This is a genomic window from Nostoc sp. JL34, assembly GCF_017114945.1.
In the GTDB taxonomy this organism is placed as follows: domain Bacteria; phylum Cyanobacteriota; class Cyanobacteriia; order Cyanobacteriales; family Nostocaceae; genus Nostoc.
Window position 1 is genome coordinate 1 of sequence record NZ_JABXKQ010000182.1, and the last position, 57,671, is coordinate 57,671.

Genomic DNA, 57,671 nt, shown 5'->3' on the forward strand with positions numbered 1-57,671 from the left:
AACGGAGTTCTGAGGTGGATTCATCCAGTTCAAAGGTGGATGAACGGAGTTCTGAGGTGGATTCATCCAGTTCAAAGGTGGATGAACGGAGTTCTGATATGGATTCATCCAGTTCAAAGGTGGATGAACGAAGTTCTAACTCTCTTCTGCCCCTCTGCTCCCCTGCTCCCCTGCTCCTCTGCTCCCCCTCATTTCCCTCATCCCCCTTGTTTGTGATCAAAAGCCTCCCCAACTCTTCCACCCAGTTGGTGTAAACGCGCATTACCACCGGCAAATAATCTTGAGTACCGATCGCTTTATTCTTTAAAGCTGGTATCAGTCCCGCATTCACCAGGGAACTTTTACCCACACCCGATTGCCCATGAATTACTATCAGCTTATAATCAGGGCGACCCATACGTTCAATTAAACGTTCTATATCCAACAGGCGACCAGATGCAGCAATTTCTGGGGCTATATTTCCTTGGGGAGAGTTTGAGCGCAATGTCTCTACAAATGCCTGTTTTGTAGCTTCTAACCTCCCCGCACCAATAAAAGCCCGCAAACCAAATTGCTGTTCAATAGAACGCTGTTGCTGTTTAATTTTGTATGCTTTGAGATATTCTTTCTGCTCAAAATAAAGCTGCTGCAAAAATCTGAGAATATCTAAGTAAAGCCTGACATCTTCTAGGGGATTACCCACATCCCTAGCAGTTTCTAAGCTGAGAGTTGCCTGTTGAATTTGACCTAAATGGTATTGAGAACGACCTAAAATAAACTGATATAAGCTCAAATCTTTTGATTTTAAAACCTTTTTGGGAATCTCAGCTAAAACCCCTGATATATTCGCTGATTCCAAATTGGGAATTGCGGCAAAAACTTCCAAGGCTTGCTGAACAAGCTGATTTGCTTTCACCCAGTCTTTTTGAGCCAAAGCCACCTCAGCTAAAAAACCGTAATCCTTGGCTAATTCCCTTGGCTGATTGTTAGTTTGATGTATTACTAAAGCCTGTTCAGAAAGACTCTGCAACGTTTCCCACTTTTGTAAGTCTCGCAAAATATCACCGAATTTAATTGCTGTATTAGCAATTAAATCTGGACTTTGAAACTGGTTAATAAAATTTATATATTCTTGAACATAATACCCAGCAGCTTGCCAATCTGGATGATTGATATCTTGATTTTTAAAAGCTTTGAGATAATAACCAACGCCAATCTCACCGAGGATTTTTACCTGCCGTTCTAAATTACTACTTTGCTGCCAGAGCTTATAAGCTTTTTGATAATGCTGTAGCGCCAAATCTTTCTGATTATTTATCTGTTTGATAAAACCTAACAAAGATTCTAAATCAGCTTGAATTTCTAAATTATAAACATCCGGATTGTTGAGTAAATATCTTTGCGCTGCTTCTAGCTCGTTATCCAGTTTGATATATACATATTTGCTAAATTTTAAGTTATTACTAAACCATTGATTAGCAGTTTCGATGATAAAATCTACTAATTCCTGTGTTGATATAGCAAAATTTCTCGTAGTCGCCCAACTTTCCAAATCTGGCGCAAACTGTATTAGTTGCTTGTAGATTTCATCGTCAATCCACAACACTAAGGGAAAAGCAAAATTCTTGCGAAACTCTTCCCGCACCTGATTAGCAGAAGTTAACATCACAGACAAATTCGGCACTGATTCCAAACCGACAACCATCACACAGGCTGGTATTTCTTCGCCCAATTCTTCCTGAATCGCAGTATAAAGAGTCCTGTTTGATTGCTGCACCGTCAAGACACGAATTTCGACTTGACAAATTTCCCGCAATCTGGAGATTAAGCGATCGCGCAAGCTAGCATAATTACACCGGGCCAAAATCAGCTTAAACTGTCCCACAGAGGACTCAATCGCCCAAGCTAATTGTTGCAGTCCCTTTTCATTTTCAGGTTGCTGTGAATCTGTCATACCAATTTGGAATTTTGGATTTTGGATTAAAAGAGCCAGGGTGAATAGCAAGTGTAGGGTGTGTTATCGCGAAGCGTAACGACCGAAAACCAGAGATTGTGTGTTACGGAAGAAGTAGTAGCGTGTCAAGACTAAAATATTGCAATAAATTTTCTTGTGGTTCTTGTGGGGCGGGCATCTTGCCCGCCAATTAGGACGGGCTAGAAGCCCATCCCACAAGAGTTTGCTAATGCACAAATTTAGTCTTGACACGCTACTACCGTTAAGAAACGTTCAACTCCCTGGCTTCTGCCAAAACGGGATTAACATCAAACCAAGACTCGCCACCATCCCGATATTCAAATACAAACCGACTGCGAATCAGTTTTTGATATCCGTGGTCATCACTCACCTTTTTCCTTTCCTTGACATGACGTAATAATTGCCACTCATCCTCAGAAATCGGTAACATGATTTCATTCCGCCGAGAACGAATAACTTGCTCTAAGGTTTTACGAGTTAGGGGAAGACTCATTTCTTCCGTAATCCAGGTATTCAGCAGCCTCAGCACGTCCCGCACATGACCACCGCTCATTTTACATAACCGCTCTAGGCTAGCAGCACTATCAAAAATCTCGGTAACCTTATTTAAACGCTCCTCTGGTGCAAAGTCAGGAAAAGCTCTCGCTAATACCATCTGCTGCATGAGTGCCATTCCCTCTACATGAACACTGCCATCAGTCCTTTGTACAGGTACCATTGGTAACACCTTGGGATCTTCTGGGAAACGCTGAGTCAGCATTCCGTAATCATTGGAAAACTTCAAAGATAAGGGCATGGTGTAGATGAGATGACAATTCAACTTCGTCAAAAACTCACCCTGATCGACAAATAAATATTCTTGCTGCGGACGACCCCAAGGTTTGGCACGATTATCTATGCGGTCAAGATTATCGACAATTACCACCAGACCATTTTTACCTTGCTGTTTGAGTTTAGCGATCGCAGGTTCCAATAATTCTTGATTAATCGCTTCTAACAACTTAGTTTTTTGCGGTGCTAAATACTGATTGAGTTTTTCTCGCAGGGTTGGGTCATTTTTCATCTTGGTGGTGATTTCACCAATGCCCACAGACAGAGAAAGCTTTTCTTTTTCAGAGATGACACCAAAATCGCCGATATTCGGAACCTTAACTTTTACCCCCGTAACTTCGGAGTTTAAGACCTTCCAAGCACCATGCAGCAACTCATTAAACTTATTAGGTGACTCCAGTGTAATTTTATCCAGACTTTGACTCACCCGCCGAGCGATCGCTAGCAGCACATCAGCAATATCAACATCAGTCATTTCCAAATCGTCACTGGACTCAAAATAGACGACGTGGAAGCCTAACTTTTCCAGTTCTGCCTGTAACCGTAATAATTCTGTCGATTTTCCACAACCAATATGCCCAGTAAATAAAGTGCAAGTGGGTTCATTCGGCTTAAAAAAAGTAATCTTCTGCTTCAACTTGTGAAGAATATCCCCACCTCGTACCGAGGAAAAATCTATGTAATACTTGCCATCAGAGCTATTGTTGACAAACAGAGTTCTGCTGGGATCGCTAGCCTGATAAAATTCCCGTAAATCTATGGGCATAATACTGGTAGTGCAATTATCTCGTATTGTCTTAGATATCCTTGTTCAACAGGATAAAGTTATTTACATCTTTGCATCTCAATATTTCGGAGAATTTTCGCTTTTGCTGCCTCAAAGATGAGCAAATGGGTTATTAACTCTGCAAAAACAACATTTCACCAACTCGGAGCAAATTCTCTGCGTGCCTATGTGCCCCTACCTTGCGGCGAGGAGAAGCGCATCTGTCTTGAAAAATATGAATTTATCTGCAAAAACCGACACTCTTTTTTGATACTATTTAAGATCGGACTCTTTAAATACTGATTGACGTATGAGCAAAGGTACCCTGTTTGACAAAGTTTGGGACTTACACACCGTTGGTACACTTCCCTCAGGGCTGACGCAACTATTTATCGGGCTTCACCTAATTCATGAAGTCACCAGTCCCCAAGCCTTTGCTATGTTACGCGAGAGGGATCTAAAAGTACTGTTTCCAGAGCGAACTGTCGCCACTGTCGATCATATTGTGCCCACAGAAAATCAGGCGCGTCCCTTTGCTGATAGCTTGGCAGAGGAAATGATCCAGGCGCTCGAAAATAACTGTCAAGAAAATAACATAACTTTTTACAACATCGGTTCTGGCAGTCAGGGTATAGTTCACGTCATCGCTCCCGAACTTGGGCTGACCCAACCAGGAATGACGATCGCTTGTGGAGATAGTCACACATCAAGTCATGGGGCATTTGGTGCGATCGCATTTGGTATCGGTACTAGCCAAGTCCGCGATGTTCTCGCTTCCCAAACTCTCGCTCTCTCCAAACTGAAAGTCCGCAAAATTGAAGTTAACGGCACTCTCAACCCAGGAGTTTACGCCAAAGATGTCATCCTGCATATCATCCGCACCCTTGGCGTGAAAGGTGGTGTAGGCTATGGCTACGAATTTGCAGGGACTACCTTTGAGCAAATGAACATGGAAGAGAGGATGACTGTCTGCAATATGGCGATCGAAGGTGGTGCTAGATGCGGCTACGTCAATCCCGATCAAGTCACCTACGATTACCTCAAAGGCAGAGATTTTGCACCCAAAGATGCAGATTGGGATAAAGCAGTGGCTTGGTGGAATTCCATCAAGAGCGATACTGATGCCCAATATGATGATGTGGTGGTATTCGACGCTGCGTCAATTCCTCCTACCGTCACTTGGGGGATTACTCCCGGTCAAGGTATCGGTGTCAACCAGTCAGTCCCTCAACCAGAAGAACTGCTGGAAGAAGACCGATTTATTGCCGAAGAAGCTTATCGCTATATGGATTTATATCCTGGCCAACCCATCAAGGGCACTAAAATCGATGTCTGCTTTATTGGTAGTTGCACCAACGGCAGAATTAGTGATTTACGGGAAGCGGCAAAAATCGCCAAAGGTCGCCACGTTGCAGAAGGAATCAAAGCCTTCGTTGTCCCTGGTTCTGAACGAGTGAAGGAAGAGGCGGAAGCTGAAGGACTGGATAAAATCTTTCAGGAAGCCGGATTTGAATGGCGGGAACCGGGATGTTCTATGTGTCTAGCCATGAACCCCGATAAGTTACAAGGAAGACAAATCAGTGCTTCCTCCTCCAACCGCAACTTTAAAGGCAGACAGGGTTCCTCTTCCGGTCGGACATTGTTAATGAGTCCGGCGATGGTGGCCACTGCTGCAATTAAAGGCGAAGTCTCTGATGTGCGCGAGTTGCTGTAATTTTGGGGATTGGGGACTGGGGATTGGGGACTGGGAATTGAAAGTTTACTTATTCCCGACTCCCTCATCTTCCCTAGTCCCTAGTCCCCAGTCCCCAATCCCTTTTTCAAAAGGCTGTCATTGCAAGAATAGATAAAGTTTATGGTGAGTGAAGTTAAAACAGTTTCAGGGCGCGGTATACCTTTAGTGGGTAATGATATAGATACCGATCGCATCATTCCCGCGCGATATTTAAAAGCCGTTACCTTTGATGGCTTAGGTGAAGGCGCGTTTATCGATGACCGGACAGCACTTAAAGGTGAACATGCCTTTGACCAACCCCAATACCAAGGGGCAAATATTTTAATAGTCAACCGCAACTTTGGCTGTGGTTCATCACGGGAACACGCTCCCCAAGCGATCGCAAAATGGGGGATTCAAGCTTTAATCGGTGAAAGTTTCGCCGAAATCTTTTTCGGTAACTGTGTGGCAATGGGCATACCTTGTCTGACAGCCGATGCTGTTACTGTTAAACAACTGCAAGATTTAGTCGCTGCCAATCCTCAAACCACCGTGACAGTAAATCTGGAAACCTTGCAAGTGCAAATTGATGATTACACTGCCCCAGTTGCGATCGGTGAAGGTACAAGAAGCACATTTATTTCTGGAACTTGGGACGCTTGCGGTCAGTTGGTGGCAAATGCTGACCAAGTTCGGGCAACATCTGCAAAATTACCCTACGTGGCTTGGGGCAATTTAGCCGCAAGTTAGCATTCTCTCTCTCGTTCCCTGGCTCTGCCGGGGAATGTTAATTTATAACTTTTTTGCATTATTTCAGTTAGAGCTAACAATAGCTCAATCTATTTCAGATTTGGCATAGTAGATATAGATATATATAAAGCCAAGTAATTCTAGACTATGCCATTAATAAACCCTCCTCTCACTAAAGAAGATTTTATTAACTCTCGCTGGCAAAACGTGGTTAATAGCAGCGATAGAAAAGAGTGTGGTGCTTATAACAGAGTCTTCTGGAACAAGGCACAAGAAGCAAAGGAAGCAGGAAATTTCAGAGAACAGTTTGTCTTTGAGATTCTAGTGGTTGTGACTGATGCTGCAATCCAACCGCGATCAAATGAGAAGTTTTTGGCTAAATTTGTTGAGCGCTTGACAGATGAACATCTAGATTTTTTGGCTGAGATTGTGGGTGAAGTCTCAGATCCAGAGCTTCAAGCACGAATTGCAGATATTCTCTGGACAAGCAAACGACGTGACTCTTATAAAATGGCGCAGTTAGCAGTCACAGATTACTTAAAATCTGCCGCAGAATTAGAATATCTTGAAAACTGGACTTTGTGTTTCGCTAAAATTGAACGGGCGCTCTGGCTAGCATGCAAAATTAATCATAAATTTGAAGATGTTGTTGCACATATAGAGAGAGTTCTTGAACGCTGCAATGGAGAAGATCCAAAGTTTTTATCAGCAAAGCTTATGGAGCTTTTACAGGAACACAAACGCGGTAATTTTAAGAAATACGCTGCTTTGGCTGAGAAAGCCGCAACCATATCAGAATCAGCGAATGATTGGCGTAGAGCAAGAAACTATTGGGAAATTAAAGCACAATGGCATCGTCTTGAAAAAGATGCAAAACAGGAACGTACAGCGCAAATGCAGGCTGCTGAAACCTATGTCAAAGAAGCTGAAGATAGCCTTAAGGGTACAGATGCAAGCTACCTAAAAGCGTCACATTTTATGGAGAAAGCTTTTGAAGCTTTCATGAATGTCCGAGGTACTAAGGAAGAAACTATCGCTGCAAAAGAAAGAGCCGAAGAGGTTCGCAAGCTTCGTAGCGAGTATCAGGAACAATCCTTAAATGAGTTAGTTTCTATGTCTCATGAAACAGATATTAGTGTTCAAGTAAATATAGCCAGATCGCACGTTAAAGGTAAAGAATTTTATAATGCACTCTTTTCTCTAGCATTTCTAGGAACACCACCTAAAGTGTCTCAGCTTCGACAAGAAGTCTTGGAAATAGCTGTTGAAAATCCCATATATCATTTATTCCCATCTTCAATGATTAATCAGATGGGTAAAGTTGTAGCTCGTCAACCCAAGTTAGGCTTATCCAATAATCCAGAGCAGGTAGAAGAATCAATTCGTTTTGAGATGTACAAAAATGCAATCTACTATCAACAACTTCAGGCTCTAGCTTATACTGAGCCAGCAAAGTATAAAATAAATTTGGAACATAATGTACAAATAGAAGACTTATTTCCAATTGTTTCAAATAACCCCTTTGTGCCACCAGGTAGAGAACAGCAGTTTGCCAAAGGTCTTTACGCTGGACTAACCGGAGACTTCTTCACATCCACGCATATTCTCATTCCTCAAATTGAGAATTCTATCCGTTATCTACTCCGAAAACACGGTGCTTTACCCTCAAAAATTGATATCGATAAGGGAATTGAAGATGAGCGTGATTTGAATACTACTCTTTTCGCCCGCAACTATCCACAAATAAACTCAATTTTTGATGAAGACACACTTTTTGATCTCCAAGGTTTGCTAATTGAACGTTCTGGTTCAAATTTAAGAAACCGCATGGCTCACGGTTTAATTAATGATGGTGAATTCAACAGCCCTATTATGTCTTACTTATGGTGGGTCACATTACGGCTTTGTTGTTTGCCAATCTTGAAACAGCAACAGCAGGTTGAAGAGTCCAATCCTTGGGTTAAGTTTGATGGTATTTTCAAAGATGACCCACTTTTTGATGATTTTGTAGAAGATATGGCTGTAAATCGAAGTGAATTAGATGCAGAAGTCGCTGCTTATGAGGCTTCCTTAGAGGAGAATCAATCAGCTTGAGCCAATATATCCTCGATACCGATCATGTTACTCTTTCTCAACATGGTAATTCTAAAATTCTACAACGCGCTCAAGCTGTCGGAAGTTCCAACATATTTATTACAACAGTCACGCTCGAAGAACAGTTGAAAGGCAGACTAGCTTCTATCAGCAAATGTGCTACTAAACCAGAACTGTTAGCAGTTGCTCATCGAAATTTGCGAATAACCCAGATTTACTTTTGTAGTATGAATTTGTTGGAGTTCGATGATGCAGCCTACAATTCTTACCAGCGTTTACGCCAGCAAAAAATCCAGGTAGGTACACAAGACTTAAGAATTGCTGCGATCGCTCTTGCTAAGAGGGCAATTGTCGTTACGCGTAATCAAAAAGATTTTAGCAAAGTTCCTAATTTATGTCTTGAAGATTGGACTATAGATGGGTATTCTTAAAAGCTGGAAATTCAGTTACCCACGAAATAGCTTTAATCAAAAGACAACGTTTATTTAAACAAGAAAAGTAATTAATATATTATAATTATTAGGGTTTTTAAACTAAATGGATTGATATGCGTTTACCTATCATTGTCAGTGCAACACTATTGCTATCTCTAGGTCTGAACCTCCCAGCGATTTCTCAAACTACCCCTGAGAAAACACAATGTCAAACGAATAATAACTTGAATTTAAGACAATTAAATTTTAATCGCCGTTTGTGGAATCAGGCAAATATTTCTAACTATCGCATTACAGTTAGCAACAGTTGCTTTTGTATACCAGATGCTAGAGGGCCAGTAGTGATTGAAGTCCGGAATGGTCAAACAACTTCAATCACTTCTGTAGCTACAGGTCAACCAGTTAATCCGCAATTATTTCAACAATACAAAACAATTCCCAAGCTTTTTAATGTAATTCAAGATGGTATAAACCGTAAGGCATCCAGCCTGGATGTCCGCTACGAGCCTAAACTCGGCTATCCAACCCAAATTAATATCGATTACAACAGTCAAATAGCTGATGAAGAAATCTTTTTGACAATTGAGAAGTTTCAGCAAATTAAATAGATATTAAGCAGATTATTTCCGCTCAATTTCTACGAAGAATAGGGGTAAAGTAGCAACTTCAAAAGAAGATTTAATATTTTACTTTACTCAAAAAAGGTGATGGCGATCGCCTTTAACAAAAATTAACAATTCGATTAAGTTATATTGATTTTCCGCGAATTATTCTCAATTATTCCACGATTTTGTTATCTTTGAGCGCTTGACTAAAAACAGTAACTTCTGATATTCTCAAATTACTCGATAAGATTAGCGCTTACTGTGAGTTTCTGCGCCAATTGCGTTCAAAGTAGCTTTACTGATACCACGCTAAAATTTAACTTTTTACAGATGGCTTGAAATCGTACACCCATTTGTGAAAATCATCATTAAGACTCATTTGGCGCTCTTGCGTCTGCCCACTAGATGCCACAAAGTTAGCGTCGTAGTACCGCATCTCACCCAAGGCACTACGAGCTTGGATGGGTTTTGTCCGCTCAATGCGACGCTGTTCGTAGCTAGTCAGAGCTTCTTGCAGATTAGCTGAATCAGAAAAACACTCTCCCAGTTCGTATGCATCTTCAAAAGTGGTATTGGCTCCTTGTCCCATAGCAGGTGCCATCGGATGAGCAGCATCGCCTAAGAGAGTGACTCTGCTTTGACTCCAGTGAGTTAACGGCGGGCGATCGCAAATCGGCCCTTCCCAAATTTGCTCGGCTGGTGTTGCTTCAACCACCGCCCGAAAAGATTCATCCCAATCAGCTAATTCATGGAGAATACGAGATTTCACCTCATCGGCGCTGTGGGAAAGGGAGTATTCAGGCGAGAACTTGCGACTAATCCAACTGGTATAACCGCCGCCCACATTGAGAATGTACATGAACTGTTGATTGCCTTTGACAAAGACTAATTCATAGTCATTAAATAGCTCGTGGTGATATTTAATGACAGCACGCCAACACATACTACCGATATAATTAGGTTGACCCTCGCCAAATAAAGTTTCTCTGATCACAGAGTTGACGCCATCAGCCCCAATCAGCAAATCAGCATATACCGATTTTTCGCCATCAAAGTGAATTTTCACACCGTTTTCATCTTGCTGAAAGCCGATGCAGCGATGATTGAGATGAATGATGTCAGAGGGCAATCGAGAGGCCAGAACTTGCTGCAAACGATACCACCAAACAGTCAACAAAGGTTGTCCGTATTGCTCTAAATATTTAGTTGTGTTAGTTCGGATTGTTTCTCCCTGAATATTCTTTAAAACCGTGTGGTGAACCTCGCACCCTGAACTTTTGAGGGCTTCGACAATTCCCGGCGCGATCGCATCTAAAGAATTCAAGCCATTAGGAGCTAGTCCTAGTCCAGTTCCAGCCGGACGAAATTCTTGAGCTTTTTCGTATACTTGAACGTCTATCCCTTGGCTTCTCAGTGCGATCGCAGTAGCCAAACCGCCTGGGCCTGCACCGACAATGGCAACTTTTTCTACTATGGGTTTGGATAATTTCTGAGTTAGATTTTTGTTCATATTTAGAAGTCAGAATATCCTCAAGAATACATACGCTTCTTTCATATCTAAAGCCAGTTGCTCTGCAACTTCATCTTTCAGCCAGTCCCACAGTCGTTATTCTGACTCCTGAATCCTTTTTTAGTCAATCTTCCTTAAGAATTAACTTTGAATTAGTTTTTTAATGGGTTGTCAACAAAGAGGACAAGGCCAAGTTAGCGCTTCATGCCCTCTGCTATTGCCGTTATCTTGCTGAATTTTAAATGTCAGGAAGTTAGAGAATGTTTGAAAAGTTTTTTTGGTAACATCTAAACCTCGAAAACCTAACCCCCCAGCCCCCATTCCCTACAAGGGAATGAGGGTTTCAAAGCCTCTTGACCTTTTGGGGAGAGGAATGGAAGCGGGATTTTGAGTATACTTTACAACTTTTCAAACAACCTCTTAAACTAGAACATCCTCAGACTTTTTATCGCTACTATAGTAACAGTGGAAATAAATCTGGTAGGTATTTAACAACCGACAAATATAAAATAAATGTAGAAATAATCAAGAATTTAGCTCTCAATCAAGAAAGCTGTAGGGACGAAGGAATGATGTAATTATTATCTGTATGAAACATGGAAGAAAATTCTTTAGCTCCAACAACTTCAAACTCATTTACCCAAGAATTGAAAATATTGGGTTCAGAGGAAGTAGAATTATCGTTGAATGTCAATAATATCTCCTACTCAGTCAAGCTAGAACCTCGTGTTACTTTACTAGATGCACTACGAGAAAAGCTGGGTCTGATGGGAACTAAAAAAGCTTGCGATCGCGGTGAATGTGGTGCATGTACTGTATTAGTTGATAATCGGCGAATCAACTCCTGTATGACTCTAGCAGTCATGCACATCGGGAGTGAAATTATCACAATTGAGGGATTAGCACAAGATGGCAAACTCCACCCCATGCAAACAGCCTTTATCACCCATGATGCTTTTCAATGTGGTTACTGTACATCGGGTCAAATTCTCTCAGCCGTGGGAATGATATTAGAAGAATCGCCGAAATCTGAGGCAGAAATTCGAGAAAAGATGAGTGGAAACCTTTGCCGTTGTGGAGCATACCCTAATATTATTGCCGCAATTCGCGATGTGCTAGAGGAAATGGAAGATGCAGCCATTTAGTTATGCTAAAGTTACCTCAGAAGAGACTGCGATCGCCACAGTTGAGCAAGACAAAACTGCTGCATTTATTGCTGGTGGTACAGATTTACTGGGATTGATGAAGGATGGAGTTCAAACAGCAAATATATTAATTGATATTAATAGTTTGCCCTTAGCAGATATTGAATCTCAAGCTAATGGAATCCGCATTGGTGCTATCTCTCGAATGAGTGATGTGGCTTTTCATCCCAAAATTCAGGAATGTTATCCAGTAATTAGCCAAGCTTTATTACAAAGTGCTTCACCGCAATTGCGAAATATGGCAACAGTGGGCGGTAATTTATTGCAACGAGTCCGCTGTGGTTACTTTCGCGATCCAGTTTTTCCTTGTAATAAACGCACTCCAGGTATTGGTTGTTCAGCAATTACAGGTTACAATCGAATGCACGCTATTTTCGGAGCTAGCGAACATTGTATTGCTGTGCATCCCTCCGATTTAGCTGTAGCTTTGACGGCATTAGATGCAGTAATTTGCATCCAAGGGGTAGAACAATCACGGCGAATTTCAATTCATGATTTTTATCTCTTACCAGGTGAGACACCAGCAAAAGAAACTCTATTACAGCCTGGAGAATTAATTGTTGCCATTGAAGTTCCAGATTTTGCATATAAGTCTCATTATTTAAAAGTAAGAGATCGTGCTTCTTACGAATTTGCTCTCGTTTCTGTAGCTGTTGCCTTAAAGATAGGAGAAGATATCATCAAATCAGCACGCATCGCTTTTGGAGGAGTCGCACCCAAACCTTGGCGTGCAAGGGAAGCTGAGGAATTTCTCAAAGGGAAAGCAATTAACGAAGATATCTTTACAGCCGCAGCAGAAGCAGCCGTCAAAGAAGCAAAACCGCAAACACACAATGAATTCAAAATTGAATTAGTCAAACGTGCTTTGGTACGCGCACTCTCAGTTGTGGCAGAAGGATTATGAATAAAATTATCGGTAAACCACTCGATCGCGTTGATGGTAGGCTGAAAGTAACAGGAGAAGCACCTTACACAGCCGATGTGCCCATAGAGAATTTAACTTATGGAGTGATTTTTCAAAGCGCGATCGCTAGCGGTAAAATTATCCAAATAGACACATCCGCAGCCGCAATCGCCCCTGGTGTGCTAGATATCCTTACTTACCAACAAACCCCATCTCTGGTAAAGATACCCTTCTTTGGCCCTCAACAACCTCAGTCAACCGAAAAAGACCATAACATCTATTACGATGGTCAACATCTGGGGGTTGTAATTGCCCAAACTTTAGAACAAGCTGAAACTGCTGCCTCTAGAGTAAAAATCATCTACGAAGAAGCCATTTCTACAGTCACAGTGGCAGATGCAGAGGTATTTGAACCTGAATCAATATTTTTTGGCATGATGCCAGCTAAAATCACCAGAGGAGAGATTGAATCGGGGAAAGCCCAAGCAGATGTGATGGTAGAGCAAGTTTATACCACACCAATGGAACATCATAATCCCCTTGAACCTTCTGCAACGATCGCAATCTGGGAAGGGGATAATTTGACGCTGTATGAAACCACTCAAGGCATTTCTGCAACCCAAAGAGGAATTGCATCGATTCTGAATATTCCTCAAGGAAATGTCCGCGTCATCTCCAAATATTTAGGTGGAGGATTTGGTTGTAAAGCATTGCTGCGATCGCATACTATCTTAGCTGCGATCGCATCTCGTCAAGTAAAACGCCCTGTGAAAGTTGTGCTAACGCGATCGCAAATGTACACAGCTTGCGGTCATAGATCCCAAACTCAACAGCAGCTAACGTTAGGTGCAACCAAAGAAGGTAAACTAACCCTCATCAATCACATTGGCACATCCTTAACATCGTTATTTGATGACTTTGTAGAACCAGTGGGTGCAGCCACAATAATGATGTACGCCTGTCCCAATTTAGAAATTAAATATCGTTTGGCACGGATCAATAGTGCCACACCAACCTTTATGCGTGGCCCAGGAGAAGCCACGGGAATGTTTGCCCTAGAATCAGCAATGGATGAACTGGCATACGCCTTAAATATTGACCCAATAGAACTAAGACTAAAAAATCATGCAGATATCGATCCCCACAAAGAATTACCTTGGTCGAGTAAATCCCTAAAAGAATGTTACCAAAAAGGGGCAGAAATTTTTGGTTGGTCACAACGCAACCCAGTTCCCCGTTCCATGCAGGATGGTTATTTCTTGATTGGTTGGGGAATGGCAAGTGCAACATTTCCTACCAACGTTCAAACTGCATCAGTCAAGGTAGAAATTTTTGCCACTGGAGAAGTGAAAGTACAAAGTGGTACTCAAGACATCGGTACTGGCACGTATACAGTGATGACGCAGGTAGCTGCTGAAGTATTAGGTTTACCAGTGCAGTTTGAATTAGGTGATAGCAATCTCCCCAAAGCCCCCATTACAGGGAACTCAATTACCGTTGCTAGTGTTTCTCCGGCGGTGCAGAAAGCAGCGATCGCCGCACGGGATAAAATAATTCAAATGGCGATCGGAGATTCAAATTCTCTACTTTATGAATCTCAAGCAGAAGATATTACCGTCGAGTCAGGGGAAATATTTTTAAAACAAGACCCATTAAAGCGAGACAGCTACACTGATATTCTCCGCCGTCATGGATTAGAAAGTTTAGAAGTTACAGAGGAATCTTCACTTAACCCAGAGAGTAAACAATATGCCAAACACTCATTTGGGGCGATATTTGTGGAAGTTGCAGTCGATGAATTGTTGGGAGAAATCAAAATAAGACGTTGCGTAGGCGTTTATGGTGCAGGGCGAATTCTCAACTTCAAGACAGCCCGGAGTCAAGTTATCGGCGGCATTACCTGGGGAATTGGTATGGCGCTGATGGAGAAAACTGTTATGGATGCTAATCAGGGCAGAATAGTTGGTGCTAACCTTTCCGATTATTTGATTCCTGTACATGCAGATATCCCAAATATGGAAGTGCAATTTGTTGAAGAACACGATCCTTATGTGAATGCACTAGGAACCAAAAGCCTGGGGGAACTTCCGATTGTTGGGGTAGCAGCTGCCATATCTAATGCAGTTTATCATGCCACAGGTAAGCGGATTCGCGATTTGCCAATTACACCAGACAAGTTGTTGTGAGTAAATCGGTTTGTAATTAAAAAGGCGGTTAGAAACCGTGTCTACACAAACAAAACCCACCTCCGTGGGTTTCAAACCCTCAATTTTTCTTAGTCCGCGGAGGCGGACTTTGCCTGTGTAGCCGCGAATTCCATTCGCCTTGGCTCTTTAATTACGAATTACGAATTACGAATTACGAATTACTTTACCGTGCATCGCCAATCAACACAAATGGCGACCAATAAAAAGGATGGGGATATTCTTCAATTAGCTTCAACTTAGCTTTTTGCAAAGCTTCTCCTTTGGTCATACCCTGCTTGAGATTCTGATAAAAATCAACCATCAATTTCTGAGTTGATTTATCATTAACTGCCCATAAAGTTGCCATCACAGCTTTAGCACCGGCACGCTCAAATATATAAGCAACTCCTGCAATACCTTCACCATTGAAATTAGTTTCAGCAGCAGTTTGACAAGCACTGAGCGTTAGCAGTTGTGTACCTTGTAATCCTAAAAGAGCAGCATCGCCAATATTGAGTTGTGTGTCAGCAAATAGTAATGTATTACTTTTTAAATTATATTTTTTGCAGCCTTCATTTTGAAAACAACCATGAGTTGCTAAGTGTATAAATGGGAAGCGCAATGCTAAGGTTTTAAACTTTTCGAGGGTGGCTTGATTGTGGATATAAATTTCACTGTCTGGCAGTATTTCTTTAATCTTTGTGACTTCTACCTCTGCATCTGGCAGATTTTGCGGATCATGAGGTACAGGGTTCCCAAATGCTAAGACAGCTTGTGGTTTGTGAGGTACAACATTTCGCATACCTGGAGATTTTAGGGAATTATTGGAAATACGAGTGAGATAGTTGACAGGATATTTCTGGATCAGGAATTGGTCTGTTTCGCTGTCGTAAAGAGTCTCAAAAGGTAATTGGCGCAGTTTACCAGTAGCAATAATACTCAGTTGTTTAGGTGATAAAGCCTGAATTTTGTCTTCAACAGGACGAATCAGAATATCATAGAGTTTGCCACCGGTTAAAGTGAAGTTACCATCACTGTCATCTTGTATTTCTTTCAGGTATTGAGTAATAAGTTTATTAAATTTAGTTGGATTAATAGTATTTTTAATAACGCTTAACTCGCCTTTTGTGAAGATAAAAAAGGCGATGCTATCAGGCATATCCTTTACATTAGTCAATAAGACAGGTTGAACTACAACCGTTCCTGTAGGTATGGAAGATATCAGTGTTTTAGTATCTGCTGATGTAGTTTCAAGTAGTTCTGCCAACTCAGGAAAACGGCGGGATACCTTTTCGGCTTCTGAGTAAACTTGTGCTTCTAATTGCCGAACTTTTTGGGCTAAAGCTTCAGAAAAATTTTCTTGTAGTTGTAGTCGCAGGGATTCCAATTGCTGATTGTTTTTATTCCAGTCATCAAGGCTATGCTGTGCTTCTGGGTTGGCAACTGTGGCATTAATGAGGCGAGTATAATCAGCCAGATCGGCTGTGGTGAATCGGTTAACCCATTCAAAGGCTTGCTCAGATTTTTTTTGGTTAATAAGAACATAAACTAAAGCAGTTGCCCCATTTTGATTTAAAAATTTTTGGCGATTTTCCCGTTGTAAACCTCGGCGCATTTCTAAGTTTAGTTGGAGAGATTGCTGCAAATTAGTAATAGCTTCAATCGGTCGATTTGTACTTTGGAAGAGTACACCAATATTATCCAAGATGACAGCTTCAGCAGAGCGATTGCCCACAGCACGCAAAAGTGGCAGAGCTTGATTGTAAAAATCGAGTGCTTTTTGTTTTTCTCCTAAAGCGTTGTAGATTGCACCAATATTATTGAGGGTAGTAGCTTCACCAGAGCGATCGCCCACAGCACGTCTTAGGGACAGAGCTTGGTTGAGGTAATCGAGCGCTTTGGGCTTTTGTCCTAAGTCATCGTAGACTCCACCGATGTTATTGAGTGTGGTAGCTTCACCAGAGTGATTGCCCACAGCACGTAAAAGGGGGAGAGCTTGGTTATAAAAATCGAGTGCTTTTTGCTTTTCTCTTAAATCGTCGTAGATTCCACCGATGTTATTGAGTGTGACAGCTTCACCAAAGCGATCGCCTACAGCACGCAAAACGGGTAGAGCTTGGTTGAAGTAATCGAGTGCTTTTTGCTTTTGTCCTAAATCGTCGTAGACTTGACCGATATTATTGAGTGTGATAGCTTCTCCAGAGCGCTCGCCTACAGAAAGATATAGGGGCAGAGCTTGGTTGTAAAAATCGAGTGCTTTTTGCTTTTCTCCTAAACCGTTGTAAACTAGACCTATGTTATTAAGTGTGGTAGCTTCTCCAGAGCGATTGCCTATAGAAAGATATAGAGGCAGAGCTTGGTTGAAGTAATCGAGTGCTTTTTGCTTTTGTCCCAAAGCGTCGTAGACTTGACCGATGTTATTAAGTGTGGCAGCTTCTCCAGAGCGATTGCCTACAGAAAGATATAGAGGCAGAGCTTGGTTGAAGTAATCGAGTGCTTTTTGCTTTTGTCCCAAAGCGTCGTAGACTTGACCGATGTTATTGAGTGCAGTAGCAACATCTGCGCGAGCCCCCATAGCACGATATAGTCGAAGAGCTTGGTTGAAATAACCAAGTGCTTTCTGCTTTTGTTCTAAAGCGTTGTAGACTCCACCGATGTTATTGAGTGTGACAGCTTCTCCAGAGCGATCACTTACAGCACGCAAAAGAGGCAGAGCTTGGTTGTAGAAATCGAGCGCTTTTTGCTTCTGTCCTAAATCGTCGTAGACTTGACCGATGTTATTGAGTGTGGTGGCTTCATTAGAGCGATCGCTTACAGCACGCAAAAGAGGCAGAGCTTGGTTGTAGAAATCGAGTGCTCTCTGCTTTTGTCCTAAATCGGAATAGATTGCACCGATATTACCCAAGGTAGCAGCTTCACCAGAGCGATCGCCCACAGTACGACTAAGGGGTAAAGTTTGATTGAAGTAATCGAGTGCTTTTTGCTTTTGTCCTAAATCGGAATAGATTGCACCGATATTACCCAAGGTAGCAGCTTCACCAGAGCGATTCCCTACAGCACGTAAAAGGGGCAGAGCTTGGTTGTAGAAATCGAGTGCTTTCTGCTTTTGTGCTAAAGCGTCGTAGTTACGCCCAAGTCCAACCAGTGCGATTGCTTCAAATTTCTGGTCTTTGAGTTTTCGTGAAATGGTTAAAGCTTCCTGAAATGTTTGTATTGCTTGTGGATGTTCCTGTTGCTCTGTCAGCTTTATTCCTTGCTCTAGAAGTTTTTCTGTTTCTTGCGATCGTGAGTTCTGAGTTTGCCCCCAGGTGGGTTGAGATATCAGCATTACTGTTAAAGGCGTTAGAGAAACACCCACAGCTAAAAGACTGGTGAGAATTTTTTTCATACAATAGTGCTAGAAGTAGCTGTTTTCAATTGACTATTAGCAACATCAAAGCAGTTGTTGCTAACGGTCAAGCATTGATTGGAAATCTTTGAACATTTGTTGCTAGCATCGAAGCATTTGTTATAAACATTTAAACATTTGTTGCCAGCATCGAAGTTTTTGTTGCCAACATCAGCAAAAGCGTAACTCATCGGGGATTCACGTTAAGTAGACACCAATGTATAGCAGTAAGCTAAAATAATTCACACTCAATAAGGTGTTGCAACAATAGTGATCGTTCTTTGTCGCGAATCAAACTGAATTTCATCTATCACATATTGCCGATTTCTAGCCACTGACCAAATACCCCGTATTTGTGCTGTGGAAACTACGGGTGGTTTAAGCTTCACAATCGCTTGACCTTGAGTAGCATTTTTTACAGCAAAAGCATTTAGGGGTATACCACTCCAAGTCATGGGCTTACTAGTGGGACGGTCTCGCTCACCCCGCAGAATCTGCTCTCCATTGCTTCTGTGAACCAATGCCTCATCTTTGAAAACTACTTTTTGAATTTGGTTCAGGGGAATTGCGGCAGTTTTGTCATTACGCTGAATTGATAGTATTTCTCCCTGTGCATCAATTCCTGTTATCTGACCACTGCTTGACTCACCCCCTTTAAAGATGACCTCTGCTAACTCTGGTAATGCTACTGCAAGTTCTAATTCATCTGCGTTGACTGGTGTCTGTGCCAACAAGAAATTTCCCGTCTTGACATCCTGACCAATTACAGCTTCGATGTTCCCTGCGATCGCTGCTGCCATTACTAAGATTGCCACAACCCATCCCTGGAAAAAAGCTTTCATGGCTTTAACAGTATATTTGACTATATTTAACTTTCTCATTAAACTTCAAAGGCGTATGTATAATTTCCGTAAAATCACTAAAATCAACTGATTATTTACCTATAGCAGTTTGCAGTTGAGTGCAAGATAGACCTAACCCCCAACTAGCGTTGGGGAGTAAGATTCAAAGCCTCTCGCCTCTTAGGAGAGAGGTTTGGAGAGAGGTCATATATTGCATACAAACCATAAATGCTATATAGTTTCCCCCATCTCCCCAATGACTCAAACCCCCAACTCCAACCAGGAAACCAATATTTTAGGTAAATTCACCAGTGTACTTGGCTTACTGGGTGCGGCGCTTTTCTTTGCAGGCTGGATTTACCGTTGGTCATATTTCTACTTTTTTCAACTAGAACTCAATACCCTCGACTTACCTGCACAGTCTTTTCTCATAGTTCCCCTGCAAATATTTCTCGGAGATGGTTGGACAATCTGCAAAACTGCGATCGCCTTTTTTATAGCTGCGATCGCAATTCAAGCAACGTTATGGTTAATTAAAATCATCAGTGATACAGCCGTCTCTGCAAGCCAATTACTACTAAGTCGCATCATCTCTGCAACTCAATACAAACGCTCATGGACAGCTAAACGACTAAAATCTCTAGCTGAATTTAGTTCTGGACAACTGCGCTCAGTTGATTTTTTGCGATCGCTAGTCAATGAGATAGTAATAGTATCCTGGGTGTTAATTGTGATATTTTGGTTAGCTCGTTGGCAAGGCATTGCAGATGCACGACGAGACGCTGGTCAAAACTCCACTTTGCCCGTTGTAGCCTTAATTACACCGGAAGAAAAGTTTGCTGTAGGACGCAAACTTGATGATATATTTACCGATCCGTCTTTGAAAGGTTATCGCATAATTGGCGATCGCGGTTTATTCGATGACTTGCGAGGCAGGGAAGATAATGATATCAGCAATCCAAAGCAGCCGAGAGTCTGGCGCTTACTCCTAGAACGTGGTGGCTGGATTTATTTGTTTCGAGCATTGCCCCCAAATGCAACACTTGATGAGCTACCGTCAGTGTTGGCTATTCAAGAAAGTGATAAGGGACATATCATCATTCGCAGTCCAGAAGCTTCCAAAACTAGTTCTCCTTGATATATTGAATAATTTGTTTAAATTTAGGTTAATAAAAAGTTATTTATCCTTAACCAATGTTTTATAATGCCCCTTAACTACAGCATCTAGCTCAAGTTACCGCAGATTCAGGGGAAAAATTTGATGAACCAGGGGCAACGTCCTCCTAAATCAAGGAGATATTTGACTGAATTAGTTCAGACTTATATTGTTAAAGCTTTACACACTGCAAGACAGTGGCGCGTACAACTAATCCGATGGTTGTACAAGTATTCTGCGTGGGGTGTTGCGTCCCTATTCTTGGTTGGAGTTAGCTTGAGTATCGTGATGGCTGCCTGCTCTCCACGTAATATCAATAATACTGGTAATGCTGGCGCAGCTTCCCAGAGTGATGTAACCCTAACTTTTGTTTCTTACTCGGTTACTAGTGCAGCATACCAGCAAATCATTCCTAAATTTATCGAACAGTGGAAGAAAGAACATAACCAAAATGTCACTTTTAATCAAAGCTATGATGGTTCAGGTTCCCAGACTCTTGCCGTGATTGACGGTAAAGAAGCTGATGTGGTACACCTGTCACTTGCCCTTGATATTAATAAACTTGTTGAGGCAGGTTTTATTCAACCGGGGTGGGAAAAAGAAGCGCCTAATGATGCAATTGTGACCAAATCTCTAGATGCGATCGCTATTCGTGAAGGTAATCCCAAAAATATCAAAACTTGGGCAGATTTGGCACGAGATGGCGTAAATGTCGTTACACCTGACCCTAGAACCTCTGGCGGTGCTCGTTGGAACTTCCTTAGTCTCTGGGGTTCTGTAACAAAAACTGGCGGAAATGAAAATCAAGCAATAGACTTTACCTCCAAAGTCTATAACAATGCACCTTTGTTGCCTAAAACTGCTCGAAATGCCACTGAACTATTCTTCAACGATAATCAAGGTGATGTTCTGCTCAACTATGAAAACGAGATGATTTTGTTGGCACAAAATGGCAAGAAAATTTCATACGTTGTGCCTGATGTCAATATCTCTATCGACAATCCTGTTGCTGTTGTAGATAAAAATGTCGATAAACATGGTACTCGCCCGATTGCAGAAGCATTTATCAAATTTCTCTACACCCCAGAGTCGCAACGAGAGTTTACCAAATTAGGATTTCGTCCCGTTGACCTGACTATTACAAAAGAAGTGGAAGGCAAATTTCCCAAAATTAAAACTATCTTCAAAGCTGAAGATTTAGGAGGATGGAAGGAAATTCAAAAGAAATTCTTTGATGAAGGTGCTATTTTTGACAAAATTCGAGCGAAAAAGTCTTAGAAAGCTAATCCTCTTGCTCTCCTTCCCCACAAAGTAAGGTGTTTCATATCATGTTCGGGTAAAGACTTATCATTTAGACCGCAGGGGTGCAGGGGGCAGGGAGCAGGGAGCAGGGAGAAAGAGGTTTTCCTGACTTTTGCACGGATGCGGTAATCATAAGTAATTAACCGGACTTGATATCAAAGGTGTCCCGATGAAAAAGGAACTAGGGACTCTTGACTGAAGACTGGTATTTTTACTCAGTACGGGCTAAACCCTAGCTATCCGCTAACAGCACTTTCAAGTCAGACAGGGAGGGGATGCAATCCGGTTCACTTAATATCAAGTTCGGGTGATTACTAATAATAAAATTTATCAATATAGGTTGGGTTGAACGGCAGTGAAACCCAACATAAACAAGGATCAAGCGTTGGGTTTTGTTCCTCAAGCCAACCTACAGATGTTATAAGTATTTAACCGAACCTGATATAAGATCCCCTCCCAACCTTCGGTCTGCAAAAAACCCACACTGTAACCGATCAAGGGGTACAGTGTGGGTGATTTCTGCCTGTAAAGGGAATGACAGTCTTTATATTGCCTAGCGGAACATACTACTGACTGAAGTATCTTCATGAATCCGCCAGATAGTTTCTCCTAACAGATTAGCTACTGACAGCACCACTAGTTGTGGAAAGCGGTTGTTTTCGGGTATGGGAATCGTATTAGTGACAATGACTTCCTCAAACAAGCCACTGGACAGGCGCTCCATCGCTGGTGGAGAGAACACTGCATGAGTTGCACAGGCGTATACCTGACGCGCTCCTTCTTCACGCAGTAATCGCGCTCCTTCAGCGATCGTGCCTCCGGTGTCGATCATGTCATCCACCAACACTGCCGTTTTGCCTTTAACATCGCCGATGACATTTAACACTTCTGCAACATTATGTGCCTGACGACGTTTGTCAATAATTGCCAGCGGGGCATCATTCAGTTTTTTTGCAAATGCTCTAGCTCGTGCTACACCACCAACATCAGGGGAAACAACCACAAGGTCAGGCAGTTCTTTGCTTGCTAGATAATCTAGCAACACTGGCGAACCATAAACATGGTCAAAAGGTATATCAAAATAGCCTTGAATCTGAGCCGAGTGTAAATCCATTGCTAGAACGCGGTTGGCACCTGCTTCGGTGATCAAGTTAGCAACTAGCTTGGCGGTTATTGACTCTCGTCCTGCCGTTTTGCGATCGGCACGGGCATAGCCATAGTAGGGAATTACTGCCGTCACCTGTCGCGCAGAAGCCCGACGACAGGCGTCAACCATAATCAATAATTCCATTAAATGATCGTTCACGGGTTGACAACATGGCTGGATTAAATAGACATCACAACCCCGAATCGATTCTTGGATTTGAACGTAAAGTTCTCCATCCGCAAATCTTTTACGAATCATTGGCCCCAAGTCCATGCCCAGATAACGAGCGACTTCTTGAGACAGTTGTATATTGGCAGAGCCAGAAAACAGCCGCAGGCGATGATTCTCGTTCAGCCCTGTTGCAGATGGTTGCACCTTGAAAGTTGCAGAACTGAGCACAGCAGATCCTCTATGTGCATTCATAGCAATATTATCATTAGAGATTTAATAGATTTAACCGAGAAATCGCCTAAAAAAACATCTGTGAGTTTTGTTAAAGCTTCCATACAAAATTTAAACATTTCCCCATAAAATTATCATTCGCTAACTGTCTAATTTTCTTGGCAAGCAAACTATTGATAGCTTAAGGGATATCAAGTCCGTCCACTAGGTCTATAGTTTAAATTTTTTGAGTTGAGGCAAATAATCCCAATTTCTCAGAAATTGGTGTGATAGATTGCTTCTTCTAACTACCTCATTGATAACTGACAGTAAAGCATTTACAAATTAAGTAATATTGAAGTTTGTTCTTAGACAAGAGAACATTTGGGACTAAGTGTTTAAGGTGTATCTTATTATATTCTATGATACTAGCAATAAATAAATAAACTGGCAGATTTAATTTTAAGTTTTAATTCACGCAATAAAATTCCAGAATAGGGTGTGTGAAGCAGGTAGGAGGCAGGAGGAATACTTGAACTGCCTCCAACCTGTCTTGGGTCATGCTTCCAGCGTCTTATGCAACTCTCTTAACTGTCCATTCATTCATTGTCTGGGGCGCGGCGCGTCAATGAAGAACAGGGAACAGGAGAACAAAAACTAGCGCAGCTTGGCGAAAATAACTATCCAGTTTAAAAAGGTGAAAAAGCTTACAGGACAAGCTTTATTTTCTCGTACCTCCTACCTCCTGCCTCCTTAATTTGCGTATAGCTGGGGGTATAGCTATTAGGTAAGGTAGAATATCGCTGCATGTAACTGTGTCGCCTCCGGGACTTAAATCTTTGTGGGTGACTTCCTCCTCAGTTGCTACTACACTCAATCAATCGCTCATGCAACCACCGATTACAGTTGGCACTGTCTTGCAAAACCGTTACCGCATAATTCAAATTCTCGGACAAGGAGGATGTGGTAGAACCTATCTGGCAGAAGACCAGAGGCGCTTTAACGAACTTTGCGCGATCAAGGAATTGATTTCAACAGCAAGGTCGGCTTTGGCTTGGGAGAGGGCACAAGAGCTTTTTCATCGAGAAGCTGCAATTTTATATCAAATCGAACACCCACAAGTGCCTAAATTCCGGGAAAGATTTGAGCAAGACCAACGCTTATTTTTGGTGGAGGACTACGTTGCAGGTCAGACGTACCGAACTCTGCTGGCTGAACGTCAAGCTGTTGGTCAAACCTTCACAGAGGCTGAAGTATTGCAGCTGATACAGTTGTTGTTACCTGTTTTAGAGCATATTCACAGTCGAGGGATTATTCACCGAGATATCTCGCCAGAAAATATTATTTTGCGAGATAGTGACGCTAAACCTGTGTTAATTGACTTTGGGGTGGTAAAGGAACTGGCCACACGTTTGCGATCGCCAGAGAGTGCAATGCCAGAAACCACTGTGGGAAAATTAGGCTACTCTCCTAGTGAACAAATGCAAACAGGGGGAGCTTACCCTAGCAGCGACTTGTATGCATTAGCGGTGAGTGCGATAGTTTTGCTGACTGGTAAAGAACCAAGGGATCTATTTGATGAAAATCAACTCACTTGGAATTGGCAGCGGTGGGTAAAAGTGAATCCGCGATTTGCCCAGGTCTTGAATCGAATGTTGAATCATATACCGAGCGATCGCTATCAAAGTGCTGCTAGTGTATCTCAAGCACTACAACCTTTAGAGCAAGTCAGTCTTCCTCCGGTGAATGTGTCCAACTTACAGACAATGGCTGTTGGTCGCCGTCCTGACCTAGTACCAGCAGCAGCTTCGCCCAAGAAACCCGATCCTGTGATTCCACCAAGTCCCACTAGCTCAGTTTTGGATAATCCTTTAGCGATCGCTGCAATTGGTACTGCTGTCGTGATTGTCGCGGGATTTGGTTCTTGGGCCCTGGTGAGTTCCATCCGCAGTCAGCCGAAAACACCAGATGAGACGCTTCCACAAAATTTCCCTTCACCAGTAATTTCTGGTGGTACTACATTCACATCTACACCCACGCCTACAGCTACACCTACAACCACACCCACTAACGAGCAACCTGTTGTATCTAGTAAGCGCCTCAATCTGGGATCAAATAACACAGTCACAGTTCAAGAGACTCTCAAAGCAAATCAAATAATCCGGTACACTTTTTCTGGGCAGGAAGGAGCTAAATTAACTACGTTTATTGAGCCAGGAAGCAGCATTTTGTTAACAGTCTTAAGTCCCAATGGACAACCAATTGATCTTAGTGCCCAGCAAGTAACATCCTATCAAGGCTCATTGCTGGTTACTGGTAGATATACTATTGAGTTAACTCTGGTTCCAGGAGTTGCCGAAAGCAATTACAACCTCAGTGTTGCATTAGAAAAACTAGTCAAACCAACACCGACAGAGACACCCTTGCCAATTCCCACAGAGACACCTTTGCCATTTCCCACAGAAACACCTTTGCCAATTCCCACAGAAACACCTTTGCCATTTCCTACAGAGACACCCTTGCCAATTCCCACAGAGACACCCTTGCCAACTCCTTCGACTAGTACGCCAACTTTTCCGCCGGTTGATGAAACACAACCATTTTCTGGCCAAAGAAATTAATGTTAAACACACTACTGATTACTGGAACTGATACCGAAGCTGGTAAAACTGTTTTAACAACAGCATTAGCAGCCTATTGGCAAAAATATTACCCGCAGCGTAGCTGGGGAATCATGAAACCGATTCAATCGGGAATTGGCGATCGCGAGTGGTATCAAAAGCTATTTGTGCTAGAACAATCCTCAGAAGAAATTACACCTTTGTACTTTCAAGCACCTCTGGCTCCTCCCATCGCAGCTGCACGGGAAAATCGCCGAGTAGATTTAGCTCTTGTGTGGCAAGCTTTGTCTAAGTTGCGATCGCATCGTGATTTTGTGCTTGTGGAAGCTTTGGGAGGGTTAGGTTCGCCCATAACTGAGGAATTAACGGTAGCTGATTTGGCGGGGGAATGGCGTTTACCAACAATACTGGTAGTACCAGTGAGATTAGGAGCGATCGCTCAAGCAGTGGCGAATGTAGCATTAGCTAGACAATCACGCGTCAATCTCAAAGGCATTGTGCTGAACTGCGTACAACCCCGAACGGATGCAGAAATAGCCGACTGGACACCATATCAATTGATTCAATCACTCACTAACACGCCAGTTTTAGGCTGCTTACCTTATCTAGATAACCTGACCGACTTAGATAAACTTGCTCAAATAGCATCAGATTTAGATTGGGAAACACTAAGACTTTAAATTGGGCATTGGGCATGAATTATTCCCTTTATCTAACTTGAAAGTTGTTCAGTACCCAGCCTGGACATATTCATGATTGATAAATTTTTGCACTCAATGCCCTCAAGAAGTTATTTCACTTCACTGGGTTCAAATTTAGTTATCTTGCCTTTCTTAATGGCAACAATCACATCGTAGTGCGAACAGTAAGCGAATGTGACATCATTGGCTTTGTTATAAAGATTAACTACGTGGCCTGCACCACCTAGCTGGATACCAATTGGCTCCAAGTCACCAAAAAAGAAACGACGCAGTTGATCGCCACTACCAATCTGACCCTTACTCTTAGTGAGCAAGTCTAGTTTCTGGGCTACAGACATTTCTTCCGCTGCTGATGCCTGCACTAATGACGGATTGATCGCTTTTAATGGTGCGTCCCAAACTGTGAAAAAACCAACCAAAGCAACACTTGTAAGTAAGGGTGCGAGTTTCATTTGTTACTGCTCTTCTTTGTTTGATTCTGAACATCCAAAGCATCTCAGGTGGGAGTGAGAGCTTATTGAAACTAAACCCCTATTTTCATGAATTTATCCCTTGAGAAAATTTAGTTAATTCTCAGCACTTTCTCAGGCAATGATGGTAGCTTAAATTCACAGCATAATTTAAGTATTTTCTCAACAAAACCTCATTTTGAACTGCATGAGAGCAACTTAAGATAATGAGCAATGCTTTCATTGCAGTGGTGTTATTGTGACTAGACCCAGAAGACCACATCGCCTAATCAATAGAATTTCGGGACAAACATATCTCTGGTTAGCAATGCTAATTTTTGGAGCATCTGGTGCAGTTACCCGGAAGCTAACAGAAATTGGTGCTCAACATTTGATCGACAATCGTAATCCAATTTCTTTGTGTAATGTTTTATTCGTGGGAAACCTTTGCGCCTTGATACTTTTGATCCTAATTTATGGGCGACAGTGGAATAAGGCTACGTTGAACCAACTCTCAAGGAAGGATTGGGTTAGTCTAACGGCAGTAGCTATTTTATCGGGAGCATTGGCCCCTGGTTTAATTTTCCAGGCATTGGCACTCACAGGAGTGAACAATGTCATCTTGGTGGGACGCTTGGAACCACCTCTAAGTCTAGCTTTATCAGTCTGGTTATTAAAGGAACGGGTAAATATTTGGGAATTTATGGGAGCGATCGCAGCCTTTGTTGGCGTTATTCTAACTATTATCCTTCAGCCTCCAGGAGAAACCATGATGAAGATGGGAGGTTTCGGTTTAGGCGTAGGGGAACTTTTGGCAGCAGCAGGATCTGTGGCTATAGCTGCTTCTACGATTATTGGCAAAAAACATCTTTCGCAGATTCCTCTGGGAATCTATAGCATTTTTCGTACTGCACTGGGAACCGTAATCTTTTTCCTCATTGCTTTAGTCCTCTATGGCAGCGATCATTTCGCTGATGTCCTCTCACCGTTCTTGTGGCAGTGGATGTTTCTCTATGGTGGGTTGATTGTAGTGGTAGGCCAGTCTTTTTGGATTAAAGGCTTGAAAACTTCTACTGTCTCTACGGCTTCATTAATTGGCTCATTTGGCCCAATTATAGGCATCCTAGCAGCCTATTTAATTTTGGGTGAAGCCCCTACCCTACCTCAATATATTGGCGGTAGCTTGATTTTAGTAGGTATATTCTTGGGCCAAGTTGGTACTTGGTCTCAGACTTCTAGCATTGCGGATGGCAAGGTGAATTCTACTCCAGCACAGCAACAGGTAGAAACTGGTATGGGATTCAAGGGAATTTGAAGGAGGTAGGAGACAGGTTGACTTTTCACATTATGTGGAAAAACCAATGCGAAACTTAACCCAGTAATTAAGCGGTTATGACATGACACATATCTTCTTTTTTTGTTAAACTTCTCTACCGCCTGTATGCGAGGAAGTTAACGTTAATAGATAGTCGTCCGGCCCGGTCAAAGTAAATGAACTGTGGATTCTGCCTGTTTCGATTTCAGAAACAGTTAATCCCCACTTTCTAAAAGTATCTCTGGTGGCGGAAACATCGTCTACCATTAGATCAAAAGGCGCGTTAATTCCAGCCTCAATAGTATCTGAACTTGTTCTCAAAACTAAGTGCGTTCCTCCTCGTAATTCTAAAACAGCTAATTGTTCTGATTGGGCGATTGACCGCAGCCCTATCTTGACAAAAAAATCGCTAGCCTCCAGTACATTACTCACATATAATCTCACATGACCAATCGCCACAGGAGGACGATTATCCTTTTCTTTTACAATAGTTTCTGGTAGCGACATAGCTGGAATCCCAAAATATTTAGTTACGGTTTCACTCTTGGTTAAATTTAGCATTTTTGGGCAAATTTATCTTAACGTTTGATCAAATGCCAAATTCTATTTTAGTCGAAATTAAAAATTATTAATTAAAAATTGCAATCATTGTTGTCTCTGTACTTCAAATTAATTAAAAATTATTATTATTCTTAATTTTTAACTTTTAATTTTTAATAAAAAAAGGTCATAGAGTCAGGTAGTAGGTTGTCAGCTAGTCGCTGTCAACACAGCAATAGATGCAACCATTGATAAAACACATATTTTCGCAAGGTGCTTGATTCTTCTGGCTGTCTGTGATAATTTTCTTTTTACGTCCTATAAAATACTGTAAGTCTATTGAGTTATAGTAGTATATTAAATTTAGTTAACCTAGTTACAGAGATTTGGAGTTAAGAAGAAATAGCTAATCTCTCGAGTTTATCTATTGTAGGCAGTACATTGCGAACCAACGAACTAGAAATTAATCTCTAAACCAGGGCAACCTTATGAGCAAAATACGTGCTGTGATTGTTGATCCCAATGTGCCGGGGCGTTTGGCACTGAGTGAAGTGACTGCACCAAAGCCTGCCCCAGATGAAGCTCTAGTACGGGTAGCGGCAATTTCCCTGAATCGGGGAGAGATAAAACGTTCAACTACTGCTGAGGCTGGTTGGCAGCCAGGTTGGGACTTAGCAGGTGTAGTGGAAATCCCTGCCGCCGATGGGTCGGGACTTTCTCAAGGGGCGCGTGTAGTTGGCTTGCGCCGCGCCGGTGCTTGGGCAGAACTCGTGTCTGTTCCCACCAACTCCTTAGCAGAAGTGCCGCTATCGGTATCTTTTGCTCAAGCTGCCACACTGCCTGTAGCGGGTTTAACTGCATACCATGCAGTGTTAAAAGGTGGTTCGCTGTTAGGTCGTCCAGTTCTAGTTACAGGTGCATCAGGAGGTGTTGGTTACTTTGCTATCCAATTGGCGCAACTATCAGGAGCGCAAGTTGTGGCACATATTCGTCAAGCTGGCTATGAAACTCTAGTTAGAGAAGCAGGGGCAGAATCGGTGGTGATTGGCGAAGACCTCTCACCCGCCAGTGAGTATGGCCCCTATGATTTAATTGTAGAGTCAGTGGGTGGCAAGACTTTGGGAGTAGCCCTTGGCTTACTGGCACAGGATGGAAAAACTGTGCTGTATGGAGTATCTGGGGGAGCAGAAGTGACATTCAACGCTGCCGAATTTTTCGGGACTGGTAGCGTGAGTTTGTATGGTTTACGTCTGTTTGATGAGCTGAGATTTGAATCAGCAGCAGTCGGTCTAAAACGGCTTTTGAGTCTAGTAGAAGCTGGTAAGTTGCGGCCTCACATTGATTTAGAAGCTTCTTGGACACAAATAGCTGACGTGGCCCAACAACTACTTGATAGGCATTTTCCTGGCAAAGCTGTGTTGCACATTTCAAATTGAGCAATAGCAAATGGGATGAGGGATAGCACTGACTTCTGGTTCAAACTAGATCAGCTTGTAGCCACTAGTAATCTCAAGATAGATCGCCCGAAAGGGACATCACATCCACGTTATCCATTGTTTGTTTATCCGCTGGACTATGGATACTTGGAAAACACTCGCTCTGGAGATGGAGATGATATTGATGTCTGGATAGGTAGTTTGTCTAGTAAAACAGTCACCGCCGTCATTTGTAGTGTTGATTTGGAAAAGCGGGATACAGAAATCAAAATACTTCTGGGCTGCACTTCTGGGGAAAATCAAGCCATCTTGAATATCCACAATACAGGCTCTCAATCAGCAATATTATTGGTTCGCAAGTAAATTACATTTTTGAAGGTAAGTTTGTATGAGCTTAGAACTAAAACTATCAGGTAAAACAGCGATCGTTACAGGAGGAAGTGCGGGAATTGGTTTAGCCACCGCCAAAGCACTTTATAGTGAGGGTGTGAATGTTGCGATCGCATCTCGTAATCAAGAACGCTTAGATCGGGCTGTAGCTGACATCCAGTCTTTACCAACTCCTGGCGCTAAAGTTATTGCCATCAGCGCCGATTTAACTAAAGCAGAGGATGTTGAGAAAGTTGTTTCAACCACCTTGGCCCAATTTAATCAAATTGATATCTTGATTAATAATGCCGGATCAGCCCGTGCTGGGTCTTTCCTAGAATCCACTGATGATTTATTTTTGGATGCTTGGAACTTAAAATTATTGGGCTATATCCGTTTAGTTAGAGCCGTCGTCCCCCATCAAAAAAGTCGCGGTGATGGACGAATTGTCAATATAGTTGGCGGTGCAGGACGGACACCTCGTCCGAACTTCCTAGCTGGTGGTACAAGCAATGCTGCTTTGCTGAACTTCACAAAGGGCATTTCTAAAGAGCTAGCCGAGTACAAGATTCGCATTAATGCTATCTCCCCCGGTGCTACAGCTACTGAGCGTGCCGAGACTTTAGCGCGACAAAACGCTCAAGCACAAGGGATTACTGTTGAGCAAGTGAAGGCACAAAATATCCAAAATATTCCTTTAAAAAGAATTGCCCAGCCAGAAGAAATTGCCGCGCTGGCGCTATTTTTGGTGTCTGATCTAGCTGCATCGATTACAGGAACAGAGATTATCGTTGATGGCGGATCTACCCCTGGTGTTTAGCAGAGACGCGATGAATCGGACGCGACGAATCAGACGCGATGAATCGCGTCTCTACAATTTGTAAAAACATAAAGTTCTTGGAGATCAAAAACATGGGTTCTCAATACTTTGATATCAAACCAGTTGCAGGACGTATCGGTGCTGAAATTATTGGTGTTAATCTGAGTTCTAACCTCAGCGATAACATCATCAGTGATATTCGTAAGACTCTAGTCAAATACAAAGTCATATTTTTCCGTGATCAGCAACAACTCGATGCTGATGGACAGGTCGCTTTCGCCCGTCGTTTTGGTGAACTCACTACAGCCCACCCCACCGTACCATCGCTTCCAGAAAATCCAGAAGTCTTAGACTTGAACTATGGCCGCACCACTTCCCGCGCCAATAGCTGGCATACTGATGTAACATTTGTAGACCGTCCTCCTCTCGGTTCTATCTTACGAGCGCTTGACATTCCCCCAACTGGTGGCGACACAATCTGGGCAAACTCCGTGACTGCATACCAAGATTTACCTACTCATCTGCGTAATCTTGCAGACCAACTTTGGGCAGTACACAGCAACGCCTTCGACTATGCAACTGGATTCGACCTACCTGAAGATGTTAAGGCTTACCGAGCTGTCTTCACCTCGACTGTATACGAGACTCTGCACCCAGTTGTACGCATCCATCCCGAATCTGGGGAGCGGGGGCTATTCATCGGCGGATTTGTGCGCCAGTTCCGGGGCTTATCAACAACTGAATCAGATGACATTCTGCGGCTGTTGCAAGCATACATCACACGTCCTGAGAACACAGTCCGGTGGCGTTGGCAAGTTGGTGATGTAGCCTTTTGGGACAACCGGGCTACTCAACATTATGCGATCGCAGATTACGGCGACCAGCCCCGCCACGTTCAACGAGTGACAATTGTCGGCGACCTCCCAGTGGGTATCGATGGTAAACATAGTGAGGCTATCAAAGGGGATGCTTCTGAGTACAACCGACGTGAGGCAGTGACTGCGTAATACTTGGGCATAGGGCGGGGGATTGGGCATGGGATGTGTTGTCCAATGCCTTCAGTTTTTCCGCAGCCAAATTGCTTGCTGTGGCAGGAGTGTTTCAGTCCTAATAACTAAGACTTTCTTGTTCCAAACAGGAGAACGAAAAAAGCATAAGTACGCCTCCTGAACCTGTGGGCGTCGGTTCCTTGGCATAGTCTTGGTTGAACAACTGGCAGTGTTTTTGAAGCGACGGCTTTGATTTCCTCAAACTTCATCTGGTTTGTTATTCCAGTGGTTTTAACAATACAATCAAGTCGTCTCTAAGGAAACTTTTTATCGTGTTGGGCATCCTAACGGTTCTACTATCCTCCTTTGTTTTGACGTTTCACAACGTTACTGTCCGAGTTTTGTTTTCAGAACATCTCGTACTAGGTTTATTCTTACTCGGTGGATACGTTAAACCGGATTTGCAGAATTCCTTCTTGCTGATGTTCATGCGAATGCTGCTGGTGGTTCCACTCATGGCATCTCTATCATTCAAGCTATATCCATCTGCTTGGACAGAACTCCAAGACTTGTTCACCCGCAAGCGCAGGGATGTTCTAATCCAAGCTCTTGGCTGTGGGGTACTGATGTTTGTATATATTGCCTCACTCTACATTGCTATTGGCTTGATTCCCACAGGCATTGCCTTGACCCTCTTCTTCACCTATCCCGTATTTACAGCACTGTTGTCATGGAGGTTTTTTGGCGATCGCCCCACATTGTTCCGTTGGCTGGTAATGGCTATTATTCTGGTGGGAAGCGCTCTCACCATTCCCCAATCTTCTGCCACCTACAGCAGTCATACCATTGCGATCGGCATTTTCGCTAGTTTTGGCGCTGGGATTGTTTACGCCTTTTATGGCATCATTGCTCAAAAATGTTTAGAAAAATTCCATCCAATTCCTTTTACTTGGATCAGTTTTGCCTGTACTCTACTGCTCTCTGGTATTAGCTTACTGTTTTGGCCAGGTAAGAGCGGCCAACTTGACTGGACACCCCTATGGATTGGTAGCATATTTTCTGGTCTTGTCAGCTTTCTCGGACATACTTTAAACAATGTGGGGATTCAGATGGTTGGCGCTTCTACCGCTTCCATAATCGGCTCTAGCAGTCCAGCATTGACAGCGTTAATGGCATGGATAACGATTAACGAAACCTTAAATGTGATTCAGAGTGTGGGGATTGGTATTGTCACATTGGGCATCGCCTTACTTAGTGCAGAAGGCTTTATGAAATCGCTCAAAATTAGGCGTTGAATTGGGAATTAATATCAATTCCGGTTAATCACTTATGATTACCGCATCTGTGCAAAAATCGGAAAAGCCTCTTTCCCCCTGCTCCCTGCGGTGTAAATTATAAGTCTTTAGCCGGACACAATATTTAAGATATGCCTTTCTCCGCTATCCTTTTCGATCTCGATGGAACTTTAACAGATCCGAAACCTGGCATCACTAGTTGCATTCAGTATGCGCTCTCTGAACTCGGTTATAAACCACCGAATGCTGATGAATTAAATTGGTGTATTGGCCCACCACTGAAAGATAGCTTTTCGCAATTACTCAATACTTTGGATGGTACAGTAATTGAACAGGCTCTTTCCCTATATCGTCGTCGCTTTGCCACAATTGGATTATTTGAAAATTCCCTTTATCCCCAGATTCCAGAAGTTCTAAAAGCTATTCGTTTTGCTGGTTATAAAACTTTTGTTGCGACTTCTAAACCATATATTTATGCGGCACAGATTATTGAATATTTTGGCTTATCATTGCTTTTTGATGGTGTTTATGGTAGCGAACTTGACGGAACGCGGAGCATAAAAGGTGACTTAATTCACCATATTTTATTAACAGAAAAACTTTTACCCTCTACTGTGGTGATGGTAGGCGATCGCTCACATGACATCATCGGAGCCAAGCGCCATCACATCGCCTCAATTGGTGTCACCTATGGCTATGGAACTGAGGAGGAATTAAAAGCTCATGGTGCTGATTTGATTGCCCATTCTCCAAGTGATATTACCAAATTAATAATTCGTAAATAATGCCACCATCTTTAACACTTTTCCATAGCTTACTTCTATTTAGTACTGCTTTTATTGCAGGTGGCTTAAATGCTGTAGCCGGTGGTGGAAGTTTTATCACATTTCCAACTCTTATCTTTACGGGTGTACCCCCGATCGCAGCTAACGCCACCAATAATACTGCAATTTGGGTGGCTGCCCTAGCCAGTGCTGGAGCATATCGTCAAGATTTGGGCATCGAGCGGCGAGATTTTTTCCTTCTATGTGGCGTCAGTTTAGTTGGTGGCATGATTGGTTCCATCGCTTTGTTGTATACATCGCCAGATGTCTTTAAAAAGCTGATTCCCTATCTATTACTGCTAGCAACAGTTGTGTTTACCTTTGGCGAACCGTTCAAAAAGTGGTTGCAGCGTCGAAACCAGAACACATCACCGGAATCTGTACCGTTGTTTAATTTAGTACTGGCTCAACTAGCGATCGCCATCTATGGCGGTTTCTTCGGCGCAGGTATAGGGATTTTAATGCTGGCAGCTCTAACATTTTTAGGTATCAAAAGTATTCACAAAATGAATGCTTTCAAGACATTTTTAGGGAGTTGTATCAATGGTATTGCGATCGTTCCATTTATTTTTGCAGGTGTGATTGCTTGGCATCAAGCTATTTTGATGGCAGTCGGTGGCTCTCTTGGTGGTTACTTAAGCGCCCATTATGCTCGTAAACTTGAACCGCACTTAATTCGGAAATTTGTGATGATTGTTGCCTTCAGCATGACTGCCTACTTTTTTATTCACGGTTAAGAACTGGGAACTACTCAGGAGTGATGTATGGAAGCATCAAGAAAATCACAGGTCATGCTCCGTGCTTTTAGTTCTAGAAATTTTCGCCTGTACTACATAGGTCAGGCAATTTCTCTGATTGGTACGTCAATGACTCAAGTGGCTACTAGTTGGTTAGTATATCGCCTCACCGATTCCCCTTGGTTACTAGGTCTAGTGGGCTTTGCTAGCCAAATTCCCACACTTCTATTGATTCCTCTAGGTGGAATCATTGCCGATCGCTGGAATCGTCATCAAATCTTGCTGGTTGCCCAAATTCTAGGAATGCTTCAGTCTTTGGCTCTAACGTGGCTAGCCCTAAGCGGTACGATTAATATCGAGTACATTGCAATTCTTGGTGTGCTGCAAGGGATTATCAACGCCTTCGATATTCCGACTCGACAGGCATTTCTTCCCGAAACAGTTGGTAAGGAAAATCTCGGTAATGCCTTTGCTTTATACTCTTCCCTGGTGAGTGTGACGAGTATGGTAGGCCCTGCGATCGCAGGCATGTTGATTATGGCACTGGGATCGGGGCTATGTTTCCTAATTGATAGCATCAGTTACATTGCTGTAATTATTGCCCTCCTAGCAATACGGCTGACATCCAGAAAAGCCATTATTTCCAAACGCAAACCTTTAGAAGAATTAAAAACTAGTTTTAAATATGCCTTTGGGTTTTTGCCAATTCGATCTGTCTTAATTGGTTCGGCTTTGGTCTGCTGCGTCTGGGGATTTTATTTAGCTTTGGGGCCGATTTTTGCCAAGGAGATTTTGCAAGGTGGCCCTAACACCTTCGGCTTCTTGATGACAGCTTCCAGTTTGGGAACCTTAGCAGGTGGTATCTATTTAACTAAGCACAGCAATGTACTGGAATCGGGTAAAGTTCTAGCATTGGGTATGGGTTTTATGGGAATAAGCTTGATTGTCTTTGCCTTATCCCGTGTATTCTGGCTTTCACTGCTTTCATTATTTGCAGCTGGTTTCGGCTTTATTTTGCAGATAATTGCCGGACGTACTTTGCTTCAGTTGTTGGTGAACGATGAAAATCGCGGACAAATTACTGGCCTTTACGTTATGGCATCTACAGGCGCAGTACCTATAGGCAACTTAATAGCTGGCGCACTAGCAAGTAAATTTGCTAGTAGCAATACTATCATCCTTGGTGGAAGTATTTGTATTGCAGGCTCAATTTTATTTATGCAGCAAATCTCCATCTTTCGGGATCTGGTTCGTCTGAATCTACGTACTGAAGGAGCTTAGAGGTTGTTTGAAAAGTTGTTAAGTATACTCAAAACCCCGCTTCCATTCCTCTCCCCGAAAGGTCAAGAGGCTTTGAAACCCCCATTCCCTTGTAGGGAAGGGAGGCTGGGGGGTTAGGTTTTCGAGGCTTAGATGTTACCAAAAAAACTGTTCAAACATCCTCTTAAAAGAAAAATAGCTCTGACTATTTGAAAGAGTGCATAATCAACCATAACACCAAAAGTTGATAACAATAATGACTACTATAAATGACCCTACTGTTGTAGCTGAAGTAACTGATTTGTACCTCAAGTATGAAAAAGCTCTTTGTAATAATAATTTGGAGGTGATGGATGGCTTGTTTTGGGATGCGCCCGAAGTAGTGCGGTTTGGAATCACAGAAAACCTCTATGGCGGCGATGAAGTTCGTAACTTTCGTCAGAATCGACCAAACCCAAAAATAGAGCGAGAAATCTCGAACCTCAAGGTTGTAACCTTTGGGAAAGATGCCGCAACAGTGACTTTAGAATTTCGCCGGATTCTCAATGGTGTAGAGCGTTTCGGGCGACAAAGCCAAACTTGGTACAGATTTACTGAAGGATGGAAGGTAGTTTCAGCCCATGTTTCATTATTGCCAGTGTGAGTTTTAAAACTATGACTAGCATTCTAGTTAGACATTAGCTCCCAGAAACAATAGTGAGTGGCAATAGTCCTAAATTTAACCGATTTCAAATTATTAAAAATAATTTCCATAACAAAAAATAAATAGAGGTTTAAATATGGTAAATCCATTTGATTGGATTGTATTAAAATCTAGATATATAGTAAAGGACAAATGGATTTCAATCCGGTCTGATACTTGCCAAATGCCTAATGGAACAATAGTTGACCCCTATTATGTTCTTGAATATCCAACATGGGTAAATGTTGTAGCTTTAACAAAAAATCAGGAAGTTATTTTAGTAAAGCAATATCGCCACGGTCTGAGAAAAACAATTCTAGAATTACCCAGTGGCGCTGTAGAGGCTGAAGATGTTTTACCAGTAGAAGCTGCAAAACGCGAATTATTGGAAGAGAGTGGTTACACTAGCAATCATTTTATTGAAACTGGTATATTATCACCCAACCCAGCCAATCATAACAATTTAACCCATTGCTTTTTAGCAACAGATGTAGAACATGTAGCTGATTTAAAGTTAGACGCTACTGAACAAATTGATGTAGTTTTATTGCCTTTGCAAAAGGTAATTGAAGATATTGATCAAGGTATATTTCTGCAAACATTACATATTAGTTCATTATTCTTTGCTCTAAAAAAACTTGGTAAAGTGCAATTTTCTTAGTCATCTGGCTTTGCAACACTACGGCTCTTTAGACTACGATTTGTCTAGTGAAAGTAGGTTCAAGATTGTGGTAGTACACAACTGGGCTAAATCGGGCATTGGGCATGAATTATTCTTCTTGTCTCCCCCACTCCCTATTAGATATTCTCCAGCAAATCAATCAACGCCTCCACTAAAACTTGATTCTGTTCGTCAGTACCAACAGTAATGCGTAATTTATTATCTAGTCCAGGCTGCTTGAAGTAGCGGATTAAAATTCCCCGTTCCTTCAGTTTTTGATAGAGATATTCTGCATTTCCTTCTTTGGGCTGCGCCAGCAAAAAGTTAGTTTGGGAATCCCAAATATGAAAACCTAATTGTTTCAAGTCTGTTGCTAACTTAGTCCGTGATGCCTTAATCTTTGCTACACAAGCATTTTTATAAGTTTGGTCAGTGATGGCAGCCGTGCCAATTGCACAAGCGATCGCATCAATGTTATAGCTATCTTTAACCTTAAACAATCCCTGCAACAGTTTGGGATTCGCCACCCCAAAGCCCAATCGTAATCCTGCCAACGAGTACCCCTTAGATAGTGTCCGAATCACAATGACGTTTTCGTATTCCTTAACCAAAGCCAATGCATTCTCTTCGGTAAAATCTATGTATGCTTCATCAATCACTAAAACTCCAGATAACTGGCTGGCCAATTTTCGCAGATCATTCGTTGCTACCACATGCCCCGATGGACTATTAGGCGACGCAATAAATGTTACAGCCCCATTGGCAGCAACTAGTTCTTCCAAAGGTAAGCTGTAGTCTTCGCTGTATGGTATCTCAATAATTTCCGCCGCTTGCATTTCTGTTAATGTGCGATATAGCACGTAAGTAGGCATCGGATAAACTACCTTTTTACCAGGTTCTGCACAGGCTCGAATTACTACACTCAACAATTCGTCACTGCCATTTCCTACAATGATCCAATCATTAGAAACTCCTAAAACTTTACTTGCAGCTTGCCGGAACTCCTCACCGAAAGGTTCTGGATACCGCCGCAACCACTCACCATCGATATTTCGTAGCACAGCTAATGCCGCAGGGGAAGGAGGATAGGGGTTCTCGTTGCTATTAAGTTTAACGATGTGTGTACCGCGTTGAGGCTGTTCACCGGGAACATAGCTAGCCATTGTATCAACATTAGAGCGGAAGTAATTAGTCATAGGGCATTAGATATGAGGCATTGGTGCGATGTCTACGACGGGCTATGCTGTGACTTAAAAGATAAAGTGGCCGTTTTTTAAGCATAAAGTGGCCGCCCAACAGAACCTATGACAGAAGCGTTTTTGAAAGAATTGAATGCGTTCGCTTGTAAAGTATGGCGAAAGTAGGGCAATGCAAAAATAAGCATTTCAGGTTTTAAGGGCGGCCACTTTATCCTCTAAAAGCGGCCATCTTTTCCTTTAAGTGACAACACAAGTTTTCAACCATAAAGTTGCTGTTGCGGCAAAGTTATGCTTTAAATCACAAATTTTGCTGAAAGCTTTGCTGTATACTAAGTGGGCGATACTGGATTTGAACCAGTGACCCCATCCGTGTGAAGGATGTGCGCTACCCCTGTGCTAATCGCCCAAGACTTTTTATATAGAAGCTTTTAAGCTATTTAATCTACTTACCTGAATTTGTCTCTTAACTGATTGTATGTCAGTTTATGTCAGATTTCAGCAATATAACTATATGGTGAGAGGGGAGTAGGGAGTGAGGAAGGGAGTTTAGTCTGTGAAGTGTGTTTATTTGCATCAGTGGCCACAACCGCCTCAGAATGAATTCTCAGACCAATAGCTAAGGTCTTCTAAATAAGACTGAGTAAGGTTTGTAGTCCACTTAAGTGGACTAGCGCTATTAGCCAAGAAATTTATTTCTTGGCGGGATAATGGGCTGGTGCAAGAATATGGAAGTAACGCTACTTATTCCCGCACAATAACCCAAACTGAACTAACCCACGCTCATAACCTCGACGCATCAATCCCAGTGATAATGCCCCTTGAATGGTAGTCCAACCGGCATTTAGTAAGCCCCAAAGCGCTTGGGGAGTGAACGCCGAATCAATTACTACATTCCAAAAGGGGGCAACGGCGGTTGACCAATCAGCGGTGCGGATATTATTTAATGGTAGTTGAAGTGCGATCGCTTCATACTCTGGTAAAGAAATCACATAAGGCAAACAATACACCCGATAAATATCCTGCAAGTGCTTTTCCTCATCTGCCGTTAATGGTAGCTTATCAGTTGGTCGATGACACCAAGTTACCATAATTAACTTGCCACCAGGTTTCAACACCCGATAGCACTCTTGGAGAAACTTAGTTTTATCTGGCATATGTTCACCGCTTTCCAGCGACCAAACTAAATCAAAAGAATCGTCAGCAAAGGGCATCGCTTGAGCATTAGCCACCTGGAACTGAGTTCTCAGACTCAAATTCGCTTCCATTGCGCGTTCCGTTGCTCTGGCAGCTTGCACAGGACTCAAAGTAATCCCTGTAGCCCTAGCATTAAACTTTTCTGCCAGGTATAAAGAACTGCCACCAATGCCACAACCCACATCGAGGATATTTTCTGCTGCTTGTACCCCCGCCCAATTGAGCAGTTCTTCGATTAAATCAATTTGAGCTTGACGGCGGTCTTTTTGCTGCCTGCCATCGACGCCATAGTAGCCGTGGTGCATGTGTTCGCCCCAAATCTGTTCCCACAGACCAGAGGAAGCATCGTAGAACTGCTGAATTTGCTGGTAAAGTGTTGCACTCATGAAAAAAGTAGTATTGAGACGAAGTAGAATTCAAAAAAACTATACAGGTAGGCTACCATGTATGTTTTTAATTAAATAAGGGTATTTTTACTTTCAGGGAAGGTAAACCAAGATTTATCCTCCTTGGAAAAATTTCTCATTTTTACCTTAATAAACTTTTCTTAGTCGAATTTATACCAATCATGCCAAAAAATCTACATATACAAGAAGTGGAAACCTAGATTTTCTCTAACTCTCTTAATAAGGAATTACGAATTACGAATTAATTATGACTGTCGCTCGCACAATTTGTTTGGGGTTTCTGGCTGTCATTGCTGTCGGTACTATCCTGTTGATGATGCCTTTTTCAACTAGCGATGGTACATGGGATAACCTGATTGTGGCATTATTTACTTCGACATCCGCAGTTTGTGTTACAGGCTTATCAGTAGTCGATCCTGGTACTTATTTTTCCTTTTGGGGCCAGTTATTTATTGCCCTATTAGCTCAGATTGGCGGGTTGGGCTATATGACAACCACCACATTTCTGATTTTGCTTATTGGTCGTAAGTTTGATCTGCGGCAAAAAATAGCCATTCAACAAGCTTTAGACCGACCAGGCATGAGTGGTAGCTCCCAAGTTATCCGTTCAATTATTGCCACAACTTTAATTTTTGAAATTACCGGAATCTTCTTACTTATACCAGCTTTTGTTCCAGAGTATGGGTGGAGTCAAGGACTTTGGCTGGCGATTTTTCATAGCATCAATGCTTGGAATAATGCTGGTTTTAGTTTATTTAAAGATAACTTAATTGGCTATCAATCTTCCTTCTTAGTAGTCTTCACCATTACCATGTTGATTATCTTTGGGGGAATTGGTTATCAGGTAATTTTGGAAATGTATCTTTGGTTGCGCGATCGCATTTTCCAGAAATCTCTTAAAAAACAATTGTTATCACTTGATTTTAAAGTTGCAACCAGCACAACCATTATATTATTAGCAATAGGGACAATAGCTTTTTTCTGTATAGAAATTAGAAACCCTGAAACATTTGGTTCTCTAAGTTTCCGCGACCAAATATTAGTAGCTTGGTTTCAATCAGTTACTCCTAGAACTGCTGGTTTTAATACTATCGATATTAGCAAAATGACTACCGCTGGTCTATTTATTACAATTGCACTAATGTTTATTAGTGCAAGTCCAGGTGGGACAGGGGGAGGTATGAAAACAACAACTTTGAGAGTTCTAACTAGTTGTACAAAAACGATTCTACGGGGGAAATAAGAAGTTTTATTGTACGATCGCAAGATAGCAATAACTTTAATTTTGAAAGCTGTAGGTGTGTTAGTAGGATCGGTAGCAGCCGTAATTTTAGCCACCATTTTAATTAGCCTCACAGATCCAACATTAGATTTTATTCAAATTTTGTTTGAAGTGGTATCAGCCTTCGCCACGGTGGGGCTTTCTACAGGCATTACAGGAACTATCTCTACAGCGGCAAAGCTGATCTTAATTATCACGATGTATGTTGGAAGAGTAGGTGTTTTACTATTGATGTCTGCCGTATTAGGAGACCCCCGCCCTACTAGAATTCACTATCCTGAAGAAAATTTACTTGTGGGATAGTTGGGGAGAGGGAATAGGAATGAGATAGAAAGAATAACTAATGCCCAAACTGATAAAATATACATTGGAAGGCAAAAATAAAATTTTTAATTCAAGCGGTATAACCGTTTTTTGCCCTAAATACAGGGAGCCATCATAAGGATAAAAAGGGTGAATCTGTCATCATTAAGTTTTTTTCGTAGTTTACGTAAAGATAACCAGCAATTTGCTGTAATTGGGTTAGGTCGTTTTGGTAGGTCTGTTTGTTCCACACTGCACAATTTTGGTTATCAAGTGCTGGCAACAGATATTGATGAAAAACGAGTTTCAGAAGCATTAACTGAGGGAATAGTTGGTCATGCTTTGCAACTAGACTCTACAGAACCAGCCGCACTCAAAGAAGCTGGAATTTTTGAATTTGATACTGTAATTGTTGCAATTGGCAACTACGTTCAAGAAAGCATCATAACTACCCTAAATGTGAAAGAGGCTGGTGTCCCTCACGTAGTTGCCAAAGCTTCTAGTGAAGTTCACCGTAAACTGCTGCGGCGAGTAGGAGCAGATCATGTTGTTTTTCCTGAGTATGAAGCGGGTTGTGCCCTAGCGCGTACTCTTACTAAACCAGCAATTCTAGATCGATTTGACCTCGACCCAGATAATAGTATTGTAGAGTTGATTGTGCCTGATGAATTTCACGGCAAAACCATCACCGAACTTCAACTTCGTAACCGCTACGGTTTAAATTTGCTAGCAGTAAGCCAGGATGGAAAATTTCAAATTAATCCTGATGCTACCAAGCGTTTAGAGCGTGGTTCAGCAATGGTTGTTATTGGTTGCAATAAAGATATTAATCGTTTGCCGATTTAAAAAAGTTAGGAGTTAGGAATTAAAAGTTAGGAGTTATGCCGTATGCAACTTTTACTCAAACCTAACCTCCAACCCCTTTTAATAGAGAATAGACTTATTGCATAAATCAATGAGCTTTCACCCTAAATCCCTCTCTCAAGCTTCGGAAAGGGACTTGGAAATTCGCTCCCCTGCTACCAAAATTGAGAGAAGGGGTTGGAGGATGTAGCAAGACCCCGCAGGGTGGGCAAATTTTGCATTTTTGCAAATCGCGTTAACTCTGAGTTTTTTATTGTCCGGGACTTGTTGAAGTGGATTGTGGTTCAACAGAGACAGGCACATTGCCAGGAGTCGCGGGCGTTTCTGGTTGATTTGGCATCTGTGGCTCAGGTGTTTGTACTGTAGAATCTGAACTCTGAGAAGGAGTAGCTGTTTGACTGGCTTGAGGTTGCTGTTGCCCACTTTTCTGGGCAATTTGCTGCATTAGCTGCTCAATTTTCTGGGCTTGTTCAATGTTGCCTTGCTCACGATATTCATTGTGAGCGCGTTTCAAGACTCCACTGGCTTTTTTGAGTTCGCCTTGATTATATAAAGTTACTCCCAAGTTATAGTAAGCTGAGGCACTTTTTGGATTTAGGCGAATAGCTTGCCGATAAACAGAAATAGCCTCAGAAGCTTGACCATGCATTGCTAGCAAATTTGCCATGTTGCTGTAGGCTGTGGCATTTTTAGAATCTAGCTTCAAAGCTTGGCGATAAGTGGCGATCGCAGGCTCGATTTGACCTTGTTGTTGCAAGGCGATCGCTAAGTTAAAATAAGCATTGGCATAACTGCTATCTAGATTGATTACTTTCTGGTATGCAGCGATCGCTTCTTGTAGCTGTCCTTGTTCATACAACACCAAACCCAGATTATACAGCGCTGCTACCCTTGTGGGATCTATCACCAGGCTCTGGCGATAAGCCGTAATCGCTGCATCTTTTTCTCCTTGTCGGTGCAACACTAACCCTAAGTTGTAGTAAGCTTCACTAAGATTGGGGTTAATTTTAATCGCCTCTGTATATTCTTGTAAAGCTACATCCAGGCGATTTTGCTCCATGAATATATTACCCAGATAATTTCGCGCTGCCCCAAGGCTAGGATCTCGCTGCAACGCTTGGCGAAAGGCATATTCCGCACCCTGTAAATCTTTGCGGTTATAGCGTGTTACTCCTTGCTGGAAAAAGCTAGCTGCTTCGAGATCCTGAGAAATCGCGGTTTCTGCCAGCAGCTTGCTTTCGGGTAAATTTGTAATTGTCGGTGCAGCCAAGATCAAAAATGCAGAACAGCCACCGAGTGTCACTTGGCAAAATAAATTTAACCAATGAGAAAATAGATATTTTTCAGACATGAACAACAGACCTGTACTTATTTTTAACTCCTCATAAGTCAGAGTACCCATCATGAAAGAAAAAATTCCAAATTCCCAACTTTTAACTCCTAACTCTTGTAGAGATGCGATGAATCGCGTCTCTACTCCTAACTCCTTACTCCCACAGCTGACGGCAAAATTAGCATGGCATCACCGAAAGAATAGAAACGATACCCGGAAGCGATCGCTTCGTTGTATATATTTAATAACCGTTGTCTGCCAATTAGCGCACTTACCAACATTAGTAAACTGGAACGCGGTAGGTGAAAATTCGTAATCAAACCATCCACCACCCGCCATTGGTAGCCGGGATAAATAAACAAGTCTGTTTTTCCGCAAAATGGTTGTAAATTTCCCGATTGAGCCGCCCCTTCTAAAGCCCGTACTGCCGTTGTTCCCACAGCAATAATTCGACCGCCAACTGCTTTAGTGGCGCGGATTTGCTCTACTGTAGCGGCGGGAACTTCAATCCATTCTTCATGCATCTGATGGGTAGTTACGTCTTCCACTTCCACAGGGCGAAATGTGCCGACACCAACGTGTAGTGTTACAAAAGCTTGATTGATTTTGCGATCGCGCAACTTTTCTAATAATTCTGGGGTAAAGTGTAATCCTGCCGTCGGAGCTGCGATCGCTCCTGGCTGTTTAGCATAAACTGTCTGATACTGCTCATCAGATGCTTCTGAGGTAGTGATGTACGGTGGTAACGGTACTTCACCAAATACCTCTAACAGTTGCACCAAAGTCTTTCCCTCTGGTACATCAAATTGCAACAAACGCCCCCCGGTTGCTGCGTCTGTTTCTAGAACCGTAGCGGTGAGTTGGGGACTGGGGACTGGGGAAGAATCTTTATAATCCCGAATCCCCAATTCCCTTGGTTCAAAAATAATCTTCGCTCCCAGTTTGAAGCTTTTTCCTGGCTTAACTAAAGCTAACCAACAGTTATGCTGCCGTTCTTCCAACAGCAACACCTGGATTTTTGCACCAGTGGATTTATGACCATAAAGCCGCGCTGGAATGACTCTTGTATTGTTCATAATCAACAAATCACCAGAGCGTAGCAGTCCAGGCAAATCATGGAAAATATGATGTAGGGATGCTGCTTCGATGCCTGTAGTCGGAGAATCAACTACCAGTAACCGCGAACTATCTCTAGGAACTGCTGGATTTTGGGCAATGAGTTCTGGAGGTAGTTCGTAGTCATAGCCAGCTACCGAGCAATCTAATGCAAAATCTTTTGCTTGTGGACGAGATGTATCTTTCAAATTGGCTTGTACTAGTTTTTGCTTTATTTAGTATTTATACTCTCTTAAAAAAGCTAGTTTAAGCTTTCCCTTCTAAAGGAACTTTAAGGGATCTTGGCTCAGTTTTGCCGCAAGGCTATAAGATTGTTACTATTAAGTAACACGGAAAACTTAACATAAAAATTGGGTAAACCTCCCCATCTAAAAACGGGGGCTTTTACCCTACCGGGAAGGGGCACTGATTGACGAATATAGATATGTAGGATTGGCTTTGATCCCAAGCACCAACAAACATGGAATACTTGTACTATCTGGCAAATGCCAGTCTAACCCTGAGGGTCGTTCAACACCTCCACGCTAGACCCCAGACACCAGTTTCGTTCGTCACCGTAATTCATCAAATTGATGGCTGGGTGGTTAGGATCAAACTCAAAGGTCAAGTCTCGCCCCAAGAAGATGGCGACTTTCGTGCTTTTCTAAATGAATTAGGAATTAGCTACGAACCGCCAATGAGGGTGCAAATGGCACTTTGGAGTTTGGAAGCGGGACAGTGCCCTGTAGATGTGATGCGTCGCTATCAGGTAGCGATCGTTTCTCATGGTAGCCCAGAGAGAGACGAAATTGAAGCGTTCCGACAACAGTTTGTCCGGGGCTTAGGCTACTGTCCAGAAACTCTGGCGTGAGACTATTTGGTTGTAACGCCACTACAAAATTATTGGTCATTGGTAATTAAGATATTTTATCCATTACCAATTAACCATTATCAATTAAAGAGTCAAAAGCTGCCAGAATGTATTCTTGCAGCTTAAACTTATATCCGGGTACTGATGAAGTTGCTAGAGCTTCCTGGTTTGCTGTAACCCCAGTCAGATTTTTTGATATCTTTTGACAGTAGACAATAGCAACATCAAATCGACAAGAATAATCTGCCTTCTCAGGGTACTCGGCTAAGAATATTCCAGCTGTACGCCAGATTTTTGCTTGCTTTTGTGGGGTGATTGCGCTTCTTCCCCCAGCATCCCAACTACCTGAACTGCGGGTTTTGACTTCAACAAATATCAATAATGAGTGCTGAGTAAGGAGTTTTTCCCCAGTTTGTCCATCATATTCAGCGATGATATCAATTTCCCCCCAGCGGCTAGAAAAGCGACGATGGAGAATTATCCAACCAGTAGATTGCAACCATTGGGCTACTAGGTCTTCTCCTAATTGACCGCTATTTGGACAATGCATATAAACTTTAGTATTCTCGGTTATTTAATTTAACAGGAAAATAAGAGTTTCTAGTGGTTAGCTGAAATCATATTCCCATGATGTGCTTATTCTTGACTTGCTGGCGTGGCATTCCCAACAGTCAAATTGAAATAAACATAATTTGGGTAAATATCCATAAAAGAGTGATGTTCGACATATATGCCACCACCGCATTCCAAAAAAGTGATGAACGGCTCATAAGGGTCAGGAAGACCATTTGCCGGGACTGCATCAAATTCCCTTAGACGACACCAAAAGAAGTAATTACGTACCCCTAGCACAACATAGACACTGCCAAGATTGATATCCGGTCGCTGTTGTATAACTCCTCCAGCCATTGCATTAGGGAAGATGGGAGTTCAATGTCAGGGCGAATCTGGAGAGCAAGATTTTCAAAAATATGCTTCTGTTCGCTTTGCAAAAACTTTGCCCATTGCCTTACCCGCGACAGAAATTCTAACATCAGTTCTGTAAGTCTTTCGTCTTTTTCCCCCATTCCCAGCGGATCCCACTCAATAGCCTGAAGTCGTGTGAAGGCAATGTTCAAATCGTCGGATGAACTTGAATTAGTATTCATAAAAATATTTTTAAAGGATTTTGCGCTAACATCTCTGACTCAAGGATAATGAGATGGAGGAGGGTTCGCCATTGGCTAAAAATAGTATGAATTCTAAGTTAAGCGCCCGAATTTGGGCAAGCATACTCACCTTATTTTTGTGGGGAATAATTAGCATCACCGCAACGGTCGGTTTTGCTCCAACAGCTTTGGCACTCGAATATAATAAAGAGATTTTGGTTGAGGCTGATTTTTCAGGACGTGATTTAACAGACTCTAGCTTTACTAAAGCTAATCTTCGCCAGAGCAACTTCAGCCGAGCTAATTTGAACGGTGTCAGTTTCTTTGCAGCAAATTTGGAGTCTGCGAATTTGGAGGGTTCTGATTTGAGAAATGCCACTTTAGACTCAGCTCGTTTAGTCAGAGCAAATTTAACAAATACACTGTTGGAGGGTGCTTTTGCTGCTAATGCCAGATTTGATGGTGCAATCATTGACGGGGCAGATTTTACCGATACGCTGCTGCGTCCCGATGAGCAAAAAAAATTGTGCAAACTTGCGAAAGGGACTAATCCAATTACAGGACGAGATACCCGTGACACGTTGTTTTGTCCTTAGTTAAGTAGAAGGCAGGAGGCAGGAGCGAGGAAAGTTGCCCATGAGGGGCGAGATTTCAACTTTCTGTAATGAAAATTTGCTGTAATTTACTTAATTAAATCTTCTTCAGTCCCTACCGAATCTACAGGTAGAAATAAGTTAGCTGGACATAATTAAACGTAAAATGCCAGCCGATGAAATCAGCTTCCTGAGCAGTTTTTATTTCCTGCCTCCTGCCTTTTTAATTAGCACTACCAACCATTTGCACCAATCTTTTGACAAACAATTTGCATTCCTTTGCCTGGTGAAGAATTGGCTACAAAAGGTATTTCTCCTTTCTCCCGATCTTCTTGAAGTAGTTGTCCCTGCGATCCATAGATGGCAATGCGATTCCGAAACAGCCGCGATTCTTTGCACGAAGCATCGAACGTAGTCTCGAAGATGCCATCACCATACATTCCGTAAAGCTTGTATGTAGTGCCTTTTATAGTTTCTGTATCCAGAGCTACGCTGTTTCCTAATTTATCACGCCCTACAGTGATATATCTTTGTGCATCTTGGGCGATGGCTGCGCCAACACCTCCGGTGAATGCACTGCCATTACTCAATAAAATAGCGATCGCTCCCACAATCCCGCCTATTTTAAAATACATACAGTTTCAAAATATAAGATTTCATATATTTCTATCCGCAATCAAAAGGCTTTTGGCAGGGTAAAAGCACTGAAATCAAGACAGATAGATCAAGGTCTTGTTCGTAAGACGTTATGGGTAAGCGTAAAGCACAGTTGAAGCAGGGGAAGCAGAGAGAGAAAATACTGTTCAATGGCTCTTCTCTTCCCCTGCTCACCTCAACAGATAAATAGATAAATTTGTTAACCGAACCCTATTGCGACAACAACTCAAGGTTCACGTGTTGTAGACATGAGAAGATTTGCTAAAGATAAAGGAGATTACTTCATGCTTCTATCTAGCCAAAAAAATCTGTTAACCTTTGTTTCCCCTGGAAGAGGCCATACTGAATCGGTGATTATTAAATTGATCTTTAAGGACAGAAAGCTGCTCTACGAGAACTTCGCTTTTTCGATATGATTCGTACCCCTCTATCTTCTGCAAATTCGACTCAATATCTGTCTCAACCTTACTCATGATTGACTCAAGTGTTTTTTGATATTTTGATAGCGAAGAGGAATATTGCTGTACCTCTTTGATAACTTCCGGGCTGAGCATTGCTGTGTTGTTAACCTTGGCATTCGTAGTTGTTTGTTGCAGTTTTTTCCAAGCCTCTGTTAACTTTTCCTCAAACTCTTTAAGTCTTGAGTTTTTGATTCCAGATCCAATAGCGCTACCAGCAAGACCTCCAAACAGTAAGCCGCCAGCCGGAAGAACAAGACCTCCCGTAACTACCGAGCCCAAAATATAAATTGCAGCCAAGCCAGCTACGCCCATTGTTACACTACCCACAGCAGCTGCTTGTACAACAATGTTTTCGTCATCAAAACCCTCAGTTATTGTATTTCTAACAGAGGTGATAGCATCTTTTATTTCTGTTTTTCGAGCCTTGATAGTGTTAAAAATTGGCTGATACTGCTTAACAGTCTTGTTAGCTACTGCTAGTAGTTCATTTATAAAGCTAAGACCCTCATCAGTGGCCTGCCGAAGTAAAAATAAATCTCTATCACTAATAAGTGTAGTGAGATGAGAGCGAAACTCGTTGACTGTTTTTCCACTAATTTCACTTGCTAGTCTTATCAGCGATTCCTCTTCTTCAATAACTACTCGATGACATTCTGCATTAGCAATCTTACGTAATTGATGCTCTGCTTTGTCGATAGTTTGCAGAGCATCTTTTTTATCGCGCTGAAATGCAAAATTCAAATTCGGAGTAATATTACAAACCCCTAAAACCTTGATATTACGCATTTTTAATCCTTGCAATAAGCTATCGTGTGCTTGCATTTCTGCTTGTTCAGGTTTATATACAAGAATAGCTACAGCAGCAGTTATAATTTTCTTGTTTACGGTTTCATCTAGAAGGTTTTTCCCATATTTAGCATCCCACGCACTGCCTGTGCCAGGAGTGTCCACTAACTCAAGTTTGGGTATACCAATAATATCGCCAGGAATTTCAATAATAACTTCACGGGGTCGATGCTCAAATGGCGACTGATCCCACTCTGCCATTTTGTTTTTCATAGTTTTAATGTCAGGCTTAAATATCTCAGACTCATTCTCCCATTTAACCATTCCTTTTAATTTACTCCCATGTCGGATACGAATAAGACATGTTGTCATTTTTCCAGAAGATATAGGAGATACTTGAGAATTAAGAAGCGCATTAATTAATGTTGATTTGCCTGCGCTTTGATGCCCAAAAATGTAGATTCTCAAAACACCGTCTCGAACATCCTGCAAAAGATTATAAGCATCCTCTTCACTGTTGGGTCGCTGAATAATTGCAGTATTTTTATTGACTATATTTAGCAATGACTCGCACAATTGATGAAGAGGAGTGATCACTCCTGGCGAGTCATGTTCGATCCCACTGCTTGCAAATGACCTAGACTGTTCCTCGCCAGATTTCTTCCATTTCCAGAAGTCGATGACCGAAAAAAGTAGCAACAACATGATAAAGATAATTGCTGCGACAACTTTTACAGGATCACGATCTTTATCACGTAAAATTGAGATAATAGTAAAAAATGTCCCGCCAAATCCTAGGAAAATCATCCACCTAGAATTATCAAAAAACCAGCCGAACATATTTTTTTTTGGCCTCATACTGGTCTTCCATTAAAAGTTCAGTTAGTAGTTATATTTTACAGTTAAGAAGAATAATAACGGTATAAGAATAGTAATACTAGAGACTGTAATAATACTAGAAACTGTAGTATTGGTGATAAAATTCTTACAAAAAAAGACTCTTGAAGCTCCGACCGCGCAAAAGTGTTAGGTAGCATTGGGTTAATCTCGCTTAATTGCGATCTTAGCCTCAACTGTGCAACACAAGTACACAGCATTGGCTCAAAGAACTTTTGTGGTAAGGCTTTTTCAGCTTTTATAAGCTGACACGCATCTAAATTTGTATATTTAGCGCCTGAACTCTTTTGCTGTCCTAGATTGGCGTGTAAAACTAGATGACGAACAGCTTACCACAAGCGTTTCTTACTTATGACTTATTAGAACTCTCAAAAATGATGCGCCAAATCCTTAATACCCAATGCCATATTCCAGTCTTGCCGATGACATACACTATAAAAGTCAAAAAGCTTAAACAAAGACCGATCGCAACATTGAGCAGCAACTAGCTAAAAAATAGCGATCGCACTCCACCAAATACAATGAGGAACTAGAGTTTTACCTCCAAATTTACTGCACACTCCTAAACCACTCAGTAATCCCCTGAGCGATCGCTTTTGCCATTTTCTTCTGTTCTTCTGGGTTGACTACCTGCTCAAATTCATCGGGATTGCTCATAAAACCCAATTCCAGCAACACCGATGGTGCAGCTGTCGGACGTGTCAGCGCCAGGTTATCCCAATACACACCATAAGAAGGTTTGCCGAGTTTTTTGACTACATACTTCTGTAAAAACATTGCCAGGCTGTGGGCTTGGGGTTGATACCAAAACGTGCCAAATCCCTTGATTTTTTCGGCATCACCATCATCGGGTAGAGAGTTGTGATGTATGGAAATTGCGATCGCAGGTTCTTCTTGACTGATAATTGCCTGACGTTCTACTAGCGAAACTTCCTTGTCGTCTTCCCGCGTCATCACCACCGTTGCTCCTCGCTTCACCAATTCGTCCCGCAACAACTTAGATACCACCAAATTGACATCTTTTTCTAAATATCCAGTTGGGCCACTGGCACCAGATTCTTTACCGCCATGCCCTGGATCTAGTACAATCTTGAAATTAGCTAAAGGCTTGCGTCTTGTGTTCCCAATTTTAGGCGGATGACGCAAAGCCAAAACCAGGGTTGTACCGTCGTATCTCAGCTTGTATCCCCACTGTTGAGCTTTTTTGAGGTTAAAGGTGTATTTTACTTGTCCTGGAGCTTCCTGTTGCCAGTCTAGGCGATCAATTAGGGGGTTATCATCCAGGCGAATTATGTCAGTTTGAGCAGTGGTATTGTAGAGAGTGAGAGCGAGAGTTTGCTCACTTTGTTGTACGCTCACGGGTACGGCAACTTGCAAAGGGAAAACTATCTCTGTCGCACTAGGGAGTTGACGGTATCCGACACTGCGAATTATTGTCTGTGGCGGAACTGCACCAGGTAGAATGCGGGTTTCTTTACCATTAATCCAAGCGCCATAATCTAGGCGCAACCATTCACCTTCCCTACCTGTAACTGTTGCGCGTGTGCCTTTGGGCAGTGGTGTGAGTCGAGAATGATCGGTGCTAGGGCCAGTACGAGCCACGCCTGACTCTACTGTAACCTCAGAAACTGGCAACTGTGCTCTTGAGAGGATTTCAATCTTACCAGATCCTGATTGAGTTATCGTCTTGCCATCAAGCGTCAGTTGAAATTGAGGTTTTCCCAAATCGGCAGCTGTTGCCACTGTGGTGCAACCTTGATAGTTGCCTACGCTAGACTGGGCATGAGGCTGATTTTTCCCTGTCAAAGCTGCCAAATTACTTGGTAGTTGTGCTTGTTGAGGTTGCGGTAAAAGGGCAATAGTTTGATTAGCCAGGGTTACAGAGATATTAGCGTTAGGGGGTGCGATCGCGCCAAAACAAATTACTTCTCCTGGTAATCTGGCAATGTCAACTGCGGGAGTCAGGGAATCTTTCGCAAAGGTTACCCCCTGTGGTAGTTCAGGGCTAGCGTTAAGTCTGATCACCTTAATCTTAAGTTCTTGATTCTGGCGACGCACAGTAAAAAGATTCTCCCCCAACTGCAAGGGGAAACTAGGGGAAAAATGACCAGCTTTGCTGCGGGTAATTGGCTTACTATTGATCAAAACCTGACCATCTGGTGGTGCAGTGCCCAGAAAGAAGATTTTTTGGGCACTTGTCTGGTAGTTTGTCTGGGGAAAAACGACTATAAGAGATGGCTCTGCCAATGCTACCGAGGAGGTGAGAATACAGCCTAATATTACTAATCCTAAGAGGTTTTTCACAGCAAATCACAGAATATGACACCACAACAACTGTGGCACAATGACGGGATGTATTTTTAGAAGTTGTTAGAAATTCAAACTACTATGACTAAGTTTATCTTTGTTACTGGAGGCGTAGTTTCCAGTATTGGTAAGGGCATTGTAGCAGCAAGTCTAGGGCGTTTGCTCAAGTCGCGCGAATATTCGGTGTCGATTCTCAAACTCGACCCTTATATTAATATCGATCCTGGTACGATGAGTCCCTTTCAACATGGGGAAGTATTCGTTACCCAGGATGGGGCGGAGACAGATTTAGACTTGGGGCATTACGAACGCTTTACCGATACCTCGATGTCGCGCTTAAATTGTGTGACTACTGGCTCGATTTACCAGGCAGTCATCAATAAAGAGCGGCGCGGAGACTACAATGGCGGGACTGTCCAGGTAATTCCTCATATTACGAATGAAATTAAAGAGCGGATTCTGCGAGTTGCTAAAAGTACAAACCCTTCTGTAGTAATTACAGAAATCGGCGGGACGGTGGGAGATATTGAATCACTACCGTTTTTGGAAGCAATTCGCCAGTTCCGTAAAGAGGTGGGACGGCAGAATGTGCTGTATATGCACGTCACGCTGGTGCCGTGGATTGCCTCTGCCGGTGAAATGAAAACTAAGCCGACACAGCATTCAGTTAAAGAACTAAGATCCATTGGTATTCAACCAGATATTTTAGTTTGTCGGAGCGATCGCCCTTTACCCAAGGGATTAAAGCAGAAATTGTCGGGATTTTGCGATGTGCCGGAAGAATGCGTCATCACTTCCCAAGATGCCAAAAGTATCTATGAAGTACCGCTGAATTTAGAACGGGAAGGAATGGCAGAACAAGTGCTGAACTTGCTGCAAATGGAACAACGTAAACCAGATTTGACGCAGTGGCAAACCCTGGTACAACGTTTACATAGTCCCAAGCACGAAGTAGAAATTGCCATCGTTGGTAAATATGTGCAGTTAAGTGATGCCTATCTATCTGTAGTGGAAGCACTAAATCATGCCGCTATTTCCACTTATGGCAAACTGCGTCTGCGTTGGGTGAACTCAGAAGATTTAGAAACTGAAGCAGCCGAAAATTCTCTTGAGGGTGTCGATGGCATAGTTGTACCAGGAGGTTTCGGGGTTCGGGGAGTCGATGGCAAAATTGCCGCCATTAAATACGCGCGCGATCGCCAAATCCCCTTTTTGGGTTTGTGCCTGGGTATGCAATGTTCTGTGATTGAATGGGCAAGGCACGTAGGGGGATTAACAGGTGCCAACAGTGCTGAATTTGACCCTTATACAACTGATCCAGTAATTAATTTATTGCCAGGACAGCAGGAAGTAGTGGATTTAGGGGGTACAATGCGCTTAGGACTATATCCTTGTCGTGTTCTCCCTGATACTTTAGCTTTTAAGCTCTATCAAGAAGATGTGATTTATGAACGACATCGACATCGATATGAGTTCAACAATGATTACCGCGATTTGTTGTTAAAGTCCGGCTATGCGATCAGTGGTACTTCTCCTGATGGACGCTTAGTTGAAATTGTGGAATTACCCAAGCACCCATTCTTTCTTGCTTGTCAATTTCATCCAGAATTTCAATCACGCCCCAGTACCCCTCATCCCTTATTTAAAGGATTCATTCAAACAGCGATCGCTCTTTCTCTTTCTACATCTGGTACACCAACACCATTGGAGGTGTCATAACAATTCAAAATTCAAAATGACGCTCTCTACGAGACGCTAAAAGCGTAGCTTGCTTCTCTGAAAGAGTACGCAGACTCGCTAACGCTGCGCTAACAAAATTAATTGCAACATTAACTTAGGGTTTCAGTAGATTTGGACATCCAGGGTGCATCATTCGTAAATTTCGGACTTGAGGAGATGTTGTGGCGTACTGGGTGAAAATCCTTTACGAGAGGAAAGAATATGTGGTGAATTTTGAGCGTGTCCATGCTTTTTGTTATGAACTCAATGGCAGGGTTACTTTTTGGCTCCCTGATAGTGCCATTCCCATAGTGATTAACCCGCAAAGTAATTTGGAAGATTATCAAAAGATTTTCGATTATTTAGAATGTGTGACAGGATTAGAATTGGATCACGCCCACTGGGTGAGAATAATTTACGAAAAAAATGAATATGTAATTAATCTCAACTGTATCAGTTCATTTTGTCATGAACCGAACGGTAGGATAACTTTTTGGTTGCCAGATGGCACTATCCCCATCATTATCAACCCTGTGAGTAATCCTGAATCTTATGAAAAAGTTGTGAAATACGTTAAGAAAGCAACAGGATATTCTTTATCTTAACGTGAGTTCGACAAGTGTTATTTGACCTCTCCCCCAGCCCCTCTCCGATGCGGAGAGGGGAGCAAAAAGCTTAATTTTTCGTTTCTCCTATCTTTCCGTTTCGGAGAGGCAGGCTGGGAGGGAGAGGTTCATCGAACTCACGTTATCTTAGTGTGAACGAGGAACTTACTCTTGCTAAACTTTTAACTAAAGGTAAGGATGTTAGCAATAAAGGCACGAGGAAAGATTCAATGAATACTGTTGTGCTTAATCTAGAGCCGATTGCTCATTTAACCGATGAGCAATTTTATCAATTGTGTGTTGCCAATAGCGATTTAAGCCTAGAAATGAATGCAACCGGAGAATTAATTATTATGCCACCAGTAGGAGGAGAAAGCGGAAATCAAGAAGCTGGACTAATTACCGATTTAGAAATCTGGAATCGTCAAGCTAAATTAGGCAAAGTTTTTAGTTCTTCAACTATCTTTATACTTCCAAATGGTGCAAAACGTTCCCCTGATGCGGCTTGGGTAAAGTTGGAACGATGGGAAGCTTTAACACTAGAACAACGAAAAAAATTTCCGCCACTTGTACCCGATTTTGCAATTGAACTACGTTCTGAGACAGATCGGCTTGCACCGATCCAAGCGAAAATGCAGGAATACATAGAAAATGGTTTGCGTTTGGGTTGGCTAATTAATCCTCAAGATAAGCAAGTGGAAATTTACCGACTCGAAAAAGCTGTAGAAGTTATGCAAATGCCGGCGATTCTTTCCGGAGAAGATATATTACCTGGATTTGAGTTGCAAGTATAGGTAGGTGATAAGCCTCAGTCTCTAGTTATCAGTGGGTAAAAGCACAATTAATTCTCCAACACGCTTCAAGATACTGAGTACTTGCTGTAGTTCTGAATCACGTTCAATTGATAGCGCATCAGATTTCTGTCCATTCTGGAAAGAAGTTGGTGTCTGTAGCAAGTTGCAAACCAAATTTTTCTTCTAATTCGTAAAGACTTATATCTCTCGCTGGGATTGTTTGAACCATAATCTAACATTCCGAATAGCGTTGCCATGCCAACTTTGCTGCACCTACCATCCCCGCAAAATTGCCTAACTCCGCTGGCAATATTTGTAAATCCACTCGTGATAAAGGCTGTACTCGCTTCTCAATTTCTGCCTTTACACCTGGTAAGAAAAACTCAAAGCTGCCACTGATACCGCCACCAATCACGATCGCTTGCGGTGTGAGTACATAAATTAAGCTCGTCAACCCAATTCCTAAATTACTACCATATTCTTGCCAAAAAGTCAATGCTTCTGTATCTCCCTGTTGGGCAAGAAAACCTAATTCGATGGGTTCTTTGAGAGTGCGGCGGCGAATTGCAGTAGCACAGGCATATTGTTCCAAAGAGCCTTGATTGCCACTATTACAAATTGGCCCATCAGGATTTAATGAAATTAAACCCAATTCCCCAGCGGCTCCTTGATGTCCAATAAATAGTTTGCCATCGAGGATAATTGCGCCACCAACCCCAGTACCTAAAGTTAGCAGAATCAGATTTTGAAAGTGGCGACCGGCTCCCAGCCAAGCTTCTCCTAAAAGAGCGCAATTAGCATCGTTAGCGATCGCCGTCGGTTTGCCAGTTTTAGCTTCTAACCAGTCTGCTAAAGGCACATCAATCCATTCAGGTAAGTTAATGGCGATTTTGGCAATGCGTCCTGCGGCATCGGATGGGCCAGGAGTACCAACACCAATGGCAACAGCTTGATTATCTGGATCAATTTGTGCGATCGCATCTACCAGCACCGCCAACACCGCTTCCGGTATTGTTGGTTGAGGAGATACCACAGTCAAAGATTGCAGACAAGTACCATCAGCTGCAAAACGCCCCAGCTTAATTGCCGTTCCTCCCACATCAATGCCAATTACTTGAGAACTCACCACTTTAAAATCCTCACACCAAGCTATAAACCTTTGCGTACCCTCTGCGCCCCTCTGCGTTTAAATTTCACACCTCATTTCCCCATTATTTTCCGCAAATCTGTACTTAGCATCTTGGCGTGAAAAAATGCTCAATTTTCTATTCTATTGAATGCGAGTCGT

General features: G+C 42.3%; 49 protein-coding genes, 1 tRNA gene and 2 pseudogenes (1 of these 52 running past the window's edge). 31 read left to right on the forward strand and 21 right to left on the reverse strand.

Annotation, left to right across the window (positions count from 1 at the left end):
• Together HWQ44_RS32665 and HWQ44_RS32670 are read right to left on the reverse strand one after the other, a co-directional pair.
• A pseudogene (locus tag HWQ44_RS32665) lies at window positions 1-1,933 on the reverse strand (ribosome assembly protein 4); the annotation flags it as partial.
• A gap of 262 nt (window positions 1,934-2,195) precedes the next feature.
• Window positions 2,196-3,551, reverse strand: coding sequence for an AAA family ATPase (locus HWQ44_RS32670; protein ID WP_292726525.1), 1,356 nt, complete (start codon window positions 3,549-3,551; stop codon window positions 2,196-2,198).
• A 310-nt stretch (window positions 3,552-3,861) separates the two neighbouring features.
• Here HWQ44_RS32670 and leuC point away from each other — a divergent pair, with 310 nt between their 5' ends.
• The 5 genes from leuC to HWQ44_RS32695 all read left to right on the forward strand — a co-directional run bounded on the left by leuC (window position 3,862) and on the right by HWQ44_RS32695 (window position 9,151).
• On the forward strand, window positions 3,862-5,265 hold the full coding sequence (leuC, locus tag HWQ44_RS32675) for a 3-isopropylmalate dehydratase large subunit (RefSeq protein WP_292726526.1): 1,404 nt from the start codon (window positions 3,862-3,864) through the stop codon (window positions 5,263-5,265).
• A gap of 141 nt (window positions 5,266-5,406) precedes the next feature.
• A complete protein-coding gene (gene leuD, locus HWQ44_RS32680; RefSeq protein ID WP_292726528.1) occupies window positions 5,407-6,015 on the forward strand; it encodes a 3-isopropylmalate dehydratase small subunit in 609 nt (202 codons plus the stop codon).
• A gap of 330 nt (window positions 6,016-6,345) precedes the next feature.
• Window positions 6,346-8,109 (forward strand): DUF4209 domain-containing protein, encoded by a 1,764-nt coding sequence (locus HWQ44_RS32685; protein WP_292726530.1) that lies wholly within the window; start codon window positions 6,346-6,348, stop codon window positions 8,107-8,109.
• Complete coding sequence (locus tag HWQ44_RS32690) at window positions 8,106-8,540, forward strand: type II toxin-antitoxin system VapC family toxin (protein ID WP_292726532.1); 435 nt, start codon at window positions 8,106-8,108, stop codon at window positions 8,538-8,540. The genes HWQ44_RS32685 and HWQ44_RS32690 overlap by 4 nt, the downstream gene beginning before the upstream one ends.
• A 116-nt stretch (window positions 8,541-8,656) precedes the next feature.
• Window positions 8,657-9,151 carry a DUF6174 domain-containing protein gene (locus tag HWQ44_RS32695; RefSeq protein ID WP_292726534.1) on the forward strand — a complete coding sequence of 165 codons (495 nt, stop codon included), beginning with the start codon at window positions 8,657-8,659 and terminating at the stop codon, window positions 9,149-9,151.
• A 313-nt stretch (window positions 9,152-9,464) separates the two neighbouring features.
• On the opposite strand, the gene HWQ44_RS32700 is transcribed toward HWQ44_RS32695, so the two are convergent.
• The gene (locus HWQ44_RS32700) at window positions 9,465-10,658 is read right to left on the reverse strand and encodes an NAD(P)/FAD-dependent oxidoreductase (protein ID WP_292726535.1); all 1,194 of its coding nucleotides are present in this window, start codon (window positions 10,656-10,658) and stop codon (window positions 9,465-9,467) included.
• A gap of 596 nt (window positions 10,659-11,254) precedes the next feature.
• Between HWQ44_RS32700 and HWQ44_RS32705 the strand changes: the two genes are divergently transcribed.
• From HWQ44_RS32705 to HWQ44_RS32715, 3 genes are read left to right on the forward strand one after another with little or no spacing between them, the layout of a single operon-like run.
• A complete protein-coding gene (locus tag HWQ44_RS32705; protein ID WP_292726536.1) occupies window positions 11,255-11,803 on the forward strand; it encodes a (2Fe-2S)-binding protein in 549 nt (182 codons plus the stop codon).
• The gene (locus HWQ44_RS32710) at window positions 11,790-12,767 is read left to right on the forward strand and encodes a xanthine dehydrogenase family protein subunit M (protein WP_292726538.1); all 978 of its coding nucleotides are present in this window, start codon (window positions 11,790-11,792) and stop codon (window positions 12,765-12,767) included. Before HWQ44_RS32705 ends, HWQ44_RS32710 begins: the two co-directional genes overlap by 14 nt.
• On the forward strand, window positions 12,764-14,953 hold the full coding sequence (locus HWQ44_RS32715; protein WP_292726540.1) for a xanthine dehydrogenase family protein molybdopterin-binding subunit: 2,190 nt from the start codon (window positions 12,764-12,766) through the stop codon (window positions 14,951-14,953). The genes HWQ44_RS32710 and HWQ44_RS32715 overlap by 4 nt, the downstream gene beginning before the upstream one ends.
• Window positions 14,954-15,137: 184 nt before the next feature.
• On the opposite strand, the gene HWQ44_RS32720 is transcribed toward HWQ44_RS32715, so the two are convergent.
• A complete protein-coding gene (locus HWQ44_RS32720) occupies window positions 15,138-18,341 on the reverse strand; it encodes a tetratricopeptide repeat protein (protein WP_292726542.1) in 3,204 nt (1,067 codons plus the stop codon).
• A 248-nt stretch (window positions 18,342-18,589) separates the two neighbouring features.
• Window positions 18,590-19,183: a hypothetical protein gene (locus HWQ44_RS32725; protein WP_292726544.1), complete on the reverse strand. Its 594-nt coding sequence runs from the start codon at window positions 19,181-19,183 to the stop codon at window positions 18,590-18,592.
• A 256-nt stretch (window positions 19,184-19,439) separates the two neighbouring features.
• On the opposite strand from HWQ44_RS32725, the gene HWQ44_RS32730 reads away from it, so the two are divergent.
• Both HWQ44_RS32730 and HWQ44_RS32735 read left to right on the forward strand, forming a co-directional pair.
• Window positions 19,440-20,321, forward strand: coding sequence for a hypothetical protein (locus HWQ44_RS32730; protein WP_292726545.1), 882 nt, complete (start codon window positions 19,440-19,442; stop codon window positions 20,319-20,321).
• A 123-nt stretch (window positions 20,322-20,444) separates the two neighbouring features.
• Complete coding sequence (locus HWQ44_RS32735; RefSeq protein WP_292726547.1) at window positions 20,445-21,617, forward strand: sulfate ABC transporter substrate-binding protein; 1,173 nt, start codon at window positions 20,445-20,447, stop codon at window positions 21,615-21,617.
• Window positions 21,618-22,194: 577 nt separating this feature from the next.
• On the opposite strand, the gene HWQ44_RS32740 is transcribed toward HWQ44_RS32735, so the two are convergent.
• The gene (locus HWQ44_RS32740; RefSeq protein ID WP_292726549.1) at window positions 22,195-23,211 is read right to left on the reverse strand and encodes a ribose-phosphate pyrophosphokinase; all 1,017 of its coding nucleotides are present in this window, start codon (window positions 23,209-23,211) and stop codon (window positions 22,195-22,197) included.
• 845 nt (window positions 23,212-24,056) lie between these two features.
• Here HWQ44_RS32740 and HWQ44_RS32745 point away from each other — a divergent pair.
• Together HWQ44_RS32745 and bioD are read left to right on the forward strand one after the other, a co-directional pair.
• Window positions 24,057-25,790 carry a protein kinase gene (locus HWQ44_RS32745; protein ID WP_292726615.1) on the forward strand — a complete coding sequence of 578 codons (1,734 nt, stop codon included), beginning with the start codon at window positions 24,057-24,059 and terminating at the stop codon, window positions 25,788-25,790.
• A complete protein-coding gene (gene bioD / locus HWQ44_RS32750) occupies window positions 25,790-26,470 on the forward strand; it encodes a dethiobiotin synthase (RefSeq protein WP_292726550.1) in 681 nt (226 codons plus the stop codon). The genes HWQ44_RS32745 and bioD overlap by 1 nt, the downstream gene beginning before the upstream one ends.
• A 110-nt stretch (window positions 26,471-26,580) precedes the next feature.
• On the opposite strand, the gene HWQ44_RS32755 is transcribed toward bioD, so the two are convergent.
• Window positions 26,581-26,943 (reverse strand): hypothetical protein, encoded by a 363-nt coding sequence (locus HWQ44_RS32755; RefSeq protein WP_292726551.1) that lies wholly within the window; start codon window positions 26,941-26,943, stop codon window positions 26,581-26,583.
• A gap of 256 nt (window positions 26,944-27,199) precedes the next feature.
• On the opposite strand from HWQ44_RS32755, the gene HWQ44_RS32760 reads away from it, so the two are divergent.
• Entirely contained in the window at window positions 27,200-28,255 is a 1,056-nt protein-coding gene (locus tag HWQ44_RS32760; RefSeq protein ID WP_292726552.1) for a DMT family transporter, read from the forward strand.
• 105 nt (window positions 28,256-28,360) lie between these two features.
• On the opposite strand, the gene HWQ44_RS32765 is transcribed toward HWQ44_RS32760, so the two are convergent.
• Complete coding sequence (locus HWQ44_RS32765; protein WP_292726553.1) at window positions 28,361-28,816, reverse strand: VOC family protein; 456 nt, start codon at window positions 28,814-28,816, stop codon at window positions 28,361-28,363.
• Between the two features lie 467 nt (window positions 28,817-29,283).
• On the opposite strand from HWQ44_RS32765, the gene HWQ44_RS32770 reads away from it, so the two are divergent.
• The 10 genes from HWQ44_RS32770 (at window position 29,284) to HWQ44_RS32815 (ending at window position 37,868) form a co-directional block, all read left to right on the forward strand.
• Window positions 29,284-30,231, forward strand: coding sequence for a zinc-binding dehydrogenase (locus HWQ44_RS32770; protein WP_292726554.1), 948 nt, complete (start codon window positions 29,284-29,286; stop codon window positions 30,229-30,231).
• 15 nt (window positions 30,232-30,246) lie between these two features.
• On the forward strand, window positions 30,247-30,594 hold the full coding sequence (locus HWQ44_RS32775; RefSeq protein ID WP_292726555.1) for an inorganic diphosphatase: 348 nt from the start codon (window positions 30,247-30,249) through the stop codon (window positions 30,592-30,594).
• A gap of 25 nt (window positions 30,595-30,619) precedes the next feature.
• Window positions 30,620-31,420 carry an SDR family oxidoreductase gene (locus HWQ44_RS32780; protein ID WP_292726556.1) on the forward strand — a complete coding sequence of 267 codons (801 nt, stop codon included), beginning with the start codon at window positions 30,620-30,622 and terminating at the stop codon, window positions 31,418-31,420.
• Between the two features lie 92 nt (window positions 31,421-31,512).
• Window positions 31,513-32,427 carry a TauD/TfdA family dioxygenase gene (locus tag HWQ44_RS32785; protein WP_292726557.1) on the forward strand — a complete coding sequence of 305 codons (915 nt, stop codon included), beginning with the start codon at window positions 31,513-31,515 and terminating at the stop codon, window positions 32,425-32,427.
• A 314-nt stretch (window positions 32,428-32,741) separates the two neighbouring features.
• The gene (locus HWQ44_RS32790; RefSeq protein ID WP_292726558.1) at window positions 32,742-33,704 is read left to right on the forward strand and encodes a DMT family transporter; all 963 of its coding nucleotides are present in this window, start codon (window positions 32,742-32,744) and stop codon (window positions 33,702-33,704) included.
• Between the two features lie 131 nt (window positions 33,705-33,835).
• Window positions 33,836-34,489: an HAD family hydrolase gene (locus tag HWQ44_RS32795; protein ID WP_292726559.1), complete on the forward strand. Its 654-nt coding sequence runs from the start codon at window positions 33,836-33,838 to the stop codon at window positions 34,487-34,489.
• A complete protein-coding gene (locus HWQ44_RS32800; RefSeq protein WP_292726561.1) occupies window positions 34,489-35,265 on the forward strand; it encodes a sulfite exporter TauE/SafE family protein in 777 nt (258 codons plus the stop codon). The genes HWQ44_RS32795 and HWQ44_RS32800 overlap by 1 nt, the downstream gene beginning before the upstream one ends.
• Before the next feature lie 27 nt (window positions 35,266-35,292).
• Window positions 35,293-36,546: an MFS transporter gene (locus HWQ44_RS32805; RefSeq protein ID WP_292726563.1), complete on the forward strand. Its 1,254-nt coding sequence runs from the start codon at window positions 35,293-35,295 to the stop codon at window positions 36,544-36,546.
• A gap of 235 nt (window positions 36,547-36,781) precedes the next feature.
• A complete protein-coding gene (gene hpxZ / locus HWQ44_RS32810) occupies window positions 36,782-37,168 on the forward strand; it encodes an oxalurate catabolism protein HpxZ (protein WP_292726565.1) in 387 nt (128 codons plus the stop codon).
• 136 nt (window positions 37,169-37,304) lie between these two features.
• Window positions 37,305-37,868 (forward strand): NUDIX hydrolase, encoded by a 564-nt coding sequence (locus HWQ44_RS32815; RefSeq protein ID WP_292726567.1) that lies wholly within the window; start codon window positions 37,305-37,307, stop codon window positions 37,866-37,868.
• Between the two features lie 137 nt (window positions 37,869-38,005).
• On the opposite strand, the gene hisC is transcribed toward HWQ44_RS32815, so the two are convergent.
• The 3 genes from hisC to HWQ44_RS32830 all read right to left on the reverse strand — a co-directional run bounded on the left by hisC (window position 38,006) and on the right by HWQ44_RS32830 (window position 40,647).
• A complete protein-coding gene (gene hisC, locus HWQ44_RS32820) occupies window positions 38,006-39,064 on the reverse strand; it encodes a histidinol-phosphate transaminase (RefSeq protein WP_292726569.1) in 1,059 nt (352 codons plus the stop codon).
• A 337-nt stretch (window positions 39,065-39,401) separates the two neighbouring features.
• Window positions 39,402-39,473: transfer RNA gene (locus tag HWQ44_RS32825), tRNA-Val, on the reverse strand.
• A gap of 331 nt (window positions 39,474-39,804) precedes the next feature.
• Window positions 39,805-40,647, reverse strand: coding sequence for a methyltransferase domain-containing protein (locus tag HWQ44_RS32830; RefSeq protein ID WP_292726571.1), 843 nt, complete (start codon window positions 40,645-40,647; stop codon window positions 39,805-39,807).
• A 268-nt stretch (window positions 40,648-40,915) separates the two neighbouring features.
• On the opposite strand from HWQ44_RS32830, the pseudogene HWQ44_RS32835 reads away from it, so the two are divergent.
• Window positions 40,916-42,253 (forward strand): annotated as a pseudogene (locus tag HWQ44_RS32835) (TrkH family potassium uptake protein).
• 150 nt (window positions 42,254-42,403) lie between these two features.
• Entirely contained in the window at window positions 42,404-43,099 is a 696-nt protein-coding gene (locus HWQ44_RS32840; protein ID WP_292726573.1) for a TrkA family potassium uptake protein, read from the forward strand.
• 268 nt (window positions 43,100-43,367) lie between these two features.
• Here HWQ44_RS32840 and HWQ44_RS32845 read toward each other — a convergent pair whose 3' ends face one another.
• Complete coding sequence (locus HWQ44_RS32845) at window positions 43,368-44,522, reverse strand: tetratricopeptide repeat protein (RefSeq protein ID WP_292726575.1); 1,155 nt, start codon at window positions 44,520-44,522, stop codon at window positions 43,368-43,370.
• A 74-nt stretch (window positions 44,523-44,596) separates the two neighbouring features.
• Window positions 44,597-45,781 (reverse strand): tRNA preQ1(34) S-adenosylmethionine ribosyltransferase-isomerase QueA, encoded by a 1,185-nt coding sequence (gene queA, locus HWQ44_RS32850; RefSeq protein ID WP_292726617.1) that lies wholly within the window; start codon window positions 45,779-45,781, stop codon window positions 44,597-44,599.
• A 245-nt stretch (window positions 45,782-46,026) separates the two neighbouring features.
• Between queA and HWQ44_RS32855 the strand changes: the two genes are divergently transcribed.
• Entirely contained in the window at window positions 46,027-46,416 is a 390-nt protein-coding gene (locus tag HWQ44_RS32855; protein WP_012412259.1) for a hypothetical protein, read from the forward strand.
• A gap of 70 nt (window positions 46,417-46,486) precedes the next feature.
• On the opposite strand, the gene HWQ44_RS32860 is transcribed toward HWQ44_RS32855, so the two are convergent.
• From HWQ44_RS32860 to HWQ44_RS32870, 3 genes are all read right to left on the reverse strand, one after another.
• Complete coding sequence (locus tag HWQ44_RS32860; RefSeq protein ID WP_292726578.1) at window positions 46,487-46,966, reverse strand: YraN family protein; 480 nt, start codon at window positions 46,964-46,966, stop codon at window positions 46,487-46,489.
• A gap of 86 nt (window positions 46,967-47,052) precedes the next feature.
• The gene (locus HWQ44_RS32865; protein WP_292726580.1) at window positions 47,053-47,268 is read right to left on the reverse strand and encodes a hypothetical protein; all 216 of its coding nucleotides are present in this window, start codon (window positions 47,266-47,268) and stop codon (window positions 47,053-47,055) included.
• Window positions 47,262-47,564, reverse strand: coding sequence for a hypothetical protein (locus tag HWQ44_RS32870; protein WP_292726582.1), 303 nt, complete (start codon window positions 47,562-47,564; stop codon window positions 47,262-47,264). Before HWQ44_RS32870 ends, HWQ44_RS32865 begins: the two co-directional genes overlap by 7 nt.
• 86 nt (window positions 47,565-47,650) lie before the next feature.
• Here HWQ44_RS32870 and HWQ44_RS32875 point away from each other — a divergent pair, with 86 nt between their 5' ends.
• The gene (locus tag HWQ44_RS32875; RefSeq protein ID WP_292726584.1) at window positions 47,651-48,160 is read left to right on the forward strand and encodes a pentapeptide repeat-containing protein; all 510 of its coding nucleotides are present in this window, start codon (window positions 47,651-47,653) and stop codon (window positions 48,158-48,160) included.
• A 230-nt stretch (window positions 48,161-48,390) separates the two neighbouring features.
• Here the strand turns inward: HWQ44_RS32875 and HWQ44_RS32880 are convergent, their stop codons facing one another.
• Both HWQ44_RS32880 and HWQ44_RS32885 read right to left on the reverse strand, forming a co-directional pair.
• Window positions 48,391-48,792: a hypothetical protein gene (locus HWQ44_RS32880; protein ID WP_292726586.1), complete on the reverse strand. Its 402-nt coding sequence runs from the start codon at window positions 48,790-48,792 to the stop codon at window positions 48,391-48,393.
• 333 nt (window positions 48,793-49,125) lie between these two features.
• Window positions 49,126-50,919 (reverse strand): dynamin family protein, encoded by a 1,794-nt coding sequence (locus tag HWQ44_RS32885; RefSeq protein ID WP_292726588.1) that lies wholly within the window; start codon window positions 50,917-50,919, stop codon window positions 49,126-49,128.
• Window positions 50,920-51,275: 356 nt separating this feature from the next.
• On the opposite strand from HWQ44_RS32885, the gene HWQ44_RS32890 reads away from it, so the two are divergent.
• On the forward strand, window positions 51,276-51,446 hold the full coding sequence (locus tag HWQ44_RS32890; protein ID WP_292726590.1) for a hypothetical protein: 171 nt from the start codon (window positions 51,276-51,278) through the stop codon (window positions 51,444-51,446).
• Window positions 51,447-51,507: 61 nt separating this feature from the next.
• On the opposite strand, the gene HWQ44_RS32895 is transcribed toward HWQ44_RS32890, so the two are convergent.
• Window positions 51,508-53,262: an N-acetylmuramoyl-L-alanine amidase gene (locus HWQ44_RS32895; protein ID WP_292726592.1), complete on the reverse strand. Its 1,755-nt coding sequence runs from the start codon at window positions 53,260-53,262 to the stop codon at window positions 51,508-51,510.
• A gap of 84 nt (window positions 53,263-53,346) precedes the next feature.
• Here HWQ44_RS32895 and HWQ44_RS32900 point away from each other — a divergent pair, with 84 nt between their 5' ends.
• From HWQ44_RS32900 to HWQ44_RS32910, 3 genes are all read left to right on the forward strand, one after another.
• Window positions 53,347-54,984 carry a CTP synthase gene (locus tag HWQ44_RS32900; RefSeq protein ID WP_292726594.1) on the forward strand — a complete coding sequence of 546 codons (1,638 nt, stop codon included), beginning with the start codon at window positions 53,347-53,349 and terminating at the stop codon, window positions 54,982-54,984.
• Between the two features lie 182 nt (window positions 54,985-55,166).
• The gene (locus HWQ44_RS32905; protein WP_179067442.1) at window positions 55,167-55,589 is read left to right on the forward strand and encodes a hypothetical protein; all 423 of its coding nucleotides are present in this window, start codon (window positions 55,167-55,169) and stop codon (window positions 55,587-55,589) included.
• A 230-nt stretch (window positions 55,590-55,819) separates the two neighbouring features.
• Window positions 55,820-56,383, forward strand: a complete 564-nt coding sequence (locus HWQ44_RS32910; RefSeq protein WP_292726597.1) for a Uma2 family endonuclease — start codon at window positions 55,820-55,822, stop codon at window positions 56,381-56,383.
• A 232-nt stretch (window positions 56,384-56,615) separates the two neighbouring features.
• On the opposite strand, the gene HWQ44_RS32920 is transcribed toward HWQ44_RS32910, so the two are convergent.
• Window positions 56,616-57,512 (reverse strand): ROK family protein, encoded by an 897-nt coding sequence (locus HWQ44_RS32920; RefSeq protein ID WP_292726599.1) that lies wholly within the window; start codon window positions 57,510-57,512, stop codon window positions 56,616-56,618.
• Between the two features lie 136 nt (window positions 57,513-57,648).
• Window positions 57,649-57,671: the 3' portion of a hypothetical protein gene (locus tag HWQ44_RS32925; RefSeq protein WP_292726619.1), read on the reverse strand. Its footprint extends 187 nt past the window's final position; the window shows 23 of its 210 coding nt (coding positions 188-210); its start codon lies beyond the right edge, outside the window; it ends in the stop codon at window positions 57,649-57,651.

Bases quoted from the DNA above. Each gene is read 5' to 3' on its own strand.
- HWQ44_RS32670 (WP_292726525.1), bottom strand. From the start codon at position 3,551: ATGCCCATAGATTTACGGGAATTTTATCAGGCTAGCGATCCCAGCAGA.
- leuC (WP_292726526.1), top strand. From the start codon at position 3,862: ATGAGCAAAGGTACCCTGTTTGACAAAGTTTGGGACTTACACACCGTT.
- leuD (WP_292726528.1), top strand. From the start codon at position 5,407: ATGGTGAGTGAAGTTAAAACAGTTTCAGGGCGCGGTATACCTTTAGTG.
- HWQ44_RS32695 (WP_292726534.1), top strand. From the start codon at position 8,657: ATGCGTTTACCTATCATTGTCAGTGCAACACTATTGCTATCTCTAGGT.
- HWQ44_RS32700 (WP_292726535.1), bottom strand. From the start codon at position 10,658: ATGAACAAAAATCTAACTCAGAAATTATCCAAACCCATAGTAGAAAAA.
- HWQ44_RS32705 (WP_292726536.1), top strand. From the start codon at position 11,255: ATGGAAGAAAATTCTTTAGCTCCAACAACTTCAAACTCATTTACCCAA.
- HWQ44_RS32710 (WP_292726538.1), top strand. From the start codon at position 11,790: ATGCAGCCATTTAGTTATGCTAAAGTTACCTCAGAAGAGACTGCGATC.
- HWQ44_RS32715 (WP_292726540.1), top strand. From the start codon at position 12,764: ATGAATAAAATTATCGGTAAACCACTCGATCGCGTTGATGGTAGGCTG.
- HWQ44_RS32720 (WP_292726542.1), bottom strand. From the start codon at position 18,341: ATGAAAAAAATTCTCACCAGTCTTTTAGCTGTGGGTGTTTCTCTAACG.
- HWQ44_RS32725 (WP_292726544.1), bottom strand. From the start codon at position 19,183: ATGAAAGCTTTTTTCCAGGGATGGGTTGTGGCAATCTTAGTAATGGCA.
- HWQ44_RS32730 (WP_292726545.1), top strand. From the start codon at position 19,440: ATGACTCAAACCCCCAACTCCAACCAGGAAACCAATATTTTAGGTAAA.
- HWQ44_RS32735 (WP_292726547.1), top strand. From the start codon at position 20,445: ATGAACCAGGGGCAACGTCCTCCTAAATCAAGGAGATATTTGACTGAA.
- HWQ44_RS32740 (WP_292726549.1), bottom strand. From the start codon at position 23,211: ATGAATGCACATAGAGGATCTGCTGTGCTCAGTTCTGCAACTTTCAAG.
- HWQ44_RS32745 (WP_292726615.1), top strand. From the start codon at position 24,057: ATGCAACCACCGATTACAGTTGGCACTGTCTTGCAAAACCGTTACCGC.
- bioD (WP_292726550.1), top strand. From the start codon at position 25,790: ATGTTAAACACACTACTGATTACTGGAACTGATACCGAAGCTGGTAAA.
- HWQ44_RS32755 (WP_292726551.1), bottom strand. From the start codon at position 26,943: ATGAAACTCGCACCCTTACTTACAAGTGTTGCTTTGGTTGGTTTTTTC.
- HWQ44_RS32765 (WP_292726553.1), bottom strand. From the start codon at position 28,816: ATGCTAAATTTAACCAAGAGTGAAACCGTAACTAAATATTTTGGGATT.
- HWQ44_RS32770 (WP_292726554.1), top strand. From the start codon at position 29,284: ATGAGCAAAATACGTGCTGTGATTGTTGATCCCAATGTGCCGGGGCGT.
- HWQ44_RS32775 (WP_292726555.1), top strand. From the start codon at position 30,247: ATGAGGGATAGCACTGACTTCTGGTTCAAACTAGATCAGCTTGTAGCC.
- HWQ44_RS32780 (WP_292726556.1), top strand. From the start codon at position 30,620: ATGAGCTTAGAACTAAAACTATCAGGTAAAACAGCGATCGTTACAGGA.
- HWQ44_RS32785 (WP_292726557.1), top strand. From the start codon at position 31,513: ATGGGTTCTCAATACTTTGATATCAAACCAGTTGCAGGACGTATCGGT.
- HWQ44_RS32795 (WP_292726559.1), top strand. From the start codon at position 33,836: ATGCCTTTCTCCGCTATCCTTTTCGATCTCGATGGAACTTTAACAGAT.
- HWQ44_RS32800 (WP_292726561.1), top strand. From the start codon at position 34,489: ATGCCACCATCTTTAACACTTTTCCATAGCTTACTTCTATTTAGTACT.
- HWQ44_RS32805 (WP_292726563.1), top strand. From the start codon at position 35,293: ATGGAAGCATCAAGAAAATCACAGGTCATGCTCCGTGCTTTTAGTTCT.
- hpxZ (WP_292726565.1), top strand. From the start codon at position 36,782: ATGACTACTATAAATGACCCTACTGTTGTAGCTGAAGTAACTGATTTG.
- HWQ44_RS32815 (WP_292726567.1), top strand. From the start codon at position 37,305: ATGGTAAATCCATTTGATTGGATTGTATTAAAATCTAGATATATAGTA.
- hisC (WP_292726569.1), bottom strand. From the start codon at position 39,064: ATGACTAATTACTTCCGCTCTAATGTTGATACAATGGCTAGCTATGTT.
- HWQ44_RS32830 (WP_292726571.1), bottom strand. From the start codon at position 40,647: ATGAGTGCAACACTTTACCAGCAAATTCAGCAGTTCTACGATGCTTCC.
- HWQ44_RS32845 (WP_292726575.1), bottom strand. From the start codon at position 44,522: ATGATGGGTACTCTGACTTATGAGGAGTTAAAAATAAGTACAGGTCTG.
- HWQ44_RS32855 (WP_012412259.1), top strand. From the start codon at position 46,027: ATGGAATACTTGTACTATCTGGCAAATGCCAGTCTAACCCTGAGGGTC.
- HWQ44_RS32860 (WP_292726578.1), bottom strand. From the start codon at position 46,966: ATGCATTGTCCAAATAGCGGTCAATTAGGAGAAGACCTAGTAGCCCAA.
- HWQ44_RS32870 (WP_292726582.1), bottom strand. From the start codon at position 47,564: ATGAATACTAATTCAAGTTCATCCGACGATTTGAACATTGCCTTCACA.
- HWQ44_RS32875 (WP_292726584.1), top strand. From the start codon at position 47,651: ATGAATTCTAAGTTAAGCGCCCGAATTTGGGCAAGCATACTCACCTTA.
- HWQ44_RS32880 (WP_292726586.1), bottom strand. From the start codon at position 48,792: ATGTATTTTAAAATAGGCGGGATTGTGGGAGCGATCGCTATTTTATTG.
- HWQ44_RS32885 (WP_292726588.1), bottom strand. From the start codon at position 50,919: ATGAGGCCAAAAAAAAATATGTTCGGCTGGTTTTTTGATAATTCTAGG.
- HWQ44_RS32890 (WP_292726590.1), top strand. From the start codon at position 51,276: ATGACGAACAGCTTACCACAAGCGTTTCTTACTTATGACTTATTAGAA.
- HWQ44_RS32900 (WP_292726594.1), top strand. From the start codon at position 53,347: ATGACTAAGTTTATCTTTGTTACTGGAGGCGTAGTTTCCAGTATTGGT.
- HWQ44_RS32910 (WP_292726597.1), top strand. From the start codon at position 55,820: ATGAATACTGTTGTGCTTAATCTAGAGCCGATTGCTCATTTAACCGAT.